General features: G+C 67.1%; 54 protein-coding genes (2 of these 54 running past the window's edge). 17 read left to right on the top strand and 37 right to left on the bottom strand.

What is annotated here, in order from left to right; all coding sequences use genetic code 11:
* The 4 genes from hemC to AAFP30_RS15520 form a co-directional block, all read right to left on the bottom strand.
* On the bottom strand, positions 1–752 hold the 5' portion of the coding sequence (gene hemC, locus AAFP30_RS15535) for a hydroxymethylbilane synthase (protein WP_419230856.1). 202 nt of this gene lie to the left of the window's left edge; the window shows 752 of its 954 coding nt (coding positions 1–752); the start codon lies at positions 750–752; its stop codon lies off the left edge, out of view.
* Positions 749–2,095, bottom strand: coding sequence for a glutamyl-tRNA reductase (locus AAFP30_RS15530; protein ID WP_419230855.1), 1,347 nt, complete (start codon positions 2,093–2,095; stop codon positions 749–751). The genes hemC and AAFP30_RS15530 overlap by 4 nt, the downstream gene beginning before the upstream one ends.
* Positions 2,092–2,865 (bottom strand): redox-sensing transcriptional repressor Rex, encoded by a 774-nt coding sequence (locus tag AAFP30_RS15525; RefSeq protein WP_419230854.1) that lies wholly within the window; start codon positions 2,863–2,865, stop codon positions 2,092–2,094. The genes AAFP30_RS15530 and AAFP30_RS15525 overlap by 4 nt, the downstream gene beginning before the upstream one ends.
* A 93-nt stretch (positions 2,866–2,958) precedes the next feature.
* The gene (locus AAFP30_RS15520) at positions 2,959–3,225 is read right to left on the bottom strand and encodes a glutaredoxin family protein (RefSeq protein ID WP_419230853.1); all 267 of its coding nucleotides are present in this window, start codon (positions 3,223–3,225) and stop codon (positions 2,959–2,961) included.
* A gap of 127 nt (positions 3,226–3,352) precedes the next feature.
* Here AAFP30_RS15520 and AAFP30_RS15515 point away from each other — a divergent pair, with 127 nt between their 5' ends.
* Complete coding sequence (locus AAFP30_RS15515; protein WP_419230852.1) at positions 3,353–4,513, top strand: HAD family hydrolase; 1,161 nt, start codon at positions 3,353–3,355, stop codon at positions 4,511–4,513.
* A 4-nt stretch (positions 4,514–4,517) separates the two neighbouring features.
* Here AAFP30_RS15515 and AAFP30_RS15510 read toward each other — a convergent pair whose 3' ends face one another.
* Positions 4,518–5,534 (bottom strand): AraC family transcriptional regulator, encoded by a 1,017-nt coding sequence (locus tag AAFP30_RS15510; RefSeq protein ID WP_419230851.1) that lies wholly within the window; start codon positions 5,532–5,534, stop codon positions 4,518–4,520.
* A gap of 142 nt (positions 5,535–5,676) precedes the next feature.
* Between AAFP30_RS15510 and AAFP30_RS15505 the strand changes: the two genes are divergently transcribed.
* Positions 5,677–7,263, top strand: a complete 1,587-nt coding sequence (locus AAFP30_RS15505) for a bifunctional 3-(3-hydroxy-phenyl)propionate/3-hydroxycinnamic acid hydroxylase (protein WP_419230850.1) — start codon at positions 5,677–5,679, stop codon at positions 7,261–7,263.
* Positions 7,264–7,271: 8 nt separating this feature from the next.
* On the top strand, positions 7,272–8,324 hold the full coding sequence (locus AAFP30_RS15500) for an alpha/beta hydrolase family protein (RefSeq protein ID WP_419230849.1): 1,053 nt from the start codon (positions 7,272–7,274) through the stop codon (positions 8,322–8,324).
* Here AAFP30_RS15500 and AAFP30_RS15495 read toward each other — a convergent pair whose 3' ends face one another.
* The 10 genes from AAFP30_RS15495 to AAFP30_RS15450 all read right to left on the bottom strand — a co-directional run bounded on the left by AAFP30_RS15495 (position 8,325) and on the right by AAFP30_RS15450 (position 18,591).
* Complete coding sequence (locus AAFP30_RS15495; RefSeq protein ID WP_419230848.1) at positions 8,325–9,488, bottom strand: zinc-binding dehydrogenase; 1,164 nt, start codon at positions 9,486–9,488, stop codon at positions 8,325–8,327.
* 112 nt (positions 9,489–9,600) lie between these two features.
* Positions 9,601–10,797, bottom strand: coding sequence for a lysophospholipid acyltransferase family protein (locus tag AAFP30_RS15490; RefSeq protein WP_419230847.1), 1,197 nt, complete (start codon positions 10,795–10,797; stop codon positions 9,601–9,603).
* A gap of 179 nt (positions 10,798–10,976) precedes the next feature.
* The gene (locus tag AAFP30_RS15485) at positions 10,977–12,029 is read right to left on the bottom strand and encodes an NAD-dependent epimerase/dehydratase family protein (RefSeq protein ID WP_419230846.1); all 1,053 of its coding nucleotides are present in this window, start codon (positions 12,027–12,029) and stop codon (positions 10,977–10,979) included.
* 416 nt (positions 12,030–12,445) lie between these two features.
* Positions 12,446–12,547, bottom strand: coding sequence for a 30S ribosomal protein bS22 (locus tag AAFP30_RS15480; protein WP_003402602.1), 102 nt, complete (start codon positions 12,545–12,547; stop codon positions 12,446–12,448).
* A 233-nt stretch (positions 12,548–12,780) separates the two neighbouring features.
* Positions 12,781–13,026, bottom strand: coding sequence for a helix-turn-helix domain-containing protein (locus AAFP30_RS15475; RefSeq protein ID WP_419230845.1), 246 nt, complete (start codon positions 13,024–13,026; stop codon positions 12,781–12,783).
* Positions 13,027–13,214: 188 nt separating this feature from the next.
* Entirely contained in the window at positions 13,215–14,087 is an 873-nt protein-coding gene (proC, locus tag AAFP30_RS15470; RefSeq protein ID WP_419230844.1) for a pyrroline-5-carboxylate reductase, read from the bottom strand.
* Positions 14,088–14,142: 55 nt separating this feature from the next.
* Complete coding sequence (locus AAFP30_RS15465) at positions 14,143–14,979, bottom strand: thioesterase family protein (protein WP_419230843.1); 837 nt, start codon at positions 14,977–14,979, stop codon at positions 14,143–14,145.
* The gene (locus AAFP30_RS15460; protein ID WP_419230842.1) at positions 14,924–15,880 is read right to left on the bottom strand and encodes a sugar phosphate isomerase/epimerase family protein; all 957 of its coding nucleotides are present in this window, start codon (positions 15,878–15,880) and stop codon (positions 14,924–14,926) included. Before AAFP30_RS15460 ends, AAFP30_RS15465 begins: the two co-directional genes overlap by 56 nt.
* Before the next feature lie 16 nt (positions 15,881–15,896).
* A complete protein-coding gene (locus AAFP30_RS15455) occupies positions 15,897–17,528 on the bottom strand; it encodes a hypothetical protein (RefSeq protein ID WP_419230841.1) in 1,632 nt (543 codons plus the stop codon).
* 112 nt (positions 17,529–17,640) lie between these two features.
* Entirely contained in the window at positions 17,641–18,591 is a 951-nt protein-coding gene (locus AAFP30_RS15450; protein WP_419230840.1) for a hypothetical protein, read from the bottom strand.
* 157 nt (positions 18,592–18,748) lie between these two features.
* Between AAFP30_RS15450 and AAFP30_RS15445 the strand changes: the two genes are divergently transcribed.
* Positions 18,749–19,582 carry a hypothetical protein gene (locus AAFP30_RS15445; RefSeq protein WP_419231243.1) on the top strand — a complete coding sequence of 278 codons (834 nt, stop codon included), beginning with the start codon at positions 18,749–18,751 and terminating at the stop codon, positions 19,580–19,582.
* Positions 19,583–19,779: 197 nt separating this feature from the next.
* On the opposite strand, the gene AAFP30_RS15440 is transcribed toward AAFP30_RS15445, so the two are convergent.
* The 4 genes from AAFP30_RS15440 to AAFP30_RS15425 form a co-directional block, all read right to left on the bottom strand.
* On the bottom strand, positions 19,780–20,466 hold the full coding sequence (locus AAFP30_RS15440; RefSeq protein WP_419230839.1) for a response regulator: 687 nt from the start codon (positions 20,464–20,466) through the stop codon (positions 19,780–19,782).
* Between the two features lie 36 nt (positions 20,467–20,502).
* Complete coding sequence (locus AAFP30_RS15435) at positions 20,503–21,921, bottom strand: sensor histidine kinase (RefSeq protein ID WP_419230838.1); 1,419 nt, start codon at positions 21,919–21,921, stop codon at positions 20,503–20,505.
* A 122-nt stretch (positions 21,922–22,043) separates the two neighbouring features.
* Entirely contained in the window at positions 22,044–22,376 is a 333-nt protein-coding gene (locus AAFP30_RS15430; RefSeq protein WP_419230837.1) for a GNAT family N-acetyltransferase, read from the bottom strand.
* Between the two features lie 57 nt (positions 22,377–22,433).
* Positions 22,434–23,180, bottom strand: a complete 747-nt coding sequence (locus tag AAFP30_RS15425; protein WP_419230836.1) for a phosphoglyceromutase — start codon at positions 23,178–23,180, stop codon at positions 22,434–22,436.
* A 122-nt stretch (positions 23,181–23,302) separates the two neighbouring features.
* Between AAFP30_RS15425 and AAFP30_RS15420 the strand changes: the two genes are divergently transcribed.
* Complete coding sequence (locus tag AAFP30_RS15420) at positions 23,303–24,727, top strand: APC family permease (RefSeq protein ID WP_419230834.1); 1,425 nt, start codon at positions 23,303–23,305, stop codon at positions 24,725–24,727.
* 21 nt (positions 24,728–24,748) lie between these two features.
* Here the strand turns inward: AAFP30_RS15420 and AAFP30_RS15415 are convergent, their stop codons facing one another.
* From AAFP30_RS15415 to mshA, 3 genes are all read right to left on the bottom strand, one after another.
* Complete coding sequence (locus tag AAFP30_RS15415; RefSeq protein ID WP_419230833.1) at positions 24,749–26,353, bottom strand: AMP-binding protein; 1,605 nt, start codon at positions 26,351–26,353, stop codon at positions 24,749–24,751.
* A 101-nt stretch (positions 26,354–26,454) separates the two neighbouring features.
* Positions 26,455–27,072, bottom strand: a complete 618-nt coding sequence (locus tag AAFP30_RS15410) for a YbjN domain-containing protein (protein ID WP_419230832.1) — start codon at positions 27,070–27,072, stop codon at positions 26,455–26,457.
* A 30-nt stretch (positions 27,073–27,102) separates the two neighbouring features.
* Positions 27,103–28,443, bottom strand: a complete 1,341-nt coding sequence (gene mshA, locus AAFP30_RS15405) for a D-inositol-3-phosphate glycosyltransferase (RefSeq protein WP_419230831.1) — start codon at positions 28,441–28,443, stop codon at positions 27,103–27,105.
* Between the two features lie 232 nt (positions 28,444–28,675).
* Between mshA and AAFP30_RS15400 the strand changes: the two genes are divergently transcribed.
* The 5 genes from AAFP30_RS15400 to AAFP30_RS15380 all read left to right on the top strand — a co-directional run bounded on the left by AAFP30_RS15400 (position 28,676) and on the right by AAFP30_RS15380 (position 33,331).
* Positions 28,676–29,911, top strand: coding sequence for a cytochrome P450 (locus tag AAFP30_RS15400; RefSeq protein ID WP_419230830.1), 1,236 nt, complete (start codon positions 28,676–28,678; stop codon positions 29,909–29,911).
* On the top strand, positions 29,904–30,524 hold the full coding sequence (locus tag AAFP30_RS15395) for a TetR/AcrR family transcriptional regulator (RefSeq protein ID WP_419230829.1): 621 nt from the start codon (positions 29,904–29,906) through the stop codon (positions 30,522–30,524). Before AAFP30_RS15400 ends, AAFP30_RS15395 begins: the two co-directional genes overlap by 8 nt.
* A gap of 197 nt (positions 30,525–30,721) precedes the next feature.
* Positions 30,722–31,666 (top strand): metal ABC transporter solute-binding protein, Zn/Mn family, encoded by a 945-nt coding sequence (locus tag AAFP30_RS15390; protein WP_419230828.1) that lies wholly within the window; start codon positions 30,722–30,724, stop codon positions 31,664–31,666.
* A gap of 4 nt (positions 31,667–31,670) precedes the next feature.
* Positions 31,671–32,468, top strand: a complete 798-nt coding sequence (locus AAFP30_RS15385; protein WP_419230827.1) for a metal ABC transporter ATP-binding protein — start codon at positions 31,671–31,673, stop codon at positions 32,466–32,468.
* Positions 32,465–33,331, top strand: coding sequence for a metal ABC transporter permease (locus AAFP30_RS15380; RefSeq protein ID WP_419230826.1), 867 nt, complete (start codon positions 32,465–32,467; stop codon positions 33,329–33,331). Before AAFP30_RS15385 ends, AAFP30_RS15380 begins: the two co-directional genes overlap by 4 nt.
* Positions 33,332–33,334: 3 nt before the next feature.
* Here the strand turns inward: AAFP30_RS15380 and AAFP30_RS15375 are convergent, their stop codons facing one another.
* Positions 33,335–33,859 carry a DUF2599 domain-containing protein gene (locus tag AAFP30_RS15375; protein ID WP_419230825.1) on the bottom strand — a complete coding sequence of 175 codons (525 nt, stop codon included), beginning with the start codon at positions 33,857–33,859 and terminating at the stop codon, positions 33,335–33,337.
* 34 nt (positions 33,860–33,893) lie between these two features.
* On the opposite strand from AAFP30_RS15375, the gene AAFP30_RS15370 reads away from it, so the two are divergent.
* A complete protein-coding gene (locus tag AAFP30_RS15370) occupies positions 33,894–35,033 on the top strand; it encodes a beta-mannosidase (RefSeq protein WP_419230824.1) in 1,140 nt (379 codons plus the stop codon).
* Here AAFP30_RS15370 and AAFP30_RS15365 read toward each other — a convergent pair.
* From AAFP30_RS15365 to AAFP30_RS15350, 4 genes are read right to left on the bottom strand one after another with little or no spacing between them, the layout of a single operon-like run.
* Positions 35,026–36,726 (bottom strand): ABC transporter, encoded by a 1,701-nt coding sequence (locus AAFP30_RS15365; RefSeq protein ID WP_419231242.1) that lies wholly within the window; start codon positions 36,724–36,726, stop codon positions 35,026–35,028. The two genes, AAFP30_RS15370 and AAFP30_RS15365, sit on opposite strands and share 8 nt — an antisense overlap.
* Positions 36,727–36,740: 14 nt before the next feature.
* Complete coding sequence (locus AAFP30_RS15360; RefSeq protein WP_419230823.1) at positions 36,741–38,255, bottom strand: glycosyltransferase; 1,515 nt, start codon at positions 38,253–38,255, stop codon at positions 36,741–36,743.
* Positions 38,252–39,775: a hypothetical protein gene (locus AAFP30_RS15355; protein WP_419230822.1), complete on the bottom strand. Its 1,524-nt coding sequence runs from the start codon at positions 39,773–39,775 to the stop codon at positions 38,252–38,254. The genes AAFP30_RS15360 and AAFP30_RS15355 overlap by 4 nt, the downstream gene beginning before the upstream one ends.
* Positions 39,772–41,694, bottom strand: a complete 1,923-nt coding sequence (locus tag AAFP30_RS15350; RefSeq protein ID WP_419230821.1) for a hypothetical protein — start codon at positions 41,692–41,694, stop codon at positions 39,772–39,774. The genes AAFP30_RS15355 and AAFP30_RS15350 overlap by 4 nt, the downstream gene beginning before the upstream one ends.
* Before the next feature lie 249 nt (positions 41,695–41,943).
* On the opposite strand from AAFP30_RS15350, the gene AAFP30_RS15345 reads away from it, so the two are divergent.
* Positions 41,944–42,744 carry an alpha/beta fold hydrolase gene (locus AAFP30_RS15345; RefSeq protein ID WP_419231241.1) on the top strand — a complete coding sequence of 267 codons (801 nt, stop codon included), beginning with the start codon at positions 41,944–41,946 and terminating at the stop codon, positions 42,742–42,744.
* Positions 42,745–42,810: 66 nt separating this feature from the next.
* On the opposite strand, the gene AAFP30_RS15340 is transcribed toward AAFP30_RS15345, so the two are convergent.
* Positions 42,811–44,355 (bottom strand): carboxylesterase/lipase family protein, encoded by a 1,545-nt coding sequence (locus tag AAFP30_RS15340; RefSeq protein WP_419230820.1) that lies wholly within the window; start codon positions 44,353–44,355, stop codon positions 42,811–42,813.
* A 146-nt stretch (positions 44,356–44,501) separates the two neighbouring features.
* Here AAFP30_RS15340 and AAFP30_RS15335 point away from each other — a divergent pair, with 146 nt between their 5' ends.
* Positions 44,502–45,278: a LamB/YcsF family protein gene (locus tag AAFP30_RS15335; RefSeq protein ID WP_419230819.1), complete on the top strand. Its 777-nt coding sequence runs from the start codon at positions 44,502–44,504 to the stop codon at positions 45,276–45,278.
* A 150-nt stretch (positions 45,279–45,428) separates the two neighbouring features.
* Here AAFP30_RS15335 and rlmB read toward each other — a convergent pair whose 3' ends face one another.
* Genes rlmB through AAFP30_RS15310 form a run of 5 tightly spaced genes read right to left on the bottom strand, consistent with a single transcriptional unit; the run spans position 45,429 to position 49,447 of the window.
* Entirely contained in the window at positions 45,429–46,394 is a 966-nt protein-coding gene (rlmB, locus tag AAFP30_RS15330; protein WP_419230818.1) for a 23S rRNA (guanosine(2251)-2'-O)-methyltransferase RlmB, read from the bottom strand.
* Position 46,395: 1 nt separating this feature from the next.
* On the bottom strand, positions 46,396–47,790 hold the full coding sequence (gene cysS, locus AAFP30_RS15325) for a cysteine--tRNA ligase (RefSeq protein ID WP_419230817.1): 1,395 nt from the start codon (positions 47,788–47,790) through the stop codon (positions 46,396–46,398).
* Between the two features lie 11 nt (positions 47,791–47,801).
* Positions 47,802–48,266 carry a 2-C-methyl-D-erythritol 2,4-cyclodiphosphate synthase gene (ispF, locus tag AAFP30_RS15320; protein WP_419230816.1) on the bottom strand — a complete coding sequence of 155 codons (465 nt, stop codon included), beginning with the start codon at positions 48,264–48,266 and terminating at the stop codon, positions 47,802–47,804.
* Complete coding sequence (gene ispD, locus AAFP30_RS15315; RefSeq protein ID WP_419230815.1) at positions 48,263–48,952, bottom strand: 2-C-methyl-D-erythritol 4-phosphate cytidylyltransferase; 690 nt, start codon at positions 48,950–48,952, stop codon at positions 48,263–48,265. The genes ispF and ispD overlap by 4 nt, the downstream gene beginning before the upstream one ends.
* A gap of 6 nt (positions 48,953–48,958) precedes the next feature.
* Complete coding sequence (locus tag AAFP30_RS15310) at positions 48,959–49,447, bottom strand: CarD family transcriptional regulator (protein ID WP_419230813.1); 489 nt, start codon at positions 49,445–49,447, stop codon at positions 48,959–48,961.
* 291 nt (positions 49,448–49,738) lie between these two features.
* Here AAFP30_RS15310 and AAFP30_RS15305 point away from each other — a divergent pair, with 291 nt between their 5' ends.
* Complete coding sequence (locus AAFP30_RS15305; RefSeq protein ID WP_419230812.1) at positions 49,739–50,377, top strand: hypothetical protein; 639 nt, start codon at positions 49,739–49,741, stop codon at positions 50,375–50,377.
* A 70-nt stretch (positions 50,378–50,447) separates the two neighbouring features.
* Positions 50,448–51,824 (top strand): DNA repair protein RadA, encoded by a 1,377-nt coding sequence (gene radA, locus AAFP30_RS15300; RefSeq protein WP_419230811.1) that lies wholly within the window; start codon positions 50,448–50,450, stop codon positions 51,822–51,824.
* 7 nt (positions 51,825–51,831) lie between these two features.
* Here radA and AAFP30_RS15295 read toward each other — a convergent pair whose 3' ends face one another.
* On the bottom strand, positions 51,832–52,380 hold the full coding sequence (locus AAFP30_RS15295; protein WP_419230810.1) for a PaaI family thioesterase: 549 nt from the start codon (positions 52,378–52,380) through the stop codon (positions 51,832–51,834).
* Positions 52,381–52,438: 58 nt separating this feature from the next.
* Between AAFP30_RS15295 and disA the strand changes: the two genes are divergently transcribed.
* Positions 52,439–53,521, top strand: coding sequence for a DNA integrity scanning diadenylate cyclase DisA (disA, locus tag AAFP30_RS15290; protein WP_419230809.1), 1,083 nt, complete (start codon positions 52,439–52,441; stop codon positions 53,519–53,521).
* Positions 53,522–53,612: 91 nt separating this feature from the next.
* Here the strand turns inward: disA and AAFP30_RS15285 are convergent, their stop codons facing one another.
* Complete coding sequence (locus tag AAFP30_RS15285) at positions 53,613–54,758, bottom strand: CaiB/BaiF CoA transferase family protein (protein WP_419230808.1); 1,146 nt, start codon at positions 54,756–54,758, stop codon at positions 53,613–53,615.
* Positions 54,755–55,942, bottom strand: coding sequence for an acyl-CoA dehydrogenase family protein (locus AAFP30_RS15280; protein ID WP_419230807.1), 1,188 nt, complete (start codon positions 55,940–55,942; stop codon positions 54,755–54,757). Before AAFP30_RS15280 ends, AAFP30_RS15285 begins: the two co-directional genes overlap by 4 nt.
* Positions 55,943–56,049: 107 nt before the next feature.
* On the opposite strand from AAFP30_RS15280, the gene AAFP30_RS15275 reads away from it, so the two are divergent.
* A complete protein-coding gene (locus AAFP30_RS15275; protein WP_419230806.1) occupies positions 56,050–57,060 on the top strand; it encodes a LacI family DNA-binding transcriptional regulator in 1,011 nt (336 codons plus the stop codon).
* Between the two features lie 13 nt (positions 57,061–57,073).
* On the opposite strand, the gene AAFP30_RS15270 is transcribed toward AAFP30_RS15275, so the two are convergent.
* A protein-coding gene (locus tag AAFP30_RS15270; RefSeq protein WP_419230805.1) for a hypothetical protein crosses the window boundary here: on the bottom strand, positions 57,074–57,671 show its 3' portion. The gene runs 170 nt beyond the window's last position; 598 of the gene's 768 nt are visible here — the last part of the coding sequence; its start codon lies beyond the right edge, outside the window; its stop codon occupies positions 57,074–57,076.

Raw genomic sequence — 57,671 nt, 5'->3', positions numbered from 1 at the left:
ACCTCACCGATCGCACCGACCGGGGCGGTACATCCGGCCTCGAGGGCCGCAAGTACTGCTCGCTCGGCGTCGATCGCCGCACGGGTGGACGGGTCGTCCAACTCGGCGAGTATTCTCACCAGTTCGGCATCGTCGGAGCGGCACTCCACGGCCAAGGCACCCTGTGCTGGTGCCGGTAACAGCACCACCGGGTCGAATGCCTCGGTGACGACATCGGCTCTGCCGATACGTACCAGACCCGCTCGGGCGACCACGACTGCATCGAGTTCACCGCTGGCGACTTTGCCCAACCGAGAGTCAAGGTTGCCTCTTAGGGGGCGGATTTCCAAACCGAGACCTAATGCTCTAAGCTGTGCCGCCCGGCGGGGGGCGGAAGTCCCTACCGTGGACCCCGGCGGCAGTTCACCGAGCACCATGCCACCCTTGCTGACCAGCGCATCTCGGGGATCCTCGCGAGGCGGGGTGGCCGCGATGACGAGGTCGGATTCGGGTGCGGTGGGTAGGTCTTTGTACGAGTGCACCGCGACGTCGACCTCGTGATTCCGCAGGGCAACGCGGATCGCGGTGGTGAACACGCCGACGCCGATCTCGGCGACCGGTTTGGCCGACTTGTCACCGTCGGTGCGGATGATGACCAGCTCGGCCGGATGCCCGGCGGCGGTCAGTGCGTCGGCGATGGTCTGGGCCTGGGTGGTGGCCAGCAGTGATCCGCGCGTCCCGATGCGGATCACGTTTGTGGCGTCCGAGCTCACTTCTCGGACCGACCGAAGTCGGTGGTCTCGGAGGCCGAGACGGATTCCGCCGCGCCCGGCCTGAGCTCGAACAGTTCGCGCAGCGCCTCGGCGTAGTGGTCACCGTTCGGGGTCGACGCGAGTTGCTTGACCCGCACGGTGGGGGCGTGCAGCAGCTTGTCGACGACGCGGCGCACGGTCTTGGCGATCTCGTCGCGCTGCAGGTCCTCCAGGTCGGGCAGACGTGTCTCCAGACGCAGGATCTCGGCCTCGACAACGTCGGCGGCGCGCTGGCGCAGCGCGGCGACGGTCGGGGTCACCTCGGCCTGGCGCTGGTTGGTCAGGTAGTCGGCGAGTTCGGTGGCGACGATCGACCGGGCGGCGGTGGCGTCGTTCTCGGCCGCCTGGGTGGCCGAGTCACCACGCAGGCCCTCGATGTCGACGACGTGGACGCCAGGCAGGCGCGCGGCGGCCGGGTCGACGTTGCGGGGCAGGCCGAGGTCGCAGATGACCAGTGGGCGCTTGCTGGTGCGGGCGGCCAGCGCGGAGTGCACTTCACCGACCCCGACAACCGAGCCGACCGAGCCGGTACACGCGACCACGACGTCGGCGGCGGCCATCACCGCCGGCAGGTCGTCGAGCCCGGCACCACGCACGTTGATGCCATGATTGGCGGCGACGTTGCCGGCGAGATGCTCGGCGTTGGCCAGCGTGCGGTTGACGACGACAAGCTCGTCGACGCCCTCCCGGGCGAGGTGCGCGGTGGCCAGGCCACCCATCGCCCCGGCGCCGACGACGACCGCCGACTTCAACTCCGCGGACCCGTCGGTCGCGAGCAGGGTCTGGGCGCGGTGCAGCGCGACGGACACGACCGACGCGCCGGCGCGGTCGATCCCGGTCTCGGTGTGTACCCGCTTGCCGACCCGCAGCGCCTGCTGGGCCAGCTCGTGCAAAACCCGTCCGGCGGACTTGTTGGCGTCGGCGTTGAGGTAGGCGTTGCGGATCTGGCCGAGGATTTGCTGCTCCCCCACGACCAAGGAGTCGAGTCCCGCGGCGACGGTGAACAGATGCTCGACGGCGGCCTCGGAGTAGCGCACGTAGGCGTGCCGGGTCATCTCGTTGACGGTCATCCCGGAGTGCTCACCGAGGACTGCACCGACGGTTTCGAGTGCGGGGTGGAAGGCGTCGACGACGGCGTAGATCTCCACCCGATTGCAGGTGGATACGAGCATCGCCTCGGAGATCGCCCGCGAGGTCAACAGCTCGTCGACGAGCTTGGGTCGGTCATGGTCGGAAACCGCCAACCGCTCGAGCACCTCCACGGGTGCACTCCGGTGCGAGACCCCGAACAATAAAACACTCACGCCGTCTCCTCGCCCACGGACGCGCCGACACGGCTCGTCGCGGGTTCTGTTCTCGTCGTCCCCACTCCCGTGCCGCGAGAGGCTGAATCCGTCGCGGCACGCGAACGCGAGGCGTTGAACGCCAACACCTGTAGCTCCAAGGCTAGATCAACCTGTCTGACGAAAACATCTGAGTCCGTCAACAACGTGGTCGGCGTTACGTTCAACAGCCGACGCACACCCGCCGCGAGGAACGCATCACAGGCGTGTTGGGCGTCGGATTCGGCGGTGGCGATCACCCCGATCTCGATCAGTGCGGCGTCGGGACCGGTGCAGACCTCGGTGATCTCCGACAGCGGCGCGATCAGCGGCCCACCCGGTTCGACGCTCGATCCGACGAGGTCGGGGTCGGCGTCGAACATCGCGGCCACCCGGAATCCCCGCCCGAATCCGGCGTGGGCGATCAGCGCGCGACCGAGGGCACCGGCGCCGGCGAGCGCGACGAAGTGGGTGCTGTCGGTGTGCAGCGCCATCGCGATGCGGGCGATGAGCCGGCCGACGTCGTAGCCGACCCCTCGGACGCCGTTGGCGCCGATGTGCGAGAGGTCCTTGCGCAGGATCGAGGGGTTGACGCCGGCGGCGGTGGCGAGCTGTCCGCTGGAGGCCACCAGGATGCCGCGTTCGCGGAAGGACCGCAGGATGTGCAGGTAGGTCGCGAGCCGGGTGACCGCGGGTTCGGGGATGTCCGCGTTTCCGTGACCGTTGGAGACTCTCGCGCCAGGGCCGCTCACACTCCGCTCACCTTCCTCCGACCACGCCTCCACCGGCCACGCCACTGTGGACCCGCTCTGAGACGTGCCTCACACCCTATACCCGGCGGTGCCTCACCCTCGATCGGCGTGCCGTGCTGCCAGGTCCTTGCGCAGCCGTGGCTCGTCGACCTCCCAATAGCTGTGTTCCTCGCCGTCGAGCAGGATGACCGGCAGCCGGTCGCCGAACTCGGCACGCAGCATCGGGTCGCCGTCGGTGGCCACGCTGTCGACGTCGACCTCGTCGAAGGTGAGACCGAGGTCGGTACAGATCCGGGTCAGGTCGGTGCGGGCGGTGGCGCACGCCGAGCAGCCGGCGCGGGTGAGCAGGGTGAGCGACATGTCCTCGACTTCCTCCGACTGTGATGCCGATCTAGTGTCGCACCCTGCGCGCGGGTCTCCGACTACGCTGGAACGGGCCCCGGGGTTGTGGACGTCTCGGGCGGAGCACATGCGTGGAGGTGATCGGGTGGGCGAGGCCCACGGACCCGGCGAGACCGACCCGACCGAGGGCACCGACGTACCGGTGCAGTCGCGGGTCGATGACTCGACGCAGTCCACCGCGGAGGCCGACGGCAGCGACTGGGAACGGCACGCCGACGACGTCGACCCGACCGGCGGCGGACCCGATCTCGATGACCTCGATGCCGACGGCGAGGACGTCGTCGAGGATGATGAAGACGCTTCGCGGGTGGCGGCGTGGATCGCCGAACGCGCCCGCGCAACCGGCGGCCGGTTCCGGCAGACCGCACACGAACTCCGTCAGTCACTCGCCGGCGAGGCGAGCGCCCGGGTTGCGGTCGATACGCTGCGCGCCCGCCCGCCTGCCGATGTCGTCCCCGATCAGCCGCCGCTGGATCTGACCGCGGCCGCATTCTTCGACGTCGACAACACCCTCGTGCAGGGTGCGTCGATCATCCACTTCGCGCGTGGGTTGGCGGCGAAGAAGTACTTCTCCTACGGCGACATCCTCGACTTCGCGTGGACGCAGGCGAAGTTCCAGATCACCGGCAAGGAGAACGCCGCCGACGTCGCCGAAGGACGCGACAAGGCGCTCTCGTTCATCGCCGGCCGGTCGACAGCCGAGCTCATCGAGCTCGGCGAGCAGATCTACGACGAATACATCGCGGACAAGATCTGGCCGGGCACAAGGGCTTTGGCACAACGGCACCTCGACGCCGGGCAGCAGGTATGGCTGGTGACGGCCACACCGGTGGAGCTCGCGCAGACCATCGCCGACAGCCTCGGCCTGACCGGCGCGCTGGGCACCGTCGCCGAGAGCGTCGACGGCGTGTTCACCGGACGTCTCGTCGGCGACATCCTGCACGGCCCCGGCAAGGCGCATGCGGTCCGCGCGCTCGCGATCCGCGAGGGCCTGAATCTCAAGCGCTGCACCGCTTATTCGGATTCGCACAACGACGTCCCGATGCTGTCGCTGGTCGGCAACGCCGTCGCGATCAACCCGGATTCGGATCTGCGAGACGTGGCCAAGGTCCGCGGCTGGGAGGTCTACGACTTCCGCACCGCACGCAAGGCCGCAAAGTACGGTGCCGCAACGGCTCTCGGGGTCGGTGCGGCCGGCGCGAGTGCTGCGGCGGTGGCGAGGCTGGTCCGGCAGCGGAACGGCTGAGCACTCAACGTCGTAGCGCGTGAGACCTTGTCGCCGAGGGCAATTCGCCAAACCTTGCGCGGTAGGCGCCCGCGAAACGCGATACGTGGGTGAAGCCCCACCGGTAGGCGACCTCGGTCACCGAATCCTGCTGGTCCGCAGTCATTTCCGATAGTTCGCGGTGTGCCTCGTCGAGGCGCAGGGCGCGCAGATACTCAGTCGGCGACATATCGAGTTCGGTACGGAATGCGCGCTGCAACGATCGGACGGTGGTTCCTGCATGTCGCGCCACGTCCTCCGTGGCCACCACGTCGGCAACGTGCGCGCGACAGAAGTCCATCGCATCCCGAACCGCGCGCGAATGTGCTGTGCCGGTGCGAATCTCGTCGAGGGCAGTGCGGTACGAGTGCGACGACCCGGTGAGTAGCCCGGTCAGCAGGAAGTCCTGCCAGTTCGCCGCGGCAAGCGGGTGGGCGATCGATCCGCCGTGTGCGTCGAGATCGGTGAGCGCCACCCGCAGCGCGGCGTTCCAGGTCGCCAGTTGCGGTTCGGAAAGATCCAGGGAGACATCGAAACTCGCAGGTGCGGTAACCGGCCGGCGGAGGAGTGCCTCCAGACGACGATCGAGGGTGGCGCGTTCGATACGGACGTGCAGTTGGGCGTAATCGGAGTTCATGTGCATCGTCGCGAACATGCCGGGGCTCAGCATCGCGCCGTGCGTCGGGTCGATGATGCCACGACGGTCGCCGATGGCTGCGATCCGCCCCTCTCCCCGCCACGCGAACATCACGTCGTAGTAGTCGATCGGTTCGAGGATGTCGACGTCGATGTCGACGCCCTGCTCGAGGTAGATCACCTGCATATCGCCGATCCGCGCGGCGCGTACCTCGCCTCGGAACGCGGCGGTCGCCGCGCCGTCGCTGATGTCGATGCGATGCGGTGTGAGGAGTTCGGCGGCACGGGACCGGAAGTCCTCGACGTCCGTGTGCGACGCCAGTGAGTGTCCGGCAAGCGGTGCCTCGCGGTCGGCCGTATTCGGCATCGTCAACCTCCGTTCGCTGCTGCTCACGACGGGTCACTGTCGCAATCCGGATACACGGGTCGCCCACCGGATAGTGACCTACGTCGCATCTTCATACATTCTGCCGTATCGCTCGTCGCGATACCGACTCGAAGGAGTGCATATGAATACCGACGTCGACGTCGCAGTAGTGGGTTACGGACCCACCGGCCAGGTTCTGGCTTCACTGCTGGGACGACAGGGCCATCGCGTGGCGGTCTTCGAACGCTGGCCGAGCCTGTACGGAATGCCGCGGCTCACCCACATCGACGGGGAGACCGCACGCATCATCCAGTCGGCCGGCGACGTCGACGTCGCGCTGCGCGACGCGTCGCCGGCCGCCACCTACGAGTGGCGCAACGGGAACGGCGATCTGCTTCTCGCGCTGGACTGGTCGGGCGTCTCGAGCGGCTTCGCTGCGCACTGGACGATGTATCAGCCCGACATCGAGGACAGCATTCATCTGCGGGCGTCGTCGTATCCGACGGTCGGCATCGAGCAGGGGGTGGATGTGGTCGGTCTGGTGCAGCACGACGACCACGTGGCGCTGACGGTGCGGCCGCGGTCCTGCGATAGGGACCAGCAGTGGGAGGCCCCGTCGGCCGACCGCATCGTCACCGCGCGCTATGTGGTCGGCGCCGATGGGGCCAACAGCTTCGTGCGTCGGGCGATCGGCGTCGACTGCGACGATCTGGGCGTCGACGACCGGTGGCTCAACATCGACACCGAGTGTCTGCGTCCCCTCGGCGATGCGTTTCAGGTGACCCAACAGTTCTGCGATCCGGTGCAGCCCAACATGTTCATGCCCATCGGGCAGAGCCGCCAGCGGTTCGAGGTGGCGGTCCGCGACGACGACCCCGCGGAGATGGCGACCGAGGACTACGCCTGGCGCTGGCTGCACGAGCGGCACGGCCTGGGTCCGACCGATGTGCGCATCCTGCGGCACGTCATCTACACGTTCTCCGCGCGCACCGCCCGTCGCTGGCAGGTCGGTCGGGTGTTCCTCGCCGGCGACGCGGCGCACACGATGCCGCCGTACATGGGGCAGGGTGCATGCTCGGGGATGCGTGACGGCATCACCCTGGCCTGGAAGCTGTCGATGGTGCTCACCGGCGCTGCGTCGGCCGATCTGCTCGCGACATATGAGACAGAACGTCGCGGTCATGCCGAGGTGATCCAGCGGTGTGCGGTGGAATTGGGGCGGGTCGCCAACCTGAAGGACCCAGTGGCCGCCGCCGAGCGTGACGACATGTTCCGCCGCGGCGAGGTGCCGCCGCTGCCGCCGTTCCCCACCATCACCAACGGGGTCGTGCTCCCCGGATCGCTGGCCGGCACGCTCGGCCCGCAGGGGCTCATCGTCGCGGAGCGCGGCCGCGGCCGCTTTGACGACCTGCATCGATGGGGATTCACGGTCGTCTGCTCCCGCGATCCGCACGACGTGCTCTCGACCGCGCAGCTCGCGTTCCTGTCTAGCATCGGCGCCGCCGTCGCGACCACCGCGCCGGGAACCCCGCGGTCGTTCGAGGATGCCGACGGCACCTACGATCACTACTTCGCCGAGCACGGCGTGGAGGCGTACATCGAGCGTCCCGACTTCCACCTGTTCGGCGCCGGCAGCGTCGATGATCTGCCGTCGATGGTGGATGCGCTTGCCCTGGCACTGGGCGTTGACTCGTCCATCGAGCAGGTCGCACTGGTCGGTGGTGCGTGATGGCCGCGATGTCACCAGAGACCGCCGCGCACTGGCGCGCGATGCCGCCGTCACGACTCCTCGACTGTGGGATGACACACCCCGATATCCGTGCGCTGACCGCTGCCACCGAGGGCGGCACATCGTGGGACGCTGCGTGCGAGCAGCTCGGCGAGGTGCATCTCCACCTCGCCGGCGCAGCGCTCGAACTTGGCCACCCCGTCACGGCGGAGCACGAATACCGCAGCGCTGCAGCCGATTTTCTGTTCGCGCAGATGGCATTCAACTTCGACACCGAGCGTAAGGTCGAGCTCTACGACCGGTTCACCTCGTGCGTCGACCGCGTGGCTTCGGTTTCCCGGCTGCCGATGCAGCGGATCGAATTGCCATTCGGCGGTGGACAGTTGGTGGGATGGATGGTGGAGCCGACCTGCCCGACCATTGGCACCGTCGTGGTGTTCGGCGGCCAGAGTGGTTGGGGAGCAGCGTATCTCCGCAACGCCGACAGTCTGGCCCAGCGTGGGATCGCGACCGTGCTGGCCGAAGGGCCAGGGCAGGGCGAGTCGCGGCAGCGGTTCGGCGTACATCTCGACGTCGACGTCTCTGCCGCCTACAGCGAGTTCGTCTCCTACGCACTCGCTCGACACGATGCGCCAGTGGGGTTGTGGGGCAACAGCATGGGCGGACTCTATGCGGCGCTGACCGCCGCGGCCGACCCACGAGTTCAAGCCTGTTGTGTAAACGGCGGATTCGCAGCGCCCCGACTGCTCGAGTTCCGGACGTTTGCCGAGCAGGCAGGCGCGATGCTCGGCACCGACGACCCAGCACGGATCGAGGCGAACTTCGCGCGTCTACGTTTCCACCCCGATACGCACCACCTCACCGCGCCGTTGCTCGTCCTGCACGGCGGCGCCGATCCACTGGTGGATCTGGCCGACCAGCAACCGTTTCTGGATGCAGCCGGTGATGCGACCCTGCGCGAGTGGTCGGACGGCGACCACACCATCTACAACCACGGTGACGAGCGCAACGACGTCGTCGCCGACTGGTTCGCCGACCGGTTCCGGAGGTCGGCAGGCTGATTACAACCCCGCAACCGCCGACGACGGATCGATCAACACCTTCGCATGATGTTCGGCCGAGCCGAGCGCATCGAACGCCGCTGCCACACCGTCGAGTCCGACGGTCGCGGTGATCAGCGGCGTCGGGTCCACCTTGCCGTCGGCGATCATATGCAGGGTGTCGTGGAATTCGCCTGGGTCGTAGGCGAATACGAAGCGCAGCTCGACCTCTTTGTTGATCGACATGGCCGGGCGGAAGGTGTCGGGTTCCATGCACACCCCGGCGACGACGACGCGGGAGCGGAACGGTGCGTGCGACACGATGTCCTCGATGATGCCCGGCACACCAACGCATTCGAAGACCACCGGGCCCTGCGGGGTGGCGCCGACACGTTCGGCCAGGCGCATGACCCGCGCCCACGGTAGACCCGGAATGCGTTGCAGCTGATGCATTGCGGTGAACGCGGTGGCGAAGAGGTCGCCGGCGCTGGTGAGGTACTTACGACGTTCGACGCACGCGTCCCAGGGCGAGTCGACGGCCGGGTCGACGACGACGTCGGCTCCGCAGCGGCGGGCGAGTTCGCGGCGCCCAGGCGACGGATCCGAGGCGACGACCGACCGCACCCCGGATGCCTTGAGCATTAGGATCACCGCGAGTCCGATTGGGCCGCAACCGATCACCACCGCGACATCACGTTTACCCACCTCACCGCGGCGCACCGCGTGATGGGCCACGGACATCGGCTCGGTCAGCGCGGCGAGTTCCGGTGACAGACCTTCGGGGACCGGCATGGTCAGATCCTCGGCGACGAGCATGTACTCGGCGTAGGCGCCGGGGGCGTCCGCGGACAGACCGGTGAGATGAGCGTCGCCGCCGTGCGAGATCATCGGCACCGACACCACCGCGGCACCGACCTCCCAGCGCTTGCGGCAGCCTGGGCCGTAGGACACGACCTCGCCGGAGAACTCGTGACCCATGACGACCGACTGGGTCGAGCGCATGTAGCCGTCGTAGCCGATCTCGGCGGCGACGTCGGCGGTCGGGTCGCAGTGGGCGCGGGAGTGCAGATCGGAGCCGCAGATGCCGGCGCGGGTGACCCGAATCAGGAGTTGCCCGGCGCCGGGTGTCGGGGTGGGAAGGTCGACGACCTTGAGTTCACCGTTCGTACACGCGACTGCCCGCACCCGACCACGCTCCTCGTCTCGACGACTCTCGTCGGCGCCAGATTACCTGCCGTGTGCGACGGAACAGTGCCCAGTCGGCGGAAAACGGCGCCCAATCGACGGGCGGCTGGGTTCAGCCGAAGTAGACGCTGCCGCGACGGCTGAGCATGCGGAAGAGCGTCTGCTGGATCTCTTCACGGACGTGGTCGGTGAGGTCGAAGACCACCATCGGGTCGTCGGCGGAGGATTCGTCGTAGCCGCCGGTCTCGATGGGCCGGCCGAAGTGGATGTGCCACTTCGACGGCAGTGGGACCACACCGAGCGGGCCGAGCAACGGGAAGGTCGGGGTGATCGGGAAGTAGGGCAGGCCCAGGACCTTGGCCAGCGGCTTGAGGTCGGCGAGCATCGGGTAGATCTCCTCGGAGCCGACGATCGACACCGGGATGATCGGCGCCGCGTTGCGCAGCGCGGTGGTCACGAACCCGCCGCGGCCGAACCGCTGCAGCTTGTAACGATCCTTGTAGAGCTTGCCGATGCCCTTGTAGCCCTCCGGCCACACTGCGGTGAGTTCCCCGGCGCGCAGCAGGCGGTCGGCGTCGTTGGTGCAGGCGAGGGTGCCGCCGATGCGGCGGGCGACCTCGCTGACGCCGGGCATGTCGAAGACCATGTCGGCGGCGAGGACCCGCAGAAAGCGGTTGGTCGGGTGATTGTCGTGCACGGCGACCGAGGTCATCAGCGCGTCCACCGGGATGGTGCCGGCGTGGTTGGCGACGAGCAGCGCGCCGCCCTCCCGCGGCAGGTTCTCCACGCCGGTCACCTCGACGCGGAACCAGTTCTCGTAGACCTGGCGGACGGCGGGAAACCAGACCGATTCGGTGAAGTGCGGGTCGAATCCGAACTCGTCGACCTCGTACTCACCGGTCATGCGTTCGCGAATAAAACCCGCGGTGGCGGTAAGTGAGTCGGCGACGGCGCCGCGGATGCCGGACAGCGAGAACAGCGGGCTCGAGCGGTGGGGACCAAGGTGCTCGGGACCCAGCGACTCCGCTGCCGCGCGGACGTCGTCGTTGATCGGGGTGACCTCGGCCGGCGGGCGGCCGAAGCCGTCGGTGTTGGGATGGCCGAGGGACGCGGCTGCACGCGATTTCGTTTGCGTTGCTTTGGATTTCGCGCCGGATGCAGGTCCCGGAGTCTGACTGGGGTGACGTCGTCGCCCCTGCTCACGGGTACCGCGCGGAGCGGACGCCTCGGCGCCCGAGGGGGTTGCGTAGAGCTGGATCACCTTTGCGGTACGTGCGTCCGTTGCGCCGCCACCTGCCAAGATGCTCACCCCGTCCAAGATTCGTTGATGACCCGATGCCGTTGATGGCGATTAAGTGATTCGCGATTACCCTACCCGCACATCCGACTGGGTCTGCTGTCCGAGTGTAAAGGTTGCAACCGCGTTGTGCATTGTTGTGAGCAATCCGCGAGAGTCGTGTCCGCCAAACACATCCGCCATCTTGAATACTATTGCAGCTGATGGGCGGCGCCGACGACGCGCTTCTCGAGCGAACGCCAGGTGTCCGGGCCGATGATCGCGTTCGAACCGCCGCGCGCGACGAAATCGTCGACAGTTTCCATCGTCGTGTAGCGCGGCGCGAAGCCGAGTTCGGCGCGCATCCGAGTGGTATCGAGCACACGCCCGTAAGTCAGGAATTCGGTCTGACTCGATCGCAGCTTCGCCGAGCGAAGGTCCTGGAAAACGCCGGTAATTGGGGCCAAAAGCCCACTGGGAACCGGTAATTCGATATGTCCGATTCGCCGGATTGCCTGCGTCAGGGTGACCACGCCGTCGCCGGAGATGTTGAAGGTGCCGGGCTTGCCCCGCAGCGTCACATGCTCCATCGCGGCGAGCGCATCCTCCTCGTGCAGGAACTGCAACCGGGGTTGGTAGCCGATCACCGTCGGCACGATCGGCAGCGAAAGGTAGGACCCCATACGGGTGTTGATGCGCGGACCGAGAATGGCCTGCAATCGCGCGATGCTGACCTCAATGTCTTGTCGACGTCGAGCCAAGCCACGAACGTAACCCTCGATGTCGAGCAGATCGCGACCGTAGCCGCGCTTCGGCTCGCGGCGCGCGGGGGTCTCCTCGGCAAAATGTGACGGGTCATGAGCACTGGCCCCGTACACCATCGCCGTCGAGCGCAGGATCAACCGCTTGACCGACGGGCTCCGCTGACACGCGGCACACACCTGCATCGCGCCGACGACGTTGAACTCCTTGATCGCCGCCGAGTGCGGAGCGGTCTCCATAATCGACGTCGCGGCATGCACCACGGTGTCGACCTCGTAGCTCGCGATCGCCTTCGCGATGGCCGGGCGGCGGATGTCGAGGCGCAGGAACTCGGCGCGCCCCATGCGTCGCATCAGGTCCTTGCGCGGCACCCGCGAATCGACCGCGAGCACCCGCTCGATCTCCGGGTTGGCCGACAGCCGGGCAACCAGATATCCGCCGAGGAACGTGGACGCGCCGGTCACCAGCACGGTGCGGGGCGGCGTCGGCGTCTCGTCTGACATACGACCAGGCTAGGGCATACGCCGCGACCCCGCCGGGGCCAACGTCCACCGTGACCGGATAGCGCACGCCAAGAGCGTTGACAGCGCCCTGGATTTCGTCGACGGCGCCCGCCCAGCCTCGAAGAGCGAGTTACCCGCACGGCCAGGCGCCGTCGATGAAATCCGGGGCGCTGTCAACGCAACTCCCGGCGTCAGCCGGCCCCAAAGCAACCACCGCAGAGCGCCGTCAACGCAACCTCAGGCGCCGTCAACGCAACCTCAGGCGCCGTCAACTGCAAACCAGGCGCCGTCAACGCAACCACGGGCGCTGTCAACGCACGAGAGGGCGCTGTCGACGTCAACGGCCGTACAACGACGAAGAACCCGCACGTGGGCGGGTTCTTCGTAAGCACTCGCGAGCGGTCCTCGCAGGCGGCTTATTTACCGAGTTTGCGACGCTGCACGCGAGTCCGACGCAGCAGCTTGCGGTGCTTCTTCTTCGACATGCGCTTACGGCGCTTCTTGATCACAGAACCCATCGGGGCTTCCTCACATCTTCTTCGTTTATCTCGGGACAGCGAGCTCGCTGTCGGCCGATGTTCTCGGCGCGGCAGAGGACATCGGCACGCGACCATCAACACTACCGGTCGGTGTCGGTGAGATGAAATTCGGTCACCCAAACCACAACTCCCCCGGGCCGGTCGCATCGATCAGCGAACCCACCCGAGGGAGTGAAAAACTGGCGTCCTACCGGGTCACACCCGGTGTCGACTCAGCCGACATCGAAGTACGAGGTCTCCAGGTAATCGTGCACGGCCTTGGCGTGCACCCGGAACGACCGGCCGACGCGCACAGCAGGCAACTCGCCGCTGTGGACCAACCGGTACACCGTCATCTTCGAGACGCGCATCAACGATGCGACTTCGGCGACCGTGAGGAACTGCGAACCCGACGCGGCGTTTCCCACTGGGTTTCCCGCGGCGCCGGACCTATCACCGGGCTTCTCTGCAGCAGCCATGAATCACTCATACCTCCGGTGCACGCGTCGCGGCCGCAGGCTTCCCCTCCTGCGGACATCAGACACGCACGTGCTTAAAGCAGCTTAACGTGGCTGATGTGAAAAAAGCGACGTGAGTTGTGTGAAAATTGCGCCGAATGTCGCCTAGACCCCAACATACTGGGGTTTTCCTGCCCGACAACCCCAATTCATGGGGTTTCGGAGTCCGATCGGGTCACGTTTCCGCCCATCAAACCCTCAACGTCGGGTCGAAGCCCAGCCTTCGCGCTGACCGCCGCGCAGGCGCGTGTGGCCTGGTAGACGCCGTGCCGGAAGCCGTTCGCCTCGAATTCGCGGATTGCGGCGGCGGTGGTGCCGCCCGGGGAGGTGACCGCAGCCCGCAGATCGACCGGCGACAGCCCGGACTCACTCAACAGCAGTCCCGCACCCCTGATGGTCTGAACCGTCATCTCACTGGCCTGGGCCCGGCTCAGGCCCAACGCCACACCGGCGTCGATCATCGCCTCGGCCATCAGGAAGACGTAGGCCGGCCCGGACCCGGACACCGCGGTCACGGCGTCCATCTGCTTCTCCGGCACGACGACGACCTTGCCGACAGAGCGCAGCAGCTCCTTGACCGCCTCGAGCTGCTCCTCACCGACGTAACGTCCCGCGGACATCGCCGACATCGCCTCGTTGACCAGCATCGGAGTGTTCGGCATGACCCGGACGACCGGCGACCCGGCCTGCAGCGCGTTCTCGTATTTGGCGATCGGCAGGCCGGCGACCAGCGAGACCGTGACGCGTTCGGACTCGGCGTCGTCGTCGGTGGACGCCAGCTTGCGCAGCACGCTCTCGACATCGTCGGGTTTGATCGCCAAGAAGACGTATTGGGCGCCCTCGACGGCGACGGCGACGTCGTCGGTCACCAGCACGCCGTACTCGTCGGCGATCTCCTTGGCCCGCCGCGGCATCTTCTCGGCGACGGCGAGGTCCTTGGTGTGGCGTCCGGCCTGGATCAACCCGGCGAGCAGGGCTTCGCCGATCTTTCCGCCACCGATGATGGCGATACGTTCGGTCACGATTGACGGCCTTCCTGATGGTCGTTGACGACTGTGCGCTGTTGGGTCACGGGGATCACTGCGGAATGAGGGCGAGCTGCCGGGATTGCGCGACCACCGTGCCCTCCGAGTCCACCACGAGGTGATCCTCTTCAAACATGCCGGGTCCGACCTCGATGCTGTACGCGGCGAATCGCAGCCAGCCCGGCGCCGGGTTGCGGCGCACGTAGGTGGTCAGCTGGACGGTCGGCGCCCAACCGGCCAGGCCGAGGTTGGCGATGACCGGCAGCGAGATGTCGCAGACGAGCACCGCGAAGTCGACGTCGGATTCGGCGCCCCGCGGCCGCGACCAGCCGCGCACGACCGGGTCGCCCTTCTCCCGTCGCATGAACGCGGTCGAGGTGGGATCGAGCACCAGTTCGAGGGCACCGCCGAGGTGGTTGATCTTCTCCATCGGCGAGCCCTCGAGAACCAGGCCATGGGCCGGTGGCTCGGCGGGCACCGCGTCCAGGATCGTCGGCGCGGAGTGGTGCGACGGTCCGGTGTCCGGGCGGGCCATGGTGACCGAGGACGAGACCATCGTCCGGCCGTCCTGCACGGCGTCGACCGACATCACGGTGACCGTGCGCCCGCGCTTGCGAATCAGTACCTCGAGAGTGATCTCGGCCGGTGCCGGCGCGGTCAGGTAGTCGCTGGAGATGGCGACCGGAATCTTCTTCTCGTCGATCGCGGCGTCGCCGAGTGCGGTCAGCGCCAACCGCGCGGCGTGCGCGACCACCATCTGCAGACTGCCCCCATGGACCTTGGGTCCAATGGTGAACACCGGATCGATGACGGCCCGATAGGTGATGCGGTCGTCACCCGCCCGAGCCACCTCGGTCAGGGTCAACAGTTCGGCCAACTTGTGCGACATCGCTCCACTCTCGTCCGCTGGATGCACGCGGCAGCTGCCGTTTGAGGTGCTGCCGGGCAAAATCTAGCGAACGCGCCAGCAGGGCACTGCGCTCGGGTTTGGTGCGGGCCGAGCTGGTCGTGACCTCCAACACAACCGCGCCTGCGAAATCGCCGGCGGCGAGGCGGCGGCACACCTCGGCGCAGGGCTGTCCCCCGTCGCCGGGCAGCATGTGCTCGTCGGTGGGGGCGCCGTCACCGTCGGCCAGATGGAGATGTTTCAGATTGCCGCCCATGCGCTCGAACAGCGCGAGAGCGTCGACGCCTGCGGTCGCGGTGTGCGACAGGTCCAGGGTGTAGTTGTCGTACCCGTCGTCGGTGGGGTCGATCGACTTGCCGAATGCCGACACCGCAAGGCCCGGCCCGCCGCCGCGTTTGGTGAGCCGCTTGACCGACCGATCCCCCGCACCGAAGAACCGGTCGGCCCGCATCGGGAACATGTTCTCCACCGCGACCGCGACCCCGCTGTCCTCCTCGAGCTCGCCGACCATGTCGTCGAACGCCTCGACATATGCGCGCTGCCAGCGGAACGGCGGATGTACGACGACGGTGCTCGCGCCGAGGTCCTCGGCGGCCTGCACGGATCGGGCGAGTTTCACCAGCGGATCGCGCCCCCACACCCGCTGCGAGATCAGCAGGCACGGCGCGTGGATCGAGAGCACCGGCACCTGGTAGCGCTCGGACAGGTACTCGATGTGGCCGATGTCCTGACTGGCCGGGTCGCCCCACACCATCAGCTCGATGCCGTCGTAGCCGAGTTCTGCCGCGTACTGGAAGGCGGCCTCGGTGTTCTGCGGGTACACCGATGCGGTCGACAGCCCGATGGGGATGTCGACCAGGTGCGGTCGGCTGGGATGGTTCACGAGGTGATGGACGAGCTCACGTCGCCAGCAGGACGAGCGGTCCGATGGTGACGATCAGGCCGACACCCAGCGCCAGCAGCGTGGTGATCAGGTCGCGGGAGTGTCGGACCAGGTGGGTGAACGTGACGATCCCGAAGATCACCAGGACCGCGAGGACCAGCGCGAAGTAGACGTTCCACTTCCACAGTTCGGTGAATCCCCAGAACAGGCCGACACCGATCGCCAGGCCGGCCAGCGACTCCCCGAGGATCAGCAGCCAGGCCATGCCGGGCGACCTCTCACCGGTGGCCTTCGCCTTCTCGGCCGCGGGCGTATCGGTGGTGGGGGTGTCGGTGACGGGTTCTCGGACGGTCGCGGCGGTGGTTGCCTGGTCCGCGGTGGTGGCCTCGTCGGGCGACGGGGTGACCGATGCGGTCTCGACGGTGTCCGGGTCGATCGCCTCGACGGTGTCGGCCTCTGTCTCGGCGGTCTCGGCGGCGACGGTGACGGCCGGCGTCGGATCGCTCGGTTCTTCGGCGACGATGGGCTCGGCCACGGTTTCGTCGACCGCCTCCGCGGTGACCTCGTCGGGTCGGGACGCGTCCTCGGCCTCGATCGTCACCTCGGATGCCGGCGCCTCCAGGTTCGGTTCGGCGACGTCCGGTGCAGCGAAGTCGTCCTGCTCAACCTGTTCGACGTCGGCAACATGCGGGGTCACCGCGTGCGGCCCATCGGTGTCGGGACGATCATCGACGTGCGGGATGATCAGCGACGTCGGTGCGTCATCGACCTCGGGTTCGGGGACGATCGCGGGTGCCACGGTCGCCGCGGTGACGGCGGCCGTGGGCGCAGTCGGCGCGGGGATCTCCGTGCCGACAGCATCGTCGGTGGCTGCCGCGTCGGCCGCTTCGGCACGCTCGCGGGCGGCCTGGGCGCGACTGGGGGCCGGCGGCTTGGGCTTCCTCCGGAATCGGTCGAGGAAGCTGCGCTTGGCGGCCGGTTCCTCGACGGTCTCGACGTCGCTGAAGTTCCGGTACGCGTCGAAATCCTCGATGGTCTCGGGGGGTCCGTTCTCGGACCGCGGTTCGGCGGGCGCGGGTGCCGCGGCGAGGTCGACGCCCTCGATGTCGTCGGGCTCCACCACAACCAGATCGTCACGCTCGTCCTCGACGATGGGAATGATGCGGGTGACGGCGTTGGCCGATTCCTCGTCGACGTCGGCGCGGTCGGCTGTCGTGGCGTCGTCGACGCGCTGCGACACGGCTGCGGCACTGAAGTCGCGGGTGGCAGGCGGGGCGTCGTAGGTCGGCATGCCGCTGGCATTCGACGGCACGGCCCGTCCGGTGGCGGCAGGTCGTTGCGGGCCGCTCGGCGGCTCGGCGACGGGGGTGTCCTCGGAGTAGCGACGGGCCACGGGATTGGCCGATCGCGGGAACGGTCCGGTCTCGATGCGCGGGATCTCACCGGTCAGTTCCGACACGGACACCGCACCTTCGCGGCCGACGCGGCGACGACCGCGCCCCTCGCGCGGGGTGACCGCGGGCGTACCGGCCTCGCGGCTGCGGGCGAGCAATTCGGACACCGAGATCGGACGGGAGTCGGTGGCGTCCCCCGAGGACCCCGAAGAACCGGTCCCGCTCGCGTCACCCGACACCGATTCTCCTGCCATAAGAGTTCGCTCTCCGTCCCTGCGGTCTACGTGGTCCCGACGTGGGACCGCGTCATTCGTCCGTCCGCCGGTTGCGCGTACTCGATGACCCCGGAGTGTCGGTTCGCCCGACTCAACCCAGGGGCTCGGCGGTCCGCATCGGTTCCTCGTCGAGCCGACGCAGAATGACCCCCTCGCGCAGAGCCCACGGACAGATCTCAAGTGTATCTATAGACAACGCGCGCATCGCGGCCTCTGCCACCAGGGCACCGGCGACGAGCTGGCCGGCGCGGTCGGCGCTGACGCCTTCGAGTTCGGCGCGGTCGTCGCGGGTCATGCGGGAGATGAACGCGATGAGCTGGCGCAAACCGTCGGAGGTGAGCTGGCGTCGGACCCGCGGGCCGGCGCCCGACGGTGCGGCGCCGGTGAGCCGGGCCAGGCTGCGGAAGGTCTTCGACGTGGCGACCGCGAGGTCGGGCTTGCCCGGGTCCATCAGTTCCTTGGCCGCGGGCTTGAGCTCCGCGTCGAGCCAGTCCCGCAGCACCGCCACCCGCCGACGGTCCGGCGGATCACCCGGCAGCCACTCCCGCGTCAGTCGTCCCGCACCCAGCGGCAGCGACAACGCGACGTCGGGTTCCTCGTCGACGCCGTTGGACATCTCCAGCGAACCGCCGCCGATGTCGAGGGCGAGGATGCGGCCGGCGCCCCACCCGTACCAGCGGCGGACGGCGAGCGAGGTGAGTCGCGCTTCGTCGCGGCCGGACAGGACCGTGACGTTCACCCCGGTCTTGTCGGCGACCCGGGCGAGCACCTCGTCGCTGTTGCTCGCGTCACGTACCGCCGATGTCGCGAACGCCATGATCTGTTCGCACCCCGACGTCGAGGCGATGTGGGTGAACTCGTCGACCGACTCGATGAGCTTGACCGCGGCGCGGTCGGTCAACCGTCCGCGATCGTCGATCTGCTCGGCCAGTCGCAGGACGGATTTGGTGGAACTCATGGGGGTGGGATGGCCGCCGCGGTGGGCGTCGACCACCAGCAGATGCACTGTGTTGCTGCCCACGTCGAGCACTCCTAGACGCACGTCGCATCAGAGTAGTGCCTCACCGGGGCGCGGCGATACACACATAGGAGATTTCGCTTGCGGTGGTGGACAACAGCGGCGAGCGGGGAGGTCGGCGTGCAGGTCCGCGCGAGACGGTTACCGTTGAGTTGTGCCCAGCCCCAAAGCATCGACGCGGTTGCAGCCCGCGCCCGAAGTGAATCTCGACTTTCCTCGCGAATGGTACGAGTTCTACGACCCTGCCAACCCCGAACATCTCATCGCCGCCGACCTGACGTGGCTGTTGTCGCACTGGACGTGTGTGTTCGGCACTCCCGCCTGCCAGGGGATCATCGAGGGCCGCGAACACGACGGCTGCTGCAGCCACGGCGCCTACCTGTCGGACAAGGACGATCGACGCAACCTCGCCAAGGCGATGGCGCAACTCACCGAGGACGACTGGCAGTACTACAAGAAGGGATCGGGCAAGGACCCGCTCGGCCCCCGCGGCTACCTCGAGGAGGGCGAGACCGACGAGGACGGCGACCCCACCCTCAAGACACGGAAGTACAAGGGCGCCTGCATCTTCCTGAACCGACCGGGTTTCGCCGGCGGCGAGGGGTGCGCCCTGCACACCATGGCGCTACGGCGCGGCGTGGAGCCACTGACGGTGAAACCCGAAGTGTGCTGGCAACTCCCGATGCGCCGCACCCAGGACTGGGTCACCCGCCCCGACGGCACCGAGGTGCTGCGGACGACGTTGACGGAGTTCGACCGCCGCGGCTGGGGTGAGGGCGGCCACGACCTCAAGTGGTACTGCTCCGGCTCACCCGACGCCCACGTCGGCGCCACCCAGGTGTGGGAATCCTATGGCCCTGAACTCATCGAGCTCATCGGCCAACCCGCCTACGACGTCCTCGCCGCCGCCTGCCGGAGACGAAACGGCCTGGGCATCATGGCCATCCACCCAGCAACAGCAGCAGCGACGACAAGGCGCGCAACAGACATAAAGTACGAGCTCCTGGACGAGTAACCCCCTCGTCCCCACGCAACGCCCGCACCCCACGCGCCCAGCTACTCACGTCGAGAGCAACCACTTTTTCGTCGACAGCAACCTGATTTGGGCTGTTACGTGACGTGACAACGGAATCCAGGTTGCTGTCGGCGAAAAAGTGGTTGCTCTCGACGTTCGTGCTGATGGCGTTGGGAGCGTGGGTTACGACCGTGGGCTTACGGCTCGTATTTGTAGCCCAGGCCTCGTACTGTGACCAGGTGTTTGGGGCTGCCAGGGTCGGGTTCGACCTTGGACCGCAACCGTTTGACGTGTACGTCAAGGGTTTTGGTGTCCCCGACGTAGTCGGCGCCCCACACCCGATCGATGAGCTGCCCGCGGGTCAGCACCCGGCCGGCGTTGCGCAGCAGGTACTCGAGGAGGTCGAACTCCTTGAGCGGCAGGGTGATCGGTTCACCGTTCACCGACACGGTGTGCCGCTCGACGTCCATGCGCACCGGACCTTCTTCCAGCACACCGATGGTGAGGTCTTCCTCCGCGACGTCACCGCCGCGGCGGAGCACCGCGCGGATGCGGGCGATCAGTTCGCGCGCCGAATACGGTTTGGTGACATAGTCATCCGCGCCGAGTTCGAGGCCGACCACCTTGTCGATCTCACTGTCGCGGGCGGTCACCATGATGACCGGCACGCTGGACCGGGTCCGCAAGGCCTTGCAGATCTCGGTGCCCGACATGCCGGGCAACATCAGGTCGAGCAGGACGATGTCCGGGCTGATTCGGTCGAAGGTCGAAAGAGCTTGTGCCCCATCGTTGACGACACTGGCCTCGAACCCCTCCTTGCGGAGCAGGAAGGCGAGGGGGTCGGCCAGGGATTCTTCGTCCTCAACGATCAGTACGTGCGTCACCGATGCGGTTCCTTTGTGTAGTCATGGACTGTGTGGTCATGGACGGTCGGTTGCCGGTTGCGACAACGATTCTTGGTCGGCGGGGCACAGTGCCCCGTGGTCGTCGGCGGTCACTGCGTCGTGCCCGTCGTCGTCGACGAGATCGGCGGTGAGGTCTTGTGGGATCTGCAGTGTGAAGGTCGATCCGGTGCCCGGTTTGCTCCAGAGCCCGATGGAGCCGCCGTGGTTGGCTGCGACGTGTTTGACGATCGCCAGGCCCAATCCGGTGCCGCCGGTCTGGCGTGAGCGCGCCTTGTCCACCCGGAAGAACCGCTCGAACACCCGTTCCTGGTCCTCGGCGGCGATGCCGAGCCCGCGGTCGGTGACCGCGATCGCGACCATCGGGCGTCCCTCGACGGTGGTGATGCGTCGACTCACCGACACTGTGGTGTTGGCCGACGAGTAGACGATCGCGTTGACAATCAGGTTGTTGAGTGCGGTCAGCAGCAATGGCCGGTCGCCGCGGACGGTGAGGCCCGACGCGTCGTCGGCGCGCAGCACGATGCCGGCGGCACCGGCGCTGACGGTCGCCGAGTCGAGGGCGTCGTCGATGAGGGCGTCGATGTCGACGGTCTCGAACGCCGACGTCTCACCCCCCTGGAGCCGCGAGAGGGCGATGAGTTCACTGACCATCTTGCCCATGCGGTTGGTTTCGGTGATCACGCGTTGCCCGAAGTACTCGACCGAGTCGGCGTCGTCGGACGACTCCAGCAGCGCCTCGGTCAGTAGGCCGATGGCACCGACCGGGGTTTTCAGTTCGTGGGAGACGTTGGCGACGAAGTCGCGTCGGGTTGCTTCGACTCGACTGTGTTCGGTGTCGTCCTGGCCGTAGACGACGGCATAGCGTTCGTCGTCGTGCGCAACGAGCCGCACCAGGCAGCGCACCGAGTCGACGGCCTTCGCGGTGGCCCGCCCGGTGGAGACGAAGCCGAGCGCAGAGGACGGCGGGCTGAACTCGAAGCGCTTCTCCGCCTCGGTGTCGAGGACGTCTTTCGCGGCGTCCCACACCGCGTCGGCCAGCAATCGGTCGCGGACCATCCCCAGTTCGATGGCCTGTTCGTTGTAGAGGACGACATCGCGGAACTGGTCGACGACGGCGACCGCCACCTCGGTGTTGCGCACGATGAGACCGAGTAGTCCGGCCTTGGTCATCCGGCCGTCGCCGGTGGTCGCCGCGACATCGGAGTCGCGAAGCTCGGCGGTGGGGGCGACCTCCCTGGGCGCGTTCGCCGGAATGACGCGCGGAGCCGCCACCACCGGTGGCGCCGACGACGACTGCTCCGTCGTCGCGACGGAGTTCGGGATCGGTGTACTCACGGTCTGCGCGCCCGGGCCTCGCCGGTACCAGCCGAGGCCCAGCAAAATGCCGCAGACCAACGCGAGTGCGATCGCCGCGACAACCAATGCAACGGTCACACTGGCAGCTTACGACGCTTCAAACACCGTGCGCACACGCGTCGCGTTTGTTCGACGGCTGTTCACGCACTGTTCGACCGGTGACCTCGCGGCCACCGGCACCCGACGCAGGACCAGACCGACTACTGCGGGACCGGCTCGGCGATATCGGCGTACTCCGGGTTCTGCGAGATGAAGCGCTGCACGTAGGAGCACACCGGCACCACGCGCTTGCCGCTCGCGCGGATGTCGTCGAGCACCGTCCGCACCAGCTGGCCCGCATACCCTTTTCCGCTATATTGCTCGCGGATCACGGTGTGGGTGACCACCACCTGATACGGCTCCGACACATAGTCGAGATATCCGACGACCTCGTCGCCGACTGTGGCATCTGCACCCGAATCCGGGTCCAGTATCGCCTCATAACGCTCGCGAGCAGGGGAATGATTGATCCTCAGCGTCCCGACATTCACCATGGCATCCAATGTAGCGCGGGTCACACCGTCGGCACCATGACGATTTTGTTACGACGCCTACTTCTGTCCCTGGGCGGCCACCGCCGCCGCGCCGGCCGCAGCTGCCTCGGGATCGAGGTAGGTACCACCCGGGTTGAGCGGCTTGAGGTTGTCGTCGAGGTCGTAGCGCAGCGGGTTGCCGGTCGGGATGTTGAGCGCGGCGATATCGGCGTCGGAGATGTCGTCGAGGTACTTGACCAGGGCGCGCAGCGAGTTGCCGTGTGCGGCAACGAGCACCGTCTTGCCGGCCTTGATGTCGGCGGCGATGGTCTCGGTGAAGTACGGGATCATCCGTGCGACCACGTCCTTGAGGCACTCGGTCAGCGGCACCTCGGACAGATCGGCGTAGCGCGGGTCGTGGGACTGGCTGTACTCGCCCTCGGGGTCGATGGGCGGCGGCGGGGTGTCGTAGCTGCGGCGCCACAGCATGAACTGCTCCTGGCCGTATTTCTCCAGGGTGTCGGCCTTGTTGAGGCCTTGCAACGCACCATAGTGGCGTTCGTTCAGACGCCAGTCGCGGGTGACCGGAATCCAGTGTCGATCGGCCTTGTCGAGCGCGATCTGCGCGGTCTGAATGGCCCGCCGCAGCAGCGAGGTGTAGAGGATGTCGGGCAGCACGTCGTGTTCGACGAGGAGTTCGCCTGCGCGCACCGCCTCCGCCTCGCCCTTCTCGGTCAGCGCGACGTCGACCCACCCGGTGAACTGGTTGGACGCGTTCCATTCGCTCTCGCCGTGCCGCATCAGAATCAAGGTGCCGTTGCTCATGGGAAGAGTTTCCCACACACCCCCGACACTGTCCGGCTCATTACGACGACACGGGCAACGCCTCGGCAACAACCTGGGCAGATACCAGGCGAATCCGGCATATCGGGTCTAGGTTGGCGAACATGACGACCCCTGCGGACACCGGCTCGACGCGTGCCGACGAACCCGAACTGAAGCGGGTACTCGGCTGGAAACTGTTGTTGCTGTTCATCATCGGCGACATCCTCGGCACCGGCGTGTACGCCCTGACCGGTCAGGTGGCCGGCGAGGTCGGCGGCGCGGCCTGGCTGCCGTTCCTGATCGCCTTCGCCGTGGCCACCCTGACGGCGTTTTCTTACCTGGAGTTGGTGACGAAGTATCCGCAGGCCGCGGGCGCTGCGCTGTACGTCCACAAGGCTTTCGGCATCCACTTCGTCACGTTCATCGTGCTGTTCACCGTGATGTGCTCGGGCATCACCTCGGCGACGACGGCGTCACGGGCCTTCGCGGTGAACATGCTGACCGCCGTCAACGGCGGCGAATCCCCCGACGCCACCAACCCGGCGCTGCTGTTCGTGGCGATCGGGTTCCTGTTGCTGGTCATGTTCATCAACTTCCGCGGCGTCGCCGAGGGTGTCGGCACCAACGTCGTCCTGACGCTCGTGGAGCTGTCGGGTCTGCTGCTGGTGATCTTCATCGGGTACTGGTTCATCATCGGCGGCAATGCGCAGCACTGGGATGCGGTGGTCGCCTTCGAGACCCCCGAGGACAAGACGGTGTTCATCGCGATCACGTCGGCGACCGCGCTCGCGTTCTTCGCCCTCGTCGGTTTCGAGGACTCGGTCAACATGGCCGAGGAATGCAAGGACCCGGTACGGATCTTCCCGAAGGTCATGCTCAGCGGATTGGCCATTACCGCAACGGTCTACGTGCTGATCGCCATCTGCGCGGTCGCGATCGTGCCGGTGGGTGTGCTCGCCGAGAGCGAGACCCCCCTCGTCGACGTCGTCCAAGCCGCCGCACCCGATTTCCCGATCAGCGATCTGCTGCCGTGGATCTCGATGTTCGCCGTCGCCAATACCGCGCTGATCAACATGATGATGGCCAGCCGACTGCTCTACGGCATGTCGAAACAGGGTGTGCTGCCGAAGTTCCTGTCGTACGTGCACCCCGGTCGGCGTACTCCGTTCGCCGCCATCATCTTCACCACCGTCATCGCCCTGGTGCTGCTGGTCTACGTCAGCGCCGACCCGAAGAGTTCGATCGTCGGACTCCTCGGCGGCACCACCGCCCTGCTGTTGCTCGGCGTGTTCACAGTGGTCAACGTGTCGGTCCTGGTGCTACGGCGTAAGCCGGTGGATCACAAGCACTTCCGCACCCGCACGCCGATCGCGGTGTTGGGCGCGGTCACCTGCTTCTACCTCACCCTGCCGGTGACCGGCCGCGACCCGGAGCAGTATGTGATCGCCGGTTGGCTCCTGCTGTTCGGTGTCATCCTGTGGGCGCTCACGTACTGGCACCACAAGCGCCATCACATCGCCGAGGGGCACCTCGAGGACGTGAACTGAGGCGCCCCACAGCGACGTCAACTACTTGCGCAAGTCCTTTCGGAGGATCTTGCCCGACGCGGACTTCGGGATCGCGTCGATGAATTCCACCGCACGAACCTTCTTGTGCGGCGCGACCTTGGCCGCGACGAACTCCATCACCTCGTCCTCGGTGAGGTCGGCATCGGGCTGCGTGACCACGAATGCCTTTGGAATCTCTTCTCCGTCCGCGTCGTTCACGCCGACGACGGCGGTGTCGGCGATCGACGGATGGGTCAGCAGCAGTGCCTCGAGTTCGGCCGGCGGCACCTGGTAGCCCTTGTACTTGATGAGTTCCTTGAGTCGGTCGACGATGTAGACGCAGCCGGTCGGGTCGACCCGGGCCATGTCACCGGTGTGCAGGTAGCCGTCGGCGTCGATGGTGTCGGCAGTGGCCTGCTCGTTGTTCAGGTAGCCGAGCATCACGTTGGGGCCCTTGACCCACAGCTCACCGGGCTCGGACAGACCTTCGCTCGGCAGCGGGATCTCGTCGCCGGTGGCCGGGTCGACGATCTTGTTCTCGGTGTTGGGGATCGCCCACCCCGTCGACGACAGCGGCGGTTCGTCGTAGCCGAGGGCGGCCTTGGTGTCGATCGGGATGAGGTGACTGACCGGCGAGAGTTCGCTCATGCCGTAGCCCTGCAGCATGTGCAGGTTCAGGCGCTTGGCGACGGCCTTGCCGAGTTCGTCGTCGAGCGGCGCCGCCCCGGACATCATGACCTGCAGCGACGACAGGTCGTAGTTGTCGATGATGGGATGCTTGGCCAGCGCAACCGCCACCGGCGGCGCGATGAACGCGGTCGTGACCTTCTGGTTCTGGATGTTCTCCAAGAACTCGACGAGGTCGAAACGCGGCATGATGACGAGCCGGGCGCGGTTGTAGAGCGCGGCGTTGAGCAGCACCGTCATGCCGTAGATGTGGAAGAACGGCAGCACCGCGATCACCACGTCGTCGGCGGCCATGCCCTGCAATGGCTTGATCTGGGCGACGTTGGCGACGAGGTTGCGGTGGGTCAGCGCAACACCTTTGGGGTTGCCGGTGGTGCCGGAACTGTATGGCAGCGCAGCGAGATGGGTGGCCGGGTCGAAGGTGACCTCGGGTGCGGGCAGGTTGGGCGCGAGCAGATCGACAGCGTTGGGGTGACCGGACTTCTCCAGGCCCTCGCCGTCGAGCACGATCAGGTTCTCGTCGGTGATGCCGACTTCCTTGGCCGCGGCGGCGGCCTGCTCGAGCATCGGCGAGATGGTGATGAGCATCTTCGCCGCGGAATCCTTGAGCTGCTTGGCGATTTCCGGTGCGGTGAACAGCGCATTGATCGTCGTCGCGGTGGCCCCCGCACGCAGGATCCCGTGGAACACGGTCGCGAACGCAGGGATGTTCGGGGAGAGCACACCCACCACGTCGCCGACGGCGACACCGCGCGCGGCCAGTGCGCCGGCGGCGGCATTGATCTGCGCGATCAGCGCGCGATAGTCGGTAGTCGCACCCGACTTGGGATCGACGAGTGCGATGCGATCGAGATCCTCGTCGGCGCTGTCGCCGAAGAGGAAGTCGTAGACGCTGACCTCGGGGATCTCGACGTCGGGGAAGGGACTCTTGAAGCTCATGAAAACCTCCGTTGGTGATTACCGATCACGATCTTATCAACGTACGTTGTCACCATTTGGTGTCCGGTACGCCCGAATTGTCCGTAGGCCATCATGCCAGGTCAATCGTCGTCGTCGGGCAGCTCCGCGACCGGCTGATCCCCGGCCCGATCGACCGCGGACGTCTCCCCGGGTACGTATCGGCCGGGCAGTGGGGCGCCGGGTTCGGGCAGCGACTCCTTGTCGATCAGGTGCTCGAAGGCGAGGAGGTTGCGCAATGATTCGCCCCGCGACACCCGCCACGCCCACTCCCGCTGAATCGAGGTGTGGAAACCGATCTCCAGCAAGGTGTTGAAGTCACCGTCGGCAGCCTCGAGTACCTGACCGAGGACGCGGTCGATCTCGTTCTCCGACAGGGCATCCGACGAGATCCGTCCGACGAGATAGATGTCGCCGGTGTTGTCGATGGTGTAGGCGACCCCAAACAGTCGGCGGTTGCGTTTGAGGAGATACCGATACACGGCTTCGTGGTCCTCGTCGGGCCGACGGCAGACGAAGGCCTCCACCCGCACCCCGTGCGGGCCGGCCGTGAGGAGCACGGTCGTCTTGAGCTTGTTCTCCCCCGGCAGTTCGAGTACCAGATGCTCGGTGTGCGGGCTTCCGGAATCCTTGTGGCTGAACGGGATCTCCCCGTTGATCAGTGCGGTCTCGAGGATGTCGACGATCTCGGATCGGTTCACGCGGCCTTCCTTGTCGCTCGGATACGGTGATCAGACGGGCAATTTGGTTTTCCGACGACGCCAACGCCGCGCACCCCGGAGTACCGATGCTGCCGCACCGGAGGTGGGATTGCGCATCGCGAACGACCTCATCGCCCCCGAGTAGCTCGAAAGCAGTTCCGTCGCAGTGTGTTCCCAGGAGAACTGCTCGGCGTGGGCACGCGCGTTGCGGCCCAGCCCGGCCATCCGCGTCGGATCGACGAGTAGACCACCAAGCGCGTCGCTCCAGTCGCCGACATCGTGCCCGTCGACGAGCACACCACTACGCCCGTCGGCAACCGCCACGCCGAGTCCCCCGACGTCGGCGGCGACGACCGGGATGCCGCACGCCTGCGCCTCGATCGCGACGAGTCCGAAGCTCTCCGAATAACTGGGTACCGCAACAAGATCCGACGCCCGATACACCTGCGCCAGGCGCGCCGCGGACTGCGGCGGCAAGAAGGTGATGGAGTCGGTGACGCCGAGTTCGGCGGCGAGGTCGATCAGCGCCGTCGGGCGTTCGAGACCAGTGCCCGACGGTCCGCCGACGATCAGGACCCGCACCGGATGACTTGTCCCCCGGTACTTTTCGATCAACGGAGCAGCGGCGGCGAGCAGCACGTCGGGCGCTTTGAGCGGTTGGATACGGCCGACGAACGTCAGGATGGTCTCGTCGGGATGGAGTCCTAGTTCGGCCCGCGCGACCTCCCGCGATCCGGGCGAATAGACGTCGAGGTCAGCGCCCGGGCTGACCACGTCGATCCGCGACCGGTCGGCGTGATACATCGAAACCAGTTCCGCTGCTTCGGTTTCGGTATTCACCACCAGTCGGTCGGCCTCGTCGACGACCTGTTGCTCACCGATCACCCGCAACTGCGGCTCCGCGGTGTCCCCCTTGGCCAGGAACGCATTCTTCACCGCGGCCAACGTGTGCGCGGTGTGTACCAGCGGCACACCCCATCGGTCGCGGGCCAGCCACCCGACCTGACCGGAGAGCCAATAGTGCGAGTGGATGAGGTCGTAATAGCCGGGTTTGTGCATCGCCTCAGCGCGCAGCACCCCGGCGGTGAACGCACACAACTGGGCCGGCAGGTCGCGTTTGTCGAGCCCCTCGAACGGCCCTGCGACGACGTTGCGGACCGTCACGCCGGGTGCGGCCGCCACCACCGGGTCATCCGACGACGACGTCGCCCGCGTGAAGATCTCGACCTCCACACCGCGCCGCGCCAACCGGGTCGCCGTCTGCCAGACGTAGACGTTCATCCCGCCGGCGTCCCCCGTGCCCGGCTGCGCCAGCGGCGAGGTATGCACCGAGATCAACGCAACACGCCGCGGCAACAGGTGGCTGGTCATCCCTCCACCTTAGAGACAGTGCGGTGACCGCCTCGTTTCCCCTCGCGCGAGCCTCCCCCTCGGTCCCTGAGGAGCCCGTAAGGAACGAGCGAGCCCCTCGGTCCCTGAGGAGCCCGCGAGGAACGAGCGAGCCCGTCGGTCCCTGAGGAGCCCGCGAGGAACGAGCGAGCGTCACGAAGGGCCACCGCAACCCTTCCTTGACACTTTCTCAAATATGTCTCACTCTCAGAACATGTCCGCAGAAGTGTCCACTCCAACCTTCGAACTGCGCTCCGGCCCCACTTGGGCCGATCCGTACCCCATGTACGCCGCCCTCCGCGCGCATTCGCCAATCCATCAGGTCATCACAGCCGACGGCGACTATTGGGTCCTCACCCGGCACGCCGACGTGCTGGCCGCGGCCAACGACGCTGCCGCCTTCTCGTCAGCGCAGGGACTGACCGTCACCTACGGGGAACTCGAGGCCATCGGCATGGCCGACCACCCGCCGATGGTCATGCAGGACCCGCCCACGCACACCGCGTTCCGCAAGCTGGTCGCTCGCGGCTTCACGCCTCGGCAGGTGACCGAGATCGAGCCGAAGGTCCGCGCGTTCGTCGTCGAACGACTCGACGGCCTGCGCTCCGACGGGCCCGCCGACATCGTCGGCGAACTCTTCAAGCCCCTGCCGAGCATGGTCGTGGCGCACTATCTCGGCGTGCCCGAGGAGGACTGGGGACGGTTCGACGGGTGGACCGAATCCGTCGTGGGCGCCACGTCGGGTGTCGGCGGGATGTCGGCGGCCGCGGAGTCCGCGGGTGCGGCGACGATGGAGATGCTCGGCTACTTCACCGAACTCATCGAACATCGCCGCACGCACCCGGGCGAGGACACGGTCTCGCAGCTGGTGTCGGCCGGACTCGCCGACGATCCCGCCGATCCGTCCGGGCTGCTGTCGATCCTGTCGTTCACGTTCACCATGGTCGCCGGCGGCAACGACACCACCACCGGCATGCTCGGCGGCAGCGTCGCCCTGCTGCAACAGCACCCTGATCAGCGCAAACGTCTCGTCAATGAGCCCGAGCTGATCCCAGGGGTCATCGACGAGCTGCTGCGGCTGACCTCCCCGGTTCAGGGTCTCGCCCGTACCACCACCCGCGACGTCACGTATCCGAACACCACCGGCGACGCGGTCACCATCCCCGCCGGGCGCAAGGTGCTGCTCTGCTACGGGTCGGCGAACCGCGACCACGACGTATACGGCGACGACGCCGACGTGCTGCAGGTGACGCGCCGGCCCCGCAACATCCTCACCTTCAGCCACGGCAACCACCACTGCCTCGGGGCCGCGGCCGCGCGGATGCAGGCACGGGTGGCGCTCACCGAACTCCTCGCCCGTCATCCCGAGTTCAGCGTCGACATCGACGGTATCGAGTGGGCCGCCGGCAACTATGTCCGCCGACCGTCCTATGTTCCGTTCCATGTCTGACGCGCGCCCCGCCACCTGGCTCGCGGCCGAACGCACCGAACTCGCGACCGAGCGCATCCTGGACGTCGCCGAGGAACTCTTCGTCGAGCATGGCGTCGCCGCGGTGAGCATGCGTCAGCTCGCGACCGCTGTCGGCTGTTCGCGCGCCACTCTGTATCGGTATTTTCCGGGCAAGTCGGAAGTGCTTGCCGCCTACGTGGATCGGGCCACCCGCGACCTCGCCGATTCCATCGGCGCGGCCGTCGCCGACGAATCCGATCCGTCCGCCCGCCTCCGCGCCGCGGTGCTCGGCGCCGTCACCGGCGTCCGCGCGAACCCGGCGCTGATCGCGTGGTTCTCCCCCGACACCGCCGGCACGTCGAGCCACCTCGCGTTGCTGTCGCCCCGCATCGAAGCGGTCGCGAGCCGGTTCCTGACCACCCTGCTGCCCGGCGCCGACGACATCCCCGATCGCGCCCGCTGGCTGGTCCGCGTCATCGTGTCGCTGCTGACCACCCCCGGCGTATCCCCCGACGACGAGCGCACCATGCTCGACCGCTTCGTGATCCCGGTGATCATCGACAGCGCCCCAGCTCACGTCGACAGCGCCCAGCATCCCGTCGACAGCGCCTGAGTTCACGTCGACAGCGCCTCGTGAGACCGACCGGGAGGATGCCTGGGCGCTGTCAACGGAAACGGGGGCGCTGTCGATGGGATCGAGGGCGCTGTCGACGCGGGCGAGGGCGCGGTGGCGCGTCCGATTCGAATCGGCCCCACCCTGTCCCCTACACTGTTGTCGGTAACGATTGTCATTTGCGTGAAGGTGGACTCATGACGCGACGAACCCTGTGGTCGATGCTCGCCATCGTCGGCGCCGGCATCCTGGTACTGGCCGGATGCTCGGGCGGCGACTCCGGGAGCAGCGGCGGCGACGGCACACCCTCGGTGGTCGCCTCGACCAACGTGTGGGGGGCGGTCGCATCGGCAGTCGCCGGTGACAAGGCCACCGTGACCTCGCTCTACACCACCTCCGACGGCGATCCGCACGAGTTCGAGCCGTCGGCGGCGGACACCGCGAAGGTCGCCGACGCCGACGTCGTCGTCCTCAATGGCGGACACTACGACGCCTACATGGAGGACGCGATCAAGGATTCCGACGCGACGTCGGTGAACGCCTACGACCTGCTCTACGGCGATCACGCCGAGGACCACGCCGCCGACCACGACCACGACGCCCACAATGAACACGTTTTCTACAACCTCGCCGTCGTCGGACAGGTGGCGACCAAGGTCGCTGACGCGCTTGCCGAGAAGGACCCGGCCGCCGCCACCACGTTCCGCGCGAACGCCGCCACGTTCAACAACCAGATCACCGAGCTGCGTGGCAAACTCGCCGACATCAAGAAGGCGCACGACGGGACGAAGGTCGCTCAGACCGAGCCGCTCGCCGAGTATCTCCTCGACGAAGCCGGACTGCAGGATGTCGCGCCCGCCGGGTTCACCGCAGCCGTCGAGGAGGGCCAGTCGCCGTCGGCCGCCGACCGCGCGGCGATGGAAGATCTGCTGACCTCACGCACCGTGAAAGCATTGATCTACAACACCCAGGCCGTCGATCCGGTGACCGAGGCATTGCTGTCGGTGGCAAATTCTGCCAACGTTGCGGTGGTGAAGTTCACCGAGACCCTGCCCGACGGTGTCACCAGCTACATCGACTGGCAACGCGGCCAGATCGACGCACTCTCGTCGGCGCTGGCCACCGCACAACCGGCGTCGTAGCGCGATGACTGCAGCCCCAGTCGCCGAGTTCCGGCACGCGCGCCTCGCCTTCGGCAACCGAACCCTGTGGGATGGCCTGGATCTCGCCATCGCACCCGGCGAGTTCGTCGCCGTGCTCGGACCCAACGGCTCCGGCAAGACCTCGTTCCTGCGTGCTCTGCTGGGCCAATACCCGCTGACCGCAGGCGAACTCGAGGTCACCGAGGCCATCGGCTATATCCCGCAGCAACACTCCGACGACGCCGATCCGATGGCTTTGCGCGGCCGCGATCTGGTCGGCTTCGGTGTCGACGGAAGCAGTTGGGGCATCGGATTCTTCGGTCGAAAGCGGCGGCGGCAGTTGGTCGACACCGCGCTCGACGAGGTCGGGGCACGCGCCTACGCCGACGCACCACTCGGTCTGCTCTCCGGCGGTGAACAGCAGCGCCTGCGAGTGGCGCAGGCACTGACCGGCGACCCATCCCTGCTGCTGTGCGACGAACCGCTCGCCAGCCTCGACCTGACCAACCAGGAGCTCGTCGTCGAACTGATCGACACCCGACGACGCACCGCCAACACCGCAGTCGTCTTCGTCACCCACGAGATCAATCCCGTTCTGCCCTATGTGGATCGGGTGCTCTACCTGGTCGACGGACGGTTCCGGATCGGGACGCCCGACGAGGTGATGACCAGCAACACGCTCTCGGAGCTCTACGGCAGCCAGATCGACGTGGTGCGGGTCAATGGCCGCCTCGTCGTCCTCGGCGGTGAGGATGCCCACCACTGCGTCGACCACACGATCGAGGAGACCCAACCCCAGTGACCTCGACCTTGGCGGCGAAGCTCAACTTCACTGACTTCTGGAATTTCTCGCTCACCGCAGACCTTCTCGGCCGCGACTTCGTCATCCAGGCGATGATCGCGATGGCGCTCCTCGGTCTCCTCGGCGGGGTACTCGGACCGCTCATCGTCGCGCGGCAGATGTCGTTTGCAGTACACGGCGTGAGCGAACTGTCGGTGACGGGCGCGGCAGCCGCCCTGTTGGCCGGCGTCAGCGTGAACATCGGCGGCGTGATCGGCGCGGTGATCGCCGCGGCAGTGTTCGGCTTTCTGGGAAACCGTGCCCGCGAACGAGACTCGGTCATCGGCGTGGTGATGGCCTTCGGCCTGGGTCTCGGCGTGCTGTTCCTGTCCTTGTACGGTCGTACCGGAACCGGTTTCGCGCTGCTCACCGGCCAGGTGGTGAGCGTGGGCATCGGCGGACTGACCGCCATCGCCATCACCACGGTGGTGGTGCTCGCCGGCATGGCGATCATCTACCGCCCCTTGTGGTTTTCTTCCGTCGATCCGCGCGCTGCCGAAGCGCAGGGCGTACCGATGCGGCTGCTGTCGGTGGTGTTCGCGATCCTGATGGCCCTCGCCTGCGCGCAGAGCGTCCAGGTGATCGGCGCCCTGCTGGTGATGTCGCTGATGATCACCCCTGGTGCCGCGGCCGCTCGGTTGACCGCGAATCCCGTTCGGGTGGTGGCATTGTCGGTCCTGTTCGCGGAGATCGCCGCGGTCGGCGGGCTCATCCTGTCACTGGCACCCCGGCTGCCGGTCTCGGTGCTGGTGACCACGATCTCCTTCATCATCTACTTGATCTGCCGGTGGGTCGGCAGTCGCCGCACGTTCGCCACGCGCTGAGGATCACTCCTCCGGCCCACCCGGGTTGCACCGGGTGGCGATCATCTCCTCGTCGGTGACGACCGGCCGCCACGGCTCGATGTTCCAGCTCGGCTTGTTCGGTTCGACGGCACGGGCAAACGTCCAGTGGCAGTCGAATTGGGCTTGCATGCCCGGCGTCGCGGCGCGCGGGGCCAGCCGGAGGACCTCAGCCCACGCGGTCGCCATCGCGGTATCGCTGTCCGCGCGACGTCCGGCGGGTGTCGGGTAGACCTGCAGGCTCGGCCCGAGCGGCGTCGACGCCCAGACGACATGGTCGACATACGGCGGCGGGGGCACCCTCGTCGTGGAGGCAGTCACGGATGGCGGGACCGAGGTCGGGGCCGCACTCGGCGAGACCGCGACCGAGACCACCGACGAACTCGTCGATGGCGCAATGGTCGCCACGTCCGAAGAGCATCCCGTCAGCCCCGAGCCGACCACTGCCAGCGAACCGACGATCAGCACCGTCCGCTGCACCCACCCGCGGCACGCGTCATCGAGAGACATACCCGCGACGATAGCGGCGAGTACGCTCCACAGTGTGCGATGGCTCGGTCGGGACCCCAGCCGCTCCGCCCCGGTGGTGGTGTGTGCCGTCATCGCGATCGTGGCCCTCGCGACGGGATGCGCCGGACCGACTCCCAGGTCCGGAACCGAGGTCACCGTGAGCCACTCGTTCACCGGCCGGGTCTCGATGACCCCGACCGGCCTGCGACTCGACGGACGGGACTGGTGGCCCGCCGGATTCAACGCCTACCAATTGGGCACCGACTGGTCGGTCAACCGCGGTTGTGGCGCCGAGGTCGATCTGGACAAATTCTTCACCCGGCTGCCGCCACGCTCGCTCACCCGCATCAGCTTCTTCTCCTCCTTCGCCATCAACAAGTCGACCGGCACAATCGATTTCGGCCCCCTCGACGCCGTCTTCGCAGCCGCCGCCCGCCACCAGCAGTTGATCCTGCCCGTTCTCACCGGCGGACCGGGCACCTGCGAGGACGAGCACTTCAAGGCCCGCGACTGGTACGAGACCGGGTGGCAAGCGCAAAAATCTCTGGGCGGCATGACCTTTGCCGACTGGATGGCGACCGCGGTGTCACGATGGAAGGACCAACCGATGCTGGCCGGATGGGAGATCGTCGGCGAGCCGGAGGCGAGTATCTGCACCAGTCAGGGCTGCAACTGGCAGGTCCGCGACTGCCCGCCGGGCGGCGCAGATGTGTTGCGCGCATTCTTCGACGACGCCGGCAACCGGTTGCGTGCGGTGGATGCAACCCATCCGATCTTTTCGGGTTTCATCGGCGGCGATCAGTGCGGTATGAAGGGCGACGACTACGCGAAAGTCGGTGCGTCATCGCAGATCGATGTGCTCGACTATCACGACTACGGCACCAGCACCACCGATTTCGGTCCGGCGGGCAGCGATCTGCCGACGCGGATCAAGCAGGCCCGAAGTCTCGGAAAACCGATTGTGGTCAACGAGATCGGCGTGGAAGCCGGGTCGTGCCTACCACTGCAGACGCGTGCCGATCAGGTGCGCAGCCGAATCATCGAGCAACGCAACGCCGGAACCGCTGCGGCACTGGTCTGGGCGTTCGTGCCCGATCCACGTCCGGATCAGTGCACCTTCGACATCGGCTACGACGACCCACTGTGGTCGGTGATCGCCGACACGATCAATTAGTGTCGTCTCCCGTTCCGGTGTCGACGTCGATCAGATCGGCCGATGGGCTGACCCGGTAGATCCGCCAGTCCGGCAGGTCGGTGCCCTGGTTCGGTGCCTCCATGATCAACGCCCCGACGCCCGCACCGGTCTCATACAGTGTCGGAAACCGGATATTGAGCGCATCAGAGGTTCCGCGCCCTTCGTTGGGAACCGACAGCAAGAACCGCACCCCGTGCGCGGCAGGATCATTCAGGATCTCGGTGAAATCCTGATCCGACGGAATCACGAACTGCTTCGGCCGAGCGGACTGTGCGACGACGGCGAATCCGTAGACGGTATCGGTCAGAACACTCCCGTCGGGCAGATTCATCCGATCGAGGTACTGGGCGATCGCGCGTTCGGTGGAGAAGGACCGCAGTACCTTCTTGGCGTCGAGGGTTCGTTGGTCGACCGCGTCCGGGTCCGGCCGGACGAGCGAATTGAACGCAAACTCCTGGGGCGCATACTTCGGTGACCGCATGCCGACCGCGGTGACCGGAATCGCCACCAGCACGGCCACAATGGCCAAAGCGGTCAACGCGGTGACCGTACGGCGACGTTCCGGCGGGATCGTCGGCAGGTCGGCGTGCGTGCCGAGTCGACGCGCCGGCGGATCCCGTCGGGCGGGTACGGCGAGCAGCGCGACGATCGCGGTGAGCAGGATGACGGTGATGTAGAACCGGAGGAATCCGAAGGTGGATCCGCGTGCGTAGCTGATGAATTGGAACAGCAGCACCCCGCCGATCAGCGGCACCGGCGCCAGCAGCGGATAGAGCCGGTGTTGGCGCCGTCGAAAGATCACCACGGTGGCGAACAGAATCGGGAACAGCGGAGTGAGGATCGCGGTCTCGATGATCGAGAACTGCAGGGCATCGACTGCGGTGGTCGATCCACTGCCGCCGGACTGCTCGATGATGGCGGCGTTACCGTATTCGGAACTGAACTGCGCGAACAGGTTTCCGGTGATGAGCCAGCTGGTGAACGCCCAGATGAGGAATGCCGCTGCGCTCGGCAGTGCGACCAGCAGCACATCGAGCAGCACGCGGGGGATCCGGTCGGTGCGGTCGGCACGTCGGTAGGTGGTGACCGCGACCAGCAGCCCGGCGCCGAGCGCGGCCGCCGCGCCGTCGTAGCGGGTCAGGTAGGCGAACCCTAGTGCCATGCCGGTGGTGACGAGGTCGTGGACGTCGTCGGTGTCGGCCCACCGCATGCCGCGGCGTACCGCCCACGCGAGGAAGAAGAGGTACGGCGCCTCGCTCATGCCGTTCGCCGCGTAGAGGATGATCATCGGGTTGGCGGCGTAGCACACGGTCACCGCGATCGAGATCACCGGTGACAGACCGCGATCGCGGGCGATTCCGGTCAGCTGCACCACCGATCCGGCCATGAAGCCCGACGACATCACCGCCGCCGACAACGCCGAGGTGGTGATTGCCGGGAACCACGGCGTGAACACCGTCATCGGCAGCTGCACGATCGCGGTGAGCGGGGTGAAGATGAAACCGATCGCCGACAGGTGCGGATCGCGGCTGAAGAGCACGCTCTGTGCTGCCTGCACCCGCGAGAGGGAATCGCCAAAGTACACCCGCGCGTCCGCGGCCAAGTACACACCGACGGCCAGGTAGAGCAGCCAGACTCCGAAGAACAGCAGCAGGATCCGTCGCCTGCTCATCGTCCACATGCCGTTCATGCGGCACCTGAAGCGCCGGCCGACGAGTCCGCGGTCGCCGACTCGTCGGAGCCATCACCGGCAGCCAGACCGTGGAAGGTCTTCTCCCAGTACGACGGATTGAACAGCATCTGCCACATGCCCTTGATCGCAGCGACACTCATCATCATCCAGTAGGCGGGCACGATGATCGCCGACCACATGAGTCGGCTCCGGCCGTCCTCCCGGATGGCAATCAGGTTCATGTAGATGGCCGCGCCGTTGCCGAAGATCAGCGAGATCAACGAGAGATAGTAGATGGGCCCGGGGAAGATGTCAGCGAAGACCGGTGGCTGCCCGGCGATCCAGACCACCATGATCAACCAGAACACCATGTTCATGCACGCGATGAGCGGGGTACCGGCGATGAGCAGGGTGAAGCGGTACCACGCGACGGGTCCCAGGATGTGCCACAACGCAACCGGGCGTCGCATGTGGACGAGCCAGGTCTGCATATAGCCCTTGTACCAACGGGATCGCTGGCGAATCCAGTTGATCGGATCGACGTTGGCCTCTTCGAGGGTCAGCGAGTCGAGCACCGCGGTCCGATATCCGTTGGCCGAGATACGCACACCGAGATCGGCGTCCTCGGTGACGTTGAACGGATCCCACGCCCCGATCTCGTCGAGGACGTCGCGGCGGAAGTGATTCGACGTGCCGCCCAACGGGATCGGCGCACGCGAGACCATGATGCCGGGCAGCAGGTAGGAAAACCAGATCCCGTAGTCGGCGGCAAACCACTCGGTGAGGATGTTGTCGCGCGGGTTGTGGAAGTTGAGCTTGCCCTGCACGCACACCACCGAGTCGTCCTCCTGCCGGAAGGCGGCTACCGCGCGACGCAACTGCAGCGGGTCGGGTTTGTCCTCGGCGTCGAAAATCGTGACGATGTCGCCAGTGGCGAAGTGCAGACCGTAGTTACACGCTTTCGGCTTGGTGCGCGGATCGGCCGGCGGCACCAGCACGACGGTGATCAGGTCGTTCTCGCCGACCTCGCGGGCGGCGGTGATGGTGGGCTCGTCGTCGGCCTCGAGCAGGAGCAGTACCTGAAGTTTGTCGCGCGGGTAATCGAAGGATTCCATCGCCGCGATCAGGTCGCCGACGACCTCCGGTTCCCCGTAGGCGGGCACGAGCACGGTATAGCGCGGCAGCTCGTCGTCGGGAATCGCGCGGGCCACAACCTCGGGAATCATGATGGCGCCGTTGACGAGTCCGCGTCGGAAGATGGTGAGCCGGTCCAGTAGCGCGAGGATGTAGACGATGGTGGCGATCGAGATCAGGGTGGCGGTGGTGGGGATCGGGAAGAGCACCCACAACACGACCACGATGGCCACCGCCCCGAGGCCGATGATCTTCTGACCACGGCTGAAGGGCACCGACGCGGTCATCACCGGATCGATATCACGCAGGCGTTCGACGGCGTCGTAAAGCGCCGCGTCCCGATACTCTGGGTCATCGAGCAGTTCGGCGACGGGCCGTGGGTCGCGCGCAGTCATGACGCCGTCTTCCCGATGGCGGCAACCTGCGCGTTGATCAGATCGGTGGCGCAGTCGACGAGGAGATCCCGGTCCTTGAATTGCGGCTCGAGGTCGATGATCACCGAATTGCCGCGACCCAGCACGGTGAAGAACGAGTTCAGGTTTCGCGCCACGGTCAGGTCGGGAGACGGGAAGGGTGCGTCGTCATCGTGGTCGTCCACCGACACCAATGTCACCTGCTGGGTCGTGGTCCCGTTTGTCCAGTCCCAATAGATCCGGTTGTAGGTCAGGTAGTTCGTGTCGTTGACCACCGTCTGCAGGTAGCCGGTCACGCCGTGCGGCAGCTGTACGGGCACCGACTTGCTGAACCGGTTGCCCACCAGGTCGTAGATGAACAGCACCGGATACACCTCGAGGCTGGTCGGGAAGGCGGTCTCGATGGAGTTGGCCACCACTTTGCGCGGCCGGGCGAACTTGTCGAACTCGACGCCGCCCTCGGCCTGGTGCAGATCCTGGACAACCATCGTCGCGCCTGGCCGATACAACCGGGACACCCAGTCGTAGGTGGATACCCGCCCCTGCACCCAGCCTTCCGGAACGATCAGTGGCGGTCGCGTATTGAGTCCTGACACGTAGGTATTGGGCCAACCACCCACCGCCGGAACCGGAACGAAGAACAGGCCGACGGCCATCACGATGATCACGAACATCGGTCGACCGATGTGGGCCACACTCGTCGGCAACATCGGCCTGCCCAGCGGGCTCCACGAATCACCGTGCCGCCGACGGTAATCGACGTATAGCAGAGCACTCGCGACCAGCGACGCACCGACCGCAGGCAACGTCTGATACCACACGAAAGCCGCTGGGTCCCAGAGTCGAACGGCAACCAAGATCACCAAGCCCACACCGAAAGAGATCGCCGCTCCGACCAAGGCACTGGTTCGCGTGCGCCCGCCCGCAACCGCGGTCGCCACCGCCCCGAAGACCACCATCACCCCGCCCGCCACCATCGGCCCGCCGTAGAGCGTCAGCGTGATCAGCCGATACGGCAGCGGGAAGATCATCAGCAGCAGCAGCCACGCCCATCGGTATCGGGCCACCGGACGCAACCCGAACGCCAAACAACAACTGCCCAACAGAAACATCCACATCGCCAGCAGGTCGATGTGGGTGGTCATGTAGACGTTGACGTATCGCAGGTTCATCACCTTGAGCGTGCCCGCGATGATCAGGACGATGATGCCGACGATGACGTCGGTCTGCCGGTCGCGGATCGGCAGTTCCGCACCGCGACGCCAGGCGATACCGGTCGCCGCGATGACAACCAGCACAACCGCGGCCGGCAGATAGGTGATGAGGGTGCCGGCCCGCATCTCGTAGACCACTGCCGCGAGCGTCGACCAGAAGGCCACCACCGTGGCGGCCAACACCAGCAGCCAGCGCCGGGTCACGACCCATCCGGGGTTGTCCGCGAATCGTTCTCGCCACCGGGGACCGCGCGCCGGCGGCGCGGGGACGGTGTCGGCGACGGTCACTGCGCCTCCGGCCGCCGGCGTCGTCGTCGAGCCAGGATCGTGGCGAGCGCGACCAACCCGGCGAGCAGCGCCGCGCCGATGACCACCAGTGCCACCGTCCACCACGAACCGTGGCCGTCGGACGACTCGACCGGACTCACCTGGTCCGACGCCACCGTCACCGGATCGTTGCCGGCGACCTGCAGGATGGCATCACCCTCGAGGCCGCTCCACTGGCTGCCGGCCGACAACCCGCGCAGCAGTCCGTCGAGGTCGGCGGTGTCGTTGGTGGAGGTGGCCACCAGCACGCTGCGGTCGTTCTGCCGGGTCACCTCGAGGGCACCGAAGTTGATGCCCGGGTTCAGGGTGACCGACGACGTCTGCGCGTCGCCCGAGGTGTTGACCACCTTCAGCGTCCGCCCATCGGTCTGCAGCGGAAGCGTGAGCTCCGGTAGTCCCGTGCCGTCGGCGGCGATGAGGATCGCCGGCAGATCCGACGACCCAGCGGTGTCCATCGAGACCACGTCGATGCCAAGCGGCACGGTCGACATCTGCTGCATACCGGCCACGATCGTCACCGCACGGGACACATCACCGACGTCACCCTTGGTCCAGGCGAGTTGGGTACGCGGCATCAGGGCTTGCGGCAGTGACTGGAATCCGCTGGGCTGCGGAGGATCCGCCGGGTCGGCCTGCACCTCGCCGGCCGAGCTCAGGCTCAGCGAACTGCGGTATCCGGTACCGCACGCCTCACCGAGGTCACCTCGCTGATAGGTGAGAGTTATTGCGGTGTAACGCTTGACGACGTCATCGGGGATGTCGACCCACTGGTTGTAGCTGCCGTCTCCGTCGGCCGAGATGGTGCTGATGGTGCGATCGCCGGCCTGCACCGCGATGATGCCGCTCGTATTGCGTTGCCCCGGGCTGTAGGTGCCGATGAGCTGCACACGAATGCCCTTGGACGGTCGGCCGATTCGGGTCTGATCGATGCCGAACGAGATGCTCGGCCACGACGCGGAGGTGACCGATTGATCAGTTACCCCGAGGTCGGCCAGGGTCTGCACGTCCCGCGGCAACTGCGGCGCCGCATGCAGGGTGCCGGCGACCGCCGAGGAACTCAGCGCAATCGGCGACAGATCCGAGGTGAGCAACTGGGTCTGGGTGACCAGGTCGTCGCCCGACCCACCGATCACCAGGTAGGAGCTGCCCCGATTGTTCTGCAGGCTCAGGCCTTGGGGCGCTTTGCTGTTGATGACGACCTGCCGCTCGAGCGGACCCGGTACCTCAGGCGGCGTCATGTTGGCGCGCGGCAGTCCGACGGTCTCGACCGGCACCCGGGCCGCACCATAGTTCGCGGTGACCGCGGCAGCGAGATTGACTGCGGCAGCGCCTTCGTCCTGTTGCACGTCGGACGGCACGTAGATCGTCAGGCCCCGCAAGATGGGCGGCAGGAAACCTGCAACGGTCGTCGGGATCGCCTCGCGTCCGGTGTAGGTGACGTTCGCGCCGGTGATCCGGAAGGCATTCGCCGGGTCGAATTGGCAGAAGCCCTGGATCTGCAGGTATGCCCGCAAGGTGAGGTCGGCCGCGTTCTTCGTGACGTTCACCCCGCGCAGCGAGAGTTCGATCGGCGCGCTGGGCGCGGTACTGATCGGCGTGCGGGAGATCAACCGATCTCCTTGCAACACATCCACACTGCCGCCGGTGACAAAGTCGGGTACCTGCGTGGTGCCGCGCAGCGTGGCGGGCGCAAGATCTGGCGGCACCGGCAGACTCAGACTCACCTGGCCCTGCTGTCCGGGGAAGGAGATCGTCGACGACGACCCCAGATCGGTCAGGCTGATGGGGGACGGCGGATCCCCGGGCACCGCGGTCGCGCGGCCGGGTAGCCCCGCGAGTGCAGCGACCACGGTGAGCACGACCAACAGCGCTGGAATCATCACGATTCGTCGGCGGGACCTCTGACGGATGTCCATCGGAACCTTTCGTGCGCGGGAGCACAGCAATTCTCGGCGGGCAGAGCACAGCGTTCTTAGCCAACGTAATAGACCCGGCTCGTGCGGGCATCAGCAACCGCCAACATTGACGCCCGGTGGTGATCCAGCCGATCACACCAGCATTTGCAGTCGTTGTGGATTCGAGTCGGAACCGTTTCCTGCGGCGTCGCACTGTCTGGAAGCATGGGCAACGTGGTCAGCGTCGCGGCGGGAGAAATGATCGACGGCGGCACCTACACGGACGTCCTGGGTCGCCGGATCTGGCAATACCGTGAAGGCGACCCGTCGGGCCGGCCGACCGTCCTGCTACACGGCGCATTCGGGTCGGCATCGTCGTGGGGTGCGCAGATCGACGACCTGGTCGACGCCGGACTCAACCTCTACGTGCCCGAACGCAGCGGACACGGCCACTCTCCCGACCACGACGGCCCGTTCAGCTACGGCGACATGACCGCCGAGACCATCGCGTACCTCGATCAAGAAGTCGGCCGACCCGCGAACCTGGTCGGCTGGATCGACGGCGCGGTCATCGCGCTGCAAGTCGCCCGCCGGCGCCCCGACCTGGTCCACCGACTGGTCCTGATGGGCAGCTACCTGAACAGCGGCGGCCGCGACGCCGACGAGTTCTTCGGCCTGATGCGCGACCGCAACCCGGACACCATCGACTACCTGCGCAGCGGCTACCGCGCAGCCTCACCGGACGGGGCCGACCACTTCGACGACGTCATCCACAAGACCCTCGCCATGCTCGACGTGGAACCGGAGTATCCGCTGAGCGAGTTCGCCGCCGTCGGGGCCCCAACGCTGGTGGTCGCCGCCGACCGCGGCGTCGTGCGACTCGAACACGCGCTGGCGCTGTCCCGCACCCTCCCGCACGGCCGACTCGCCATCCTCCCCGGCACGCACATCCTCCCGCAGGAAGCGCCCGAGCTGTTCAATCCCCTGGTGATCTCGTTCCTCGCCGCCGATCCGCCCAGTCACTGGGCGCCCTAGCCCACCGCTCGTTGAGCGCGACGAGCGGTGGGAGCCCGACGCTGGTCGGAACGAGAGCCCCTCACGTCACACGATCGCGTGCACCCGACTCCACGCCTCGCGCCGACTGCCCTCTGGATCCACCTCGACACGGTCCGGGTCGTCGATGATGAGCACCTTGCGGTTGGCGTCGTAGGTGGGCCACCCGGTCCCCGGGGTGCCTGCGGTGGCGAAGGCACCCCAGCGGTCCTGCACGTCGTTGATCACCCGGCCGGTCGATCGCCAGTCCCCGACGGCCAGTCCGGCGCCGATCGCGGTGCGATACGCCCCGAACACCGCGAACAGTTCCGTCGCGTGTGTCGCCCGGACCCCGGCCGCGGCCAGCAGGCGGGTGTGGAAGTCGTAGCGGTAGACGTAAGTCGGCGCGACACTGCCATGACCGGCGGCGAATGCCGTCATCGGACCCCAGAACACGGCGTCGCCGGTGAGTTCGATGCGGTCGCGGGCGCCGTCGTAGAGGGCGGCGAGGTCTTCGCGGGCCTGCTCATCGTCGACACGTAGCAGCGTCTTCTCGGCATCGGGCAGGACATTCCACAGCTTGGTGAACAGCAACCCCTCGTCGTGGTTGCTGCCGATGACCAGTGGCACCGGCAGCGTCTGGCCCCGGCTGGCGGTTTCCAGCGGTGACGCGGGAAGGTAGGTGCCGTCGACGACCGGCCCGAAGGGCACCGATTCCGCCCGGTCGGCGTGCATGGCGAACTTCATCAGCCGGTCGCCGGCCTGATGAATCGCCCGCGACGACGACCGCGCGAGCAGCTTCTGCGCGTCCTCGGTGCTCAGACGTTCGGCGTCGGGATCAAAGCCGGTGGCACGTCGTTCCGGGTCTCGCAGCAGTCGGAGGAACTCATCGGCGTACAGGCTGGCCGAGTCGGCGGACACCACCAGTTCGCACGCCGGGCTCTCGGCGATGCCGCGCGCGAACAGCCCTTCGGCGGCCGGAGTGCTGAGCAGGGTGACCACCGCGGAACCGCCGGCGCTTTCGCCGAACACAGTCACGTTGGCGGGGTCGCCGCCGAACGCGGCGATGTTGGTCTGCACCCACTGCAGCGCGGCGACCTGGTCTTTCAGGCCCAGATTGGAGTCGTAGGTGCGGTCCTCGGAGGAGTAGGCCGACAGGTCGAGATACCCGAACGGCCCGAACCGGTACTGCACGGTCACCACGATGACGTCCTGTGCCCGCGCGAGCAGCGACCCTTCGTAGAGCGGGGTCGCGGCGGTGCCGAGGATGTAGGCGCCGCCGTGGATGAAGACCATCACCGGTCGCGGCGTCGACGACGGCCGGTCTGGGGCGAAGACGTTGAGGGTGAGGCAGTCCTCGCTCATCGGCTGGTAGCGGCCTGGCCCGACGGCGGTGAAGCGCTTCTCCTGGATCGCCGCCTTGGCGAACCGGGTGCAGTCACGGACACCCGGCCACGGGTGGACCGGTTGCGGGTCACGGAAACGACCGCCGGCCACCGGCGGCGCGGCGAACGGGATGCCCTTCCAGCTGATGGTGCCGCGGCGGCTGCGCTTGCCGCGCGCGCCCTCCACGATGCCATCGGCCGTGGTAACCCTGCTATCGATCGTTGTCATGGTCCCCACCATAGTCGCTGGTCGACGGCGAGGTTTGTGGCGCCCGCCACTCCGCCCACAGCGCCCTCGATCCCGTCGACAGCGCCCGCGATCCCGTCGACAGCGCCCGACACGTCATCCGCAGCACCCGCCATACACTTGGATACGTGGCTACCACCCAACGTTCCTCCGGTCTGGTCGTCGACCTCAATGCCGATCTCGGCGAGGGTGTCGGCGACGACGAGGCCATGTTGGACGTTGTGACCAGCGCCAACGTCGCCTGCGGGTTTCATGCCGGTAGTGCCGCCGAACTGCTCGCGACCTGTCGAGCGGCGGCCGCGGCCGGGGTGCGGGTCGGTGCGCAAGTGTCCTATGCCGACCGCGAAGGTTTCGGACGCCGGTTCATCGATGTCGAGCCCGCCGCCCTCACTGCCGACATCTTGTATCAGATCGGGGCACTCGAGGCGATCGCACGCTCGGCCGGCACATCGGTTGCATACATCAAACCACATGGGGCGCTTTACAATTCGATTGTCAAGCACGAGAGACAGGCTCGCGCCGTGATCGAAGCGGTCACCGAATACGACCGAAATCTACCCCTGATGGGGTTGCCCGACTCATTGTCACTGCGCCTCGCCGAGGCCGCTGGCATCCAGGTCATCACCGAGGCGTTCGCCGACCGCGCCTATCAACCCGACGGCACGCTGGTGCCCCGCTCGGAACCGGGGGCAGTACTGACCGATACCGCAGCGATCGCACGCCGCGTCGTCGACCTCGTGGTCGAGGGATCGGTGACGGCAGTCGACGGTTCGACGATTCGCATCGATGCCGAGTCCGTCTGCCTGCACGGTGACACTCCAGGTGCCGTCGAACACGCACGCGCAGTGCGACGTTCGCTCGACGACGCCGGCATTGTCGTTGCCGCGCAGCCCAACGCTCGCTGATCGACGACCCATTTCAGCGGGTCGACCCAAGGGGCACGGGCGCTGTCGACGAGATCCCAGGCGCCGCCAACGAAACTCAGGGCGCTGTCGACGAGATCCCGGGCGCCGTCAACGAAACTCAGGGCGCTGTCGACGGGATCCTGGGCGCCGTCAACGAGCGGTGGGAGCCCGCCGCTGCCGCGCAAACTCCGCAAGCACCACACCCGCGGCCACCGAGGCGTTGAGACTCTCGACGTCACCGGCCATCGGGATCGACAGGATCGAATCGCAGGTCTCGCGCACCAGCCGGGAGAGACCCTTACCCTCGGAACCGACGACGATGACCGTGGGGCCGCTGCCGTCGTACTCATCAAGGGTCACATCACCTTCGGCGTCGAGCCCGACGAGCTGCGCCCCGGATGCGGCCCAATCCTTCAGCGTGCGAGTCAGGTTCGGCGCCTGCGCGACCGGAAGTCGTGCTGCTGCACCGGCACTCGTGCGCCAGGCGACGGCAGTGACACTGGCGCTGCGTCGTTGTGGAATGAGCACACCGTGTCCGCCGAAGGCGGCGACCGACCGGATGACCGCGCCGAGGTTGCGCGGGTCGGTGATGTTGTCGAGCGCGACGAGCAGCGGCGGTGTGCCGCTGTCGCGGGCGGCCTGCATCAGGTCGTCGGGATGCGCGTAGCGGTACTCCGGCACCTGCAGGGCGATGCCCTGGTGAAGTCCGTTGGCGGACATGCGATCGAGTTCACCCTTGCCCACCTCGAGGATCGCGATGCCCTTGTCGCCGGCGAGTTTGGCTGCCTCGGCAACCCGATCGTCCGGTTCGGAGGTGGCCACCAGGTAGAGCGCCGTCGCCGGCACGCCGGCACGGAGGCACTCGAGAACGGGGTTGCGGCCCAACACATATTCGGGTCCGTCGTCCTTACGGCCGCGCGGTGCACCACGACCGGCCACCGCCTTGGAGGCGGCGTTGGCCTTCTTGTGCGCGGCGTGGTACGGGCGGTCGACAGCCTTGGGCGTCGCACCGCGACCCTCGAGCCCGCGCCGACGCTGCCCGCCCGATCCGACGGTCTGCCCCTTCTTGGTGCCCGACTTACGAATGGCGCCTTTACGTTTCGAATTTCCGGCCATCTCAGGAAGCTCCCTTCAGCGACCACTGCGCACCATCTGGGGTGTCAGTGACCTCGATTCCCGCCTCGGACAACCGATCCCGCACCGCATCGGCAGTGGCCCAGTCCTTGTCCGCGCGAGCCTGTGCGCGGCGCGCCAACTCGGCGCGTACCAGCACATCGAGCGCCGCGTTGGCGGCTGAATCGTCGGCGTCGGTGTCGGCCCAGTGCGGGTCGAGCGGGTCGACACCGAGGACGCCCATCATGCCGCGCACCGCAGCGGCGGCCGCGAGCGCGCCGGGACCGTCACCGGATTCCAGTGCGGTATTCCCTTCGCGCACAACGTTGTGCACCACAGCCAGCGCCGCGGGTACGCCGAGATCGTCGTCGAGTGCCGCGGCGAAAGCATCGGGCACCGCGCCGATCGACACCTCACCGACGCGCGCAGACACGCGGTGCACGAAGGATTCGACGCGTCGATAGCCTGCGGCGGCCTCGGTCAACGCACCCTCGGAGTATTCGAGCATCGACCGATAGTGGGCGCTGCCAAGGTAATACCGCAGTTCGACCGCGCGGATACGCTGCAGCATCGCCGGAATGGACACCACGTTGCCAAGCGACTTGCTCATCTTCTCGCCACCCATGGTGACCCAGCCGTTGTGTAACCAGTACCGCGCGAACGGATCTCCGACACCGTGCGCCTGCGCGATCTCGTTCTCGTGGTGCGGGAAGATGAGATCCATACCACCGCAATGAATGTCGAACTCAGGGCCGAGCAGTGAGGTGGCCATCGCAGAGCATTCGAGATGCCAGCCCGGGCGCCCCGCTCCCCATGGCGTGGGCCACGACGGCTCATCGGGCTTGGCCGCTTTCCACAGCGTGAAGTCGCGAGGATCGCGTTTACCCGTTCCCGCGCTCTCCCCCTGATGCACGTCGTCGAGCTTGTGCCCGGACAGCGCCCCGTAGTCGGGCAGACTCCGCACGTCGAAGTAGACGTTGCCGTCGGCGGTGTAGGCGTGTCCGCGCTCGATGAGCCGCTCCATGTACTCGACCATCTGGGTGACGAACCCGGTGGCGCGCGGCTCGCCCGACGGCGGCTGCACCCCGAGCGCGTCGTAGGCGTTGGTGAACTCGCGTTCATGCGTGGCGGCCCACTCCCACCACGGCCGGTCGGCGTCGGCGGCCTTGCGCAGGATCTTGTCCTCGATGTCGGTGACGTTGCGGACGAACAGGACGTCGAGGCCCTGGTACTCCAGCCAGCGTCGCAGGATGTCGAAGGCGATACCGCTGCGGACGTGCCCGATGTGCGGGACGCCCTGCACCGTGGCACCGCACAGGTAGACCGTCGCACGGCCGGGGTGCAGCGGCGTGAAGTCGCGCACCTCTCGGGTGGCGGTGTCATACAAGCGCAAGGTCACGACGTGCGATCTTACCTGTTCAGCAGTAGCGCAGTGGCCACCGCGGCGATGCCCTCACCGCGACCGGTCATGCCCAGGCCGTCGGTGGTCGTCGCCGAGACCGACACCGGCGCGCCCAGCGCGGCACCCAGCACCTGCTGGGCCTCGTCGCGGCGGGGTCCGATCTTGGGCCGGTTGCCGATCACCTGGACAGCGGCGTTGGCGATGGTGAAGCCCGCTTCGTCGACCAGATTCCGGACGTGTTCGAGCATCGCGACCCCGGAAACCCCCGACCATTCCGGCCGCCCAGTGCCGAACACCGATCCGACGTCACCGAGACCGGCCGCCGACAAGACGGCGTCGCACAGCGCGTGCGCACCGACGTCGCCGTCGGAATGCCCTTCGCAGCCGGGCGTGTCGGGAAAGTGCAGTCCAACCATCCAGCACGGGGTGTCCGGGTCGATCCGGTGCGCGTCGGTCCCGATGCCGACTCTCATGGATGTACCTTTCCGGTCTCCGCGAGGACGTCACGCGCGATGCGCAGATCCCACGGCGTGGTGATCTTGAACGCCAGGGGATCCCCGGGAACGACGTGTACGTCGATACCGCACCGTTCGGCGAGCCCGGCGTCGTCGGTGGCCAAGCCGGAATCGTCGGCATGTGCGCGCAGTAGTGCCTCACGGGTGAATCCCTGCGGCGTCTGGATGGCCCGCAGCACCTCGCGGTCGACGGTCGCGACAACCCGTTCGGCCGACGACGAACCCGACGGATCGACCTGCTTGAGAGTGTCGGCCACGGGAAGTCCGGGCACCACTGCGGGATGACCGGCACGCACGCCGTCGACGACGCGCCGGAAGACGCTCGCGGGGACGAGTGGTCGGGCGGCGTCGTGCACCAGCACGATGTCGTAGTCGGAGCCGAGCGCATCAAGCCCGGCCCGCACCGATTCCGACCGATGCGCGCCGCCGGCGACGACTGTCACGTCCGGCACCAGCGTGCGCGCGGTGTCGATGAGATCAACGGGCACGACGACGACCACGGAGTCTGCGATGCCGGCATCGACGATCCCGGCAACGCATACTTCGAGAATGCTGCGGCCGTCGAGATCGACGAACGCCTTGGGAAGTGCTTCGCCCAGGCGGGTCCCCGAACCCGCGGCGGGCACGATCACCCCGGTGGACATGTCCACTCAGGATGCGGCGGCGAGAACCTCGTCGAGAATGGTGGTCGCCTTCTCGTCATCGGTGTTCTGTGCCAGCGACAGTTCGTCGACGAGCACACGGCGAGCACGGGTCAGCATGCGCTTCTCACCGGCCGACAGTCCACGGTCCTGCTCACGCCGCCACAGGTCACGCACGATCTCGGCGACCTTGATGATGTCACCGGAGATCAGCTTCTCCTGATTGGCCTTGAAGCGCCGCGCCCAGTTGGTCGGCTCTTCGGTGTGCGGTGCGCGAAGCACCTCGAAAACCTGGCCGAGACCCTCTTCACCCACGACGTCGCGAACTCCGACGTACTCCAGCTTCGATGAGGGGATCTGAACGGTCATGTCACCATCGGCAACTTTGAGAACGAGGTATTCGATCTGTTCACCCTTGATGGTTCGAGTCACGATGTCGTCGACTCGAGCAGCACCGTGATGGGGATAAACTACGGTGTCGCCAACTTTGAAGTTCAATGTTCCATGCCCCTTTCGAGTAGAGCCAGTCTAGCACGGGCGTCCGAGAGGCCTCTCACAACGGCGCAGGTCAACGCGCTGTACCCGCCGGTTGACCCCGTCTACCTAGGGCGATGGACCAGCGTAAGGCGGTGCGTGAGCGCCCCCACCGACTGCCTGCGCAGCCGCCCTACGCCACACACGCCGACGACCAATCTGGCACCCCGTCGGACTTTTCCGGCCACCGCCCACTACGCTGCGTAGTGCAGGGTTCACCTGAAGGGATTACCTTCGATTACCTGGGAGGAACGGGTGTCAGTGCTTCGGAAAACCGCTCGGCGTTCGGCCGGCAGCGCAACCAAGGTCGCAGCGGTTGCGGCGTTCGGCATCGCCGTCGCCCTCGGCACCTCCGCGTGCGGTGCGGGTCAGATCTCGCAGACCGCCAACCAGGAGCCGGCCGTCAACGGCAACCTGGCCAACATCGGCGATCTGCAGCTGCGTGACGTGCAGATCCTCTACCCCACCGACAAGGCCGACGAGGTCTTCGGCAACGGCGGACCGTTCCAGCTCGCCTTTGTGATCAACAACCTGAGCCCGGTCAACGAGGACCGCCTGGTCGCCATCACCGCTCCCGAGGGTGGATCGGTCACCATCGCCGAGGGCAGCGACGGCGCCAAGATCCCGGCGGGCCAGGCATTGCGCGCCGGTAAGCCGGCCGGCCTGCTCATTCCCGAGGAAGTCCAGAGCCGCACCGAGCAGCGCATCAGCGTGGTGCTCAACAACGCAGGCGATACGGTCGCCGCGGGCCTGACGACTCCGCTGGTGTTCCGCTTCGAGAAGGCGGGCATCGTGGCGATCCGCACGCCCGTCGACTCCGGTTCGACACTGCCGCGCCAGGACAAGATCCGCGAGGCCGAGGCCCCGGCCGACGAGCACACCGGCGGGCACTGACCGCTGAGTTCGTCGACAGCACCCGCCACGCCGGCGACGGCTGTCGGTGGCACCGCATAGTCTCTCCGACGTGGCAAAACCCAAGTCGTCCTTCCGCTGTACCGGCTGTGGCAACGCCGTGGCCAAATGGGTTGGCCGCTGCCCGGAATGTGGCGAGTGGGGCACCATCGACGAGGTCGCCGCGTCGGCCGTCAAACCCAACGGTGTCGGCGGCATCACGCCGACCAGCCCCGCGCGGCCGATCACCGAGGTCGATGCCAACTCGTCGACCGCGATCGCGACCGGCATCGGCGAACTCGATCGGGTCCTCGGCCGCGGCGTGGTGCCCGGGTCGGTGATCCTGCTGGCCGGCGAACCCGGCGTCGGCAAATCCACGCTGCTGCTCGAAACCGTCAAGCACTGGGCCCAGAGCGGGCGGACCGCGCTCTATCTGACAGGCGAGGAATCAGCCGGCCAGGTCCGCATGCGCGCCGAACGCACCGACGCCGTCCACGAGAATGTCTATCTCGCAGCCGAATCCGACCTCGCAACCATCCTCGGGCACATCGATGAGGTGCGTCCGACACTGGTGGTGGTGGATTCGGTACAGACCGTCGTCGCGACCGGCACCGACGGCGTCACCGGCGGCGTCACCCAGATCAGAGCGGTCACAACGGCTTTGGTGTCGCTGGCAAAGAACCGCGGGATTGCGGTGATCCTCGTCGGGCATGTCACCAAGGACGGCGCAGTGGCCGGCCCTCGCTCCCTCGAGCACCTCGTCGACGTCGTCCTGTCGTTCGAGGGTGACCGGCATTCGAGCCTTCGGATGGTGCGCGGCATCAAGAACCGCTTCGGCGCGGCCGACGAGGTCGGCTGTTTCGAGCAGCGCGACGACGGGATTCATCAGGTCACCGATCCGTCGGGAATCTTTGTACACCAACGAGATTCCGACGTCACCGGCTCCACGTCGATGGTCGCGATGGATGGCAAGCGCGCATTGGTCGGCGAGATCCAGGCACTGACGAACAAGAGCCAGATGGCCATTCCGCGTCGTGCGGTGTCCGGGCTGGATTCGGCGCGCGTCGCGATGGTGCTGGCGGTCCTGCAGAATCGCCTCGGTGTGCCGCTGGGCGACCAGGAGGTCTATGCGGCCACGGTCGGCGGCATGCGGGTGACCGAACCGGCCGCAGATCTGGCGATCGCACTGGCAGTGTCGTCGGTGTTCGGCAAGACGCCCGTCCCCCACACGGCGGTCGCGATCGGCGAGGTCGGGCTCGCCGGCGAGGTGCGCCGGGTGACCGGAGTGGCCCGTCGGGTGGCGGAGGCCAAGCGACTGGGCTTCACCCACGCCATCGTGCCGAGCGGCACGGACGAGAAGCTGCCGGCCGGGATTCGGGTGACCCGCGTGGGCGATCTTGAGCAGGCGGTGCGCGCCGCGATGGCCCGTGTCGCCGACGCCCCGTTCTGACGGCGAGTCAGGGCCGGGACATGCGTTTTTTGTAGTCGTCGCCCAATTGGCTGTTCTCGAGGTGCTCGGCGAAGTGCTCGCGAGCGTTGATCGTCACGAAGATGCCGTGTGCAGTGGCGACCGGCTTTGCCGGATCACCCAGATGCCCGACTGCCTCGACGTACATCTTGCGCCGCTGCCGCCCGAGCAGGGTCGCGGTGAACTGCAGCGTCGAACCGATCGGGATGGGCAGTTGATAGTCGACCTCGAGATGTACGGTCACCGCCGACGGCCCGATCAGCATCGGCACCATGCCCATGACGTCGTCGAAGGCCGTGGCCAGCACACCCCCGTGGATGACGCCCGGCCCACCCTCGAATCGCGGCGCGACCTCCATCGACGCGGTCACCACAAAGTCCTCACCGGCGAACATCTGCAGGTGCAACCCCTCGGCCGATTCCTCGCCGCAGCCGTAACACAGCGGGTTGTGCATCCGCATGCGTTCGCCCGGCTCGACGGCCTTCGGATGCCGTTGGACGGGGTCGAGGTCGGTGGGGACGACGAAAGTGCTCTTCACGTCCCGATACCCTAGACGACGGGGCACGCATGCCCTCGTGGGGCAGAAGAGAGAAGTGATGGCCGAGATCGCAAAGTCCGAACTGACGCGGGACACGCTGGCCCGGGTCGCCCCCGGCACCGGACTGCGCGACGGACTCGAGCGCATCCTGCGCGGTGGGACCGGCGCGCTCATCGTCCTCGGCCACGACTCCGATGTGGAGAAGATCTGCGACGGCGGGTTCCACCTCGACGTCGAGTTCGCCCCGACCCGCCTGCGTGAGCTCGCGAAAATGGATGGCGCCGTTGTCCTTTCCACCGACGGCAAACGGATTGTCCGGGCCAACGTGCAGTTGGTGCCCGACCCGTCGATCCCCACCGAGGAGTCGGGTACCCGCCACCGGGCGGCCGAACGCACGGCGATCCAGACCCGGCATCCGGTGATCTCGGTGAGCGCGTCGATGTCGATCGTGTCGGTCTACGTCGACGGCGCGCGCCGCGTGGTGGAGAGCCCCGACCCGATCCTCTCCCGCGCCAACGTCGCGCTGGCCACCCTCGAGCGCTACAAGACGCGCCTCGACGAGGTGGTGGCGCAATTGTCGCGCGCCGAGATCGAGGACTATGTGTTGCTGCGCGACGCGATGTCCACCGCGCAGCGGATGGAGATGGTGCGCCGGGTGTCGGTGGAGATCGAGGAGTACGTCCTGGAACTCGGCACCAACGGCCGACAGGTCAGCCTGCAGCTCGAGGAGCTGATCAGCGACCTCGACACGATGCGGGAACTGCTCGTCCGCGACTACTACGCCAGCCCCGAGCCCGCGAGCACCGAGGAGGTGCGTCGGGCACTCGAGACCGTCGAGAGCCTGTCCGACGCCGACCTGCTGGACTTCACCCTGCTGGCCGGTTCCTTCGGCTATCCGACGACCCTCGAGGCCCAGGACACCGCGATGAGCCCCCGCGGCTACCGCATGCTCGCGCGGATTTCGCGGCTGCAGTTCGCGCACATCGACCGCCTGGTCCGCTCCTTCGGCACCCTGCAGGCACTACTGGCGACCAGCGCCGCCGACCTGCAAGCCGTCGAGGGCATCGGTAGCATCTGGGCGCGCCACATCCGCGAAGGTCTGTCCCGGCTGGCCGAGTCGAGTATCGAGCGGTACGAGTAGTTGACGCCGCTCCCTGCACAGCTCGCGCGACCACCCGCTCCCTGAGCAGCCCGGCGACGGAGGAGCCGTGCGTGTCGAAGGGCCGCCTCGACTACGCCTGCTGCGACACCGTGCGATGCTCGTCGAGCCGCGGCGGCGCCGACCGATACGTCGGCGGGGTCGCCGACAGCCGAATCGGGTTGGCCACCTGGCGGATCGGTGCGTCGCGACGCTCGTCGTCGATGGTGATGACCGGGTCGAGGCCGAGTCGTTCGGCCAGCGCGATGGCGTCGGCGATGTCGTTGAGCGGACCGCACGGCACCCGCCGCTCGGTGAGCGCGGAGAACCAGGCGTCCGCGGTGTCGTTCGCCAACGCCGCGTTGATGATCGCGCCGAGCTCGTCGCGGTGCGCCACCCGCGCCTTGTTCGTCGAAAACCGTTCGTCGACAGCCAGTTCCGGTTGTCCCAGGACATCGACGAGGGCGGTGAACTGGCGGTCGTTGCCGACCGCCAGTACCAGCGGACGGTCGCCGGCGGAGAACACCTCGTAGGGCGCGATACTCGGGTGCCGATTGCCCATGGCGTGCGGCACCACGCCTGCGGCGACATAGGCCGACGATTGATTTGCCAACGCGGACAACAACGACGACAGCAGATTGACCTCGATCCGCTGCCCCTCCCCGGTCCGATCGCGATACCGCAGCGCCGCGAGAATGCCGACGGCCGCATGCAATCCGGTGATCACGTCGACCATCGCGACCCCGACCTTGGTGGGGGTGTTCGGGTCCGGTCCGGTGATGCTCATCAGTCCGCCGACGGCCTGGATCAGCAGGTCGTAGCCGGGTAGCTGGTTGTTGCCACCGAATCCGGTGACCGAGCAATAGACGATGTCGGGATTGATCTCCCGTGCCGCGTCGTAGCCGAGACCGAGCCGATCGAGGGTGCCGGGCAGGAAGTTCTCCACCACCACATCGGCCCGCTCGACGAGTTCTCTTGCTGCAGCGAGCCCCTCGTCGTCGGTCAGGTCCAGCGCCATCGACTGTTTGTTGCGGTTGACCGACAAGAAGTACGACGACTCCGCGGCCTCCGGCGGTCCAATCCACGGCGGCCCCCAGGCGCGGGTGTCGTCGCCGGTGCCCGGTCGTTCGACCTTGATGACCTCGGCGCCGAGGTCGGCGAGCAGCATCGTGGCGTACGGCCCGGCCAGCACCCGACCGAAATCGGCGATGACCAAGCCACCCAACGCGGAATCGGTCACCGGAAAGCGCCCTCACCGGTCAGGGCCTGACCGATGGTGAGCTGGTGCACCTCGGAGGTGCCCTCGTAGGTGAGCACCGACTCCAGGTTGTTGGCGTGCCGGATCACCGGGTATTCGAGGGTGATGCCGTTGGCGCCCAGGATGGTTCGGCATTCGCGGGCGATCGCGATGGCCTCGCGGGTGTTGTTGAGCTTGCCGGTGCTGACCTGTGACGGAAGGATCTCGCCGCGGTCCTTGAGTCGGCCGAGGTGGTAGGCCAGCAGGTGCCCCTTGCCGACCTCGAGGGCCATGTCGGCGATCTTGGTCTGGGTGATCTGATAGCCGGCGAGCGGCTTGTCGAAGACCTCGCGGGTCTGCGCGTAGTCGATGGCGGTCTCGACGCAGTCGCGGGCGGCGCCGATGGCTCCGAAGATGATGCCGAAACGCGCCTCGCCCAGCGCGGTCAGCGGTCCGCGCAGACCCTGTGCCTCGGGCAGCATCGCCGACGCCGGCAGCCGCACGTCCTCGAACACGAGTTCAGAGGTGACCGAGGCGCGCAGCGAGATCTTCTTCTTGATCTCCGGGGCGGAGAATCCGGGAGTGTTGGTGGGGACGACGAATCCGCGGATGCCGCGGGGACTGTCGTCGAGGTCGGTCTGTGCCCACACCACGGCGACATCGGCGATCGAACCGTTGGTGATCCACATCTTGGTGCCGTTGAGGACCCAGTCGTCGCCGTCGCGCTTGGCGTTGGTGCGCATGCCGGCCGGGTTGGAGCCGAAGTCGGGTTCGGTCAGACCGAAGCAGCCGATGGCGTCACCGGCCGCCATCCGCGGCAGCCACTCCTGCTTCTGCTCCTCGCTGCCCCAGTGATGGATGGAGAACATCGCGAGCGATCCCTGCACCGACACCAGGCTGCGGATGCCGGAGTCGACGGCCTCGAGTTCCAGGCAGGCCAGGCCGTAGGCGGTGGCGCTGGTGCCCGGGCAGCCGTAACCCTCGAGGTGCATACCGAGTGCGCCGAGCGACCCGAGTTCCTTGGCCAGCTCGCGTGCGGGCAGCTGCGCTTCCTCGAACCAGTCGGCGATGTGAGGCCGCAGGCGCTCGTCACCGAACTTGCGGACGGTGTCGCGGATGGCGATCTCTTCCTCGTCGAGCAGGGAGTCGAGAGCGAAGAGCTGAGTCAGAGTTTGCGGGCGGGCCATCGAATGCCTCCTGGTAAGAACGATTGCACGAACGTTTGCATGGTCTAAGGTAAGGGCATCGAGAGCCGTCGTCAACATCGTGTGACGTGTTCGGGAGGAGGGGTGGCATGGCCGGGGGCAATCGGGCGCCGACGCTCAAGGAGATCGCCGAGCGAGCCGGGGTGCATGTATCGACCGCGTCGCGGGTGCTGCGCCAGCCCGAACCCGCCGACGGCTGGTCGGAGTCGGCGCTGCGGGTGCGGGAGGTCGCCGCCGAGCTCGGCTACCAGCCCAATCTGTGGGCCGCGAGCCTGCGGACCCGCAAGACCACCACGCTCGGAGTGGTGATGCCTCGACTCACCGACGGCGTGGTCGCGACCACGTATCAGGGCATCGAGGAGGCCGCGACCCGCGCCGGCTATTCGGTCCTGCTGTCATCCCCACCCGACGACCTCGATGCCCAGCGCCGGGCCATCGCACTGCTGGTCGGGCGGCAGGTCGATGGCCTCCTGCTGAGCAGCCTGCATACGCCCGGAGGGCCGTTCATCGAATCGCTCGCGGTGGGCAACGTCCCGCTGCTGACGGTCACCCGGCACGCCGATGCGGGCCTGCCATTCGTGGGTGGCGACGACCGACACGGCGGCTACCTCGCCGCGCGGCATCTCCTCGACCGCGGCTACACCGACCTGGCGGTCATCGCCGGCCCGGCCCACGCGACCACCGCGACCGACCGCCTCGACGGCTTCCGATCGGCACTCGACCGGGCCTCGATCGAGTTACCCGCCGCGCGCGTCGTGCCGTCGACGTTCGAGGTCGACGGCGGTATCGAGGCGGGCCGTCGGCTACTCGAATCGTCGTCGGACCGCCCGCGGGCCATCTTCGCCGTCTCCGACACCATCGCCATCGGCGTCATGGGTGTCGCCCGGGACCTGGGCCTGCGCATCCCCGACGACGTTGCACTGTTGGGCTACAACGATATTCCCGTCGCCGCGCAGCTACCCGTCCCGCTGACCACGGTCCGCTCCCCCGCCCGGCAGATCGGCGAGACCGCCGCGCGCCGACTACTCGACCTCGTCGAGGGTCGGGAAGCGGAGACCACGCGACTCCCCGTCGAACTCATCGCGCGGGGAACGACCTGACATCAGACATTTGCTACGGCTGCTGCGCGGGCGCGACGACGTTGAACGTGATCGGCGCCGATTCCTTCTCGCCGATCTTCCCGATGGCTTGGTAACCCCCGACTGCGATGGGCACGCGTGGCTTGTCGCAGCCGGGGTTGCTGGTGGTGCCCGACCAGGTGATGGTGTCGCGGACCTGTTGGGCGGGTTGCAGGGTGACGTTGTTGACGGTCTGCAGCGGCGAGCAGTCGCGCGCGGACCAGAGGGTGCGGGTGCCGTCGAGGGTGCGCACCACGACATCCTGCGCTGCCTTACCGACGTCACGCGTGCATTCGGTGAGCCCGACGTTGGTGGTGACGATGGTGAAGACGGGCTGATCGCCGGTGGTGTAGGTCGGCTTGTCGGTGTAGAGCACGACGCCGATGTTGGAGTCGGGGCACAGTCCTGATGCGGGCACCGGGCCGGGCGCCTGAGCAGCGGCACCACTGGGTACAGCTGCCGAACCGGACACCGGAACACTGCCGTTCGCGGCGCCCCCTGCCGCCGCACCGCCGGCAGCAGCGCCGCCGTAACCGCCGGATGCGGCCTCACTCGACGAGGGCGCACTGGTCTCGCTCGAGTACGCGGTCGTC

It is taken from the genome of Gordonia sp. CPCC 205515 (assembly GCF_048537925.1).
Lineage (GTDB): Bacteria > Actinomycetota > Actinomycetes > Mycobacteriales > Mycobacteriaceae > Gordonia.
The sequence above is the reverse complement of the archived record's forward strand: the minus strand, read 5'-3'. Positions and strand labels throughout refer to the sequence as shown.

Excerpts from the sequence above, each read along its gene's own strand:
- AAFP30_RS15520 (WP_419230853.1), bottom strand. The coding sequence starts at position 3,225 with ATGTCGCTCACCCTGCTCACCCGCGCCGGCTGCTCGGCGTGCGCCACC.
- AAFP30_RS15510 (WP_419230851.1), bottom strand. The coding sequence starts at position 5,534 with ATGCCGAATACGGCCGACCGCGAGGCACCGCTTGCCGGACACTCACTG.
- AAFP30_RS15505 (WP_419230850.1), top strand. The coding sequence starts at position 5,677 with ATGAATACCGACGTCGACGTCGCAGTAGTGGGTTACGGACCCACCGGC.
- AAFP30_RS15500 (WP_419230849.1), top strand. The coding sequence starts at position 7,272 with ATGTCACCAGAGACCGCCGCGCACTGGCGCGCGATGCCGCCGTCACGA.
- AAFP30_RS15485 (WP_419230846.1), bottom strand. The coding sequence starts at position 12,029 with ATGTCAGACGAGACGCCGACGCCGCCCCGCACCGTGCTGGTGACCGGC.
- AAFP30_RS15480 (WP_003402602.1), bottom strand. The coding sequence starts at position 12,547 with ATGGGTTCTGTGATCAAGAAGCGCCGTAAGCGCATGTCGAAGAAGAAG.
- AAFP30_RS15475 (WP_419230845.1), bottom strand. The coding sequence starts at position 13,026 with ATGGCTGCTGCAGAGAAGCCCGGTGATAGGTCCGGCGCCGCGGGAAAC.
- AAFP30_RS15465 (WP_419230843.1), bottom strand. The coding sequence starts at position 14,979 with ATGTCGCACAAGTTGGCCGAACTGTTGACCCTGACCGAGGTGGCTCGG.
- AAFP30_RS15455 (WP_419230841.1), bottom strand. The coding sequence starts at position 17,528 with ATGGCAGGAGAATCGGTGTCGGGTGACGCGAGCGGGACCGGTTCTTCG.
- AAFP30_RS15430 (WP_419230837.1), bottom strand. The coding sequence starts at position 22,376 with ATGGTGAATGTCGGGACGCTGAGGATCAATCATTCCCCTGCTCGCGAG.
- AAFP30_RS15425 (WP_419230836.1), bottom strand. The coding sequence starts at position 23,180 with ATGAGCAACGGCACCTTGATTCTGATGCGGCACGGCGAGAGCGAATGG.
- AAFP30_RS15420 (WP_419230834.1), top strand. The coding sequence starts at position 23,303 with ATGACGACCCCTGCGGACACCGGCTCGACGCGTGCCGACGAACCCGAA.
- AAFP30_RS15415 (WP_419230833.1), bottom strand. The coding sequence starts at position 26,353 with ATGAGCTTCAAGAGTCCCTTCCCCGACGTCGAGATCCCCGAGGTCAGC.
- mshA (WP_419230831.1), bottom strand. The coding sequence starts at position 28,443 with ATGACCAGCCACCTGTTGCCGCGGCGTGTTGCGTTGATCTCGGTGCAT.
- AAFP30_RS15400 (WP_419230830.1), top strand. The coding sequence starts at position 28,676 with ATGTCCGCAGAAGTGTCCACTCCAACCTTCGAACTGCGCTCCGGCCCC.
- AAFP30_RS15395 (WP_419230829.1), top strand. The coding sequence starts at position 29,904 with ATGTCTGACGCGCGCCCCGCCACCTGGCTCGCGGCCGAACGCACCGAA.
- AAFP30_RS15390 (WP_419230828.1), top strand. The coding sequence starts at position 30,722 with ATGACGCGACGAACCCTGTGGTCGATGCTCGCCATCGTCGGCGCCGGC.
- AAFP30_RS15385 (WP_419230827.1), top strand. The coding sequence starts at position 31,671 with ATGACTGCAGCCCCAGTCGCCGAGTTCCGGCACGCGCGCCTCGCCTTC.
- AAFP30_RS15375 (WP_419230825.1), bottom strand. The coding sequence starts at position 33,859 with ATGTCTCTCGATGACGCGTGCCGCGGGTGGGTGCAGCGGACGGTGCTG.
- AAFP30_RS15365 (WP_419231242.1), bottom strand. The coding sequence starts at position 36,726 with ATGAGCAGGCGACGGATCCTGCTGCTGTTCTTCGGAGTCTGGCTGCTC.
- AAFP30_RS15360 (WP_419230823.1), bottom strand. The coding sequence starts at position 38,255 with ATGACTGCGCGCGACCCACGGCCCGTCGCCGAACTGCTCGATGACCCA.
- AAFP30_RS15350 (WP_419230821.1), bottom strand. The coding sequence starts at position 41,694 with ATGATTCCAGCGCTGTTGGTCGTGCTCACCGTGGTCGCTGCACTCGCG.
- AAFP30_RS15340 (WP_419230820.1), bottom strand. The coding sequence starts at position 44,355 with ATGACAACGATCGATAGCAGGGTTACCACGGCCGATGGCATCGTGGAG.
- rlmB (WP_419230818.1), bottom strand. The coding sequence starts at position 46,394 with ATGGCCGGAAATTCGAAACGTAAAGGCGCCATTCGTAAGTCGGGCACC.
- ispF (WP_419230816.1), bottom strand. The coding sequence starts at position 48,266 with ATGAGAGTCGGCATCGGGACCGACGCGCACCGGATCGACCCGGACACC.
- ispD (WP_419230815.1), bottom strand. The coding sequence starts at position 48,952 with ATGTCCACCGGGGTGATCGTGCCCGCCGCGGGTTCGGGGACCCGCCTG.
- disA (WP_419230809.1), top strand. The coding sequence starts at position 52,439 with ATGGCCGAGATCGCAAAGTCCGAACTGACGCGGGACACGCTGGCCCGG.
- AAFP30_RS15280 (WP_419230807.1), bottom strand. The coding sequence starts at position 55,942 with ATGGCCCGCCCGCAAACTCTGACTCAGCTCTTCGCTCTCGACTCCCTG.
- AAFP30_RS15275 (WP_419230806.1), top strand. The coding sequence starts at position 56,050 with ATGGCCGGGGGCAATCGGGCGCCGACGCTCAAGGAGATCGCCGAGCGA.